Below are 56,796 nucleotides of genomic sequence, written 5' to 3' on the forward strand. Positions count from 1 at the left end.
CGAGCCCCGGAAGATCCCACTGCTCCGGCAGGCTCTGCGGCGGCACGCGCATGGAGATGGCGTCGTCCAGCACTTCACGGCGGATGCCGGCGATGTTCTCGGCGATCTCGTCGGCTTCCAGAATGTCGTTGCGCTGCTCGTAGATCACGCTGCGCTGATCGTTGGCGACATCATCGTACTCAAGCAGCTGCTTGCGCACATCGAAGTTGCGGCCCTCGACCTTCTTCTGCGCGCGCTCGACGGCATTGGAGACCATCTTGTGCTCGATGGCTTCGCCCTTCTCGAGCCCCAGCGCGCCCATGAGGCGCTGAACGCGATCGGAGCCGAACAGGCGCATCAGGCTGTCTTCCAGCGACAGGAAGAAGCGCGTGGAGCCTGGGTCACCCTGGCGACCGGCACGACCGCGCAGCTGGTTGTCGATACGACGCGATTCGTGACGCTCGGAGCCGATCACGTGCAGACCGCCCGCCGCCAGCACGGCTTCGTGACGCTCCTGCCAGCCATGCTTGATCTCGTTGATCTGCTCTTCGGTCGGCGCTTCCAGCTCGGCAAGCTCGGCTTCCCAGTTGCCGCCCAGCATGATGTCGGTACCACGACCGGCCATGTTGGTCGCGATGGTCACCGCGCCCGGACGACCCGCCTGGGCGATGATGGCAGCCTCACTGACGTGTTGCTTGGCATTCAGGACGTGATGCTTCACGCCAGCCTTGTGCATCATCTGGGACAGCAGTTCGGAGGTCTCGACTGACGCCGTACCGACCAGCACCGGACGGCCTTCGGCGACCTTCTCGCGGGCATCCTCGATGATGGCGTTGAACTTCTCTTCCGCGGTCAGATAGACCAGATCATTCATGTCCTTGCGCGCGATGGGCTTGTTGGTGGGGATCACCATCACGTCGAGGTTGTAGATCTGACGGAATTCGAAGGCCTCGGTATCGGCGGTACCGGTCATGCCGGCCAGCTTCTCGTAGAGACGGAAGTAGTTCTGGAAGGTGGTCGAGGCCAGCGTCTGGCTTTCCTTCTGGATCGCCACGCCTTCCTTGGCCTCGACGGCCTGATGCAGACCCTCGGACCAACGACGACCCACCATGGTGCGGCCGGTATGCTCGTCGACGATCACCACCTCGCCGTTGTGGACGATGTAGTCGACGTCCCGCACGAACAGATTCTGGGCACGCAGCGCGGAGTGCACATGATGCAGCAGACTCAGGTTCTGGGCGGCGTAAAGAGAGTCTTCCTCGCCGAGCAATTCCTGGGCACGCAGCAGTGACTCGACCTTCTGATGGCCCTGCTCGGTCAGCTCGACCTGCTTCTGCTTCTCATCGAGAGTGAAATCGCCACTCTCCGGATCTTCTTCGTCGGTGCATTGCACGAGCTCACGCGCCATGCGATCGATGATCTTGTAGAGGTCGGTATTCTCCTCCACCGGACCGGAGATGATCAGCGGCGTGCGCGCCTCATCGATCAGGATGGAGTCGACCTCATCGATGATGGCGTAGTGCAGCTTGCGCTGGACCTTGTCTTCCAGCGCGAATGCCATGTTGTCGCGCAGGTAATCGAAACCGTATTCGTTGTTGGTGCCGTAGGTGATGTCGGCCTGGTAGGCGGCACGCTTGTCCTCGTTGTTCTGGCCGGAGAAGATGACGCCCACGCTCAGCCCGAGGAATTCATACAGCGGACGCATCCAGTTGGCATCACGCGTGGCCAGGTAATCATTGACCGTCACCACGTGAACGCCTTCACCAGCCAGGGCATTCAGGTAAACGGCGAGTGTCCCCACCAGCGTCTTGCCTTCGCCTGTCTTCATCTCGGCGATGCGCCCTTCATGCAGCGCGATGCCGCCTACCATCTGGGTATCGAAGTGACGCATGCCCATGATGCGCTTGCTGGCCTCACGCACGGTGGCGAAGGCCTCCGGCAACAGCTTGTCGAGGTTCTCGCCTTGCGCAAGGCGCTCACGGAATTCAGCCGTCTTGCCCGTCAGCGCCTCATCCGACAGTGATTCGAGACTTTCCTCGAGGGCATTGACGGCATTGACCCGCTTGCGCAGTCGCTTCACCTCACGGTCGTTCTTGGAGCCCACTACCTTGGTCAGAAATTTACCCAGCATCATCTATCCCTGTCCGTGCCCGGTGAGCACGCCTTCTAGAATCTTGAGATATACGCGTGCGCTTCACGCGCCAGAAGCATCCCGCAGATGGCAACTGGCAAACGGCACACGCGAAAAGGAAACGACATCACCATCACCGGCGCCGAGGGCCAGGTGACGGACAGATTCTCTCAGGACACCAGAGGTGGTGCGCGCGGGGACATGGCATTCGCCAATCCGCGCAGCAGTACGCGAGCACAGGAGACAAAGCGTCGTTGACGCGAAAGATTGGGACTTCTCTGAGCACCGGGACGGATGAGTCGGCGCAGTGAACGCAGGCTCTGACGGCGGCTCTCGGCGCGAATCACGCCCGGCGCCAGCAATTGGATGCTGGCCAGGGTCAGATTGACGCGCTCGACCTGCGCGGCGCTCAAGCCAGCGGGGAACAGACAGCTGATCAGCAGGCCGGCCAGCAGCCAGCGCGGTGCCGTGCGCACCGACCAGCGACGCGCGCTGCCGCTACCGGAAGCCGGCAACGGTCTCGAGCGTGCTATGGCGTCGTCATGGCTCATGCTGTTGCCGGACTCCTGCTCATGATAGATTGCCGGAAACCACTGAACCGGCATGCAAGCCCATGAGTATAAAGGCTAAGCGTTTCCGCGCCCAGCCCGCGGCGCGCCTCTTGAACGGCAAGGGCCAGCTTGGCAACGTCATGCGCCAGGCGCGAATGCTGGAGCAGGCCCAGTGGCATCTGCGTGAGGCCCTGCCCACGGACATGCAGGAGCAGGTCTTCGTCGGGGGCTATCACGAAGGAACCCTGACACTGATCACCAATCGTGCCTCCTGGCTGACCTGGCTACGTTATGAGCAGCGCAGGCTGATCAGCGTCCTGCGCGAGATCCCCGAGCTTGCAGCACTCACGCGCCTCAACTTCAAGGTCCGCCCCGTTCGTCCAGTCTTCGTACCGGCTCAACAGCCCAGGCATCTCCCTGCTGCGGCAGCGGAGCATCTGTTGGACTGTGCCTCCCACACCCGGGATGAACACCTGCGCCGCTCGCTTGAGCGTCTGGCAGCACATGCTGATGATCTGCAGGACACCCCGTCTGGCGACGATTGATGGTTGTGCGACATCCCTCTCTCTTGCGGGCGACCGTCGCGCCGGCGCTATTTCATGAAGACAAACAAGCGCGCCGCCCATGAGGGCGGCGCGCTTGTGATCGTTTCCATGCTTCGGCTGGCAAGGACCGAAGTCTGACATCAGGCTGGACGGGCTAGGTCACAGTCAACTTTCTTCAGGTCGTGCTTGTCACCATCTCGTGATCAGACGGCAAGTGCCGGTGAGGCGTAGGAAATCGGCATCGCTTCGGCATTGTCGAAGGTCACGATCTCGTAGCTGTCTGCATTCTCGAGCAGGGCACGGCACAGCAGGTTGTTCAGGCCGTGGCCTGACTTGTAGCCACGGAATTCCCCGATCAGGCTGTGGCCCAGCTGATACAGGTCGCCGATGGCATCCAGCACCTTGTGCTTGACGAACTCATCGTCATAACGCAGACCTTCGTCGTTGAGGATGCGGTAATCATCCACCACGATGGCGTTGTCGAGGCTGCCGCCCAGCGCGAGGTTCTGGGAGCGCAGGAATTCAAGATCACGCATGAAACCGAAAGTACGAGCGCGAGACACTTCCTTGACGAAGGAGGTCGTGGAGAAGTCGACCGTGGTGGTCTGCTTCTGCTGCTCGAACACCGGGTGATCGAAGTCGATGGTGAAGGACACCTTGAAGCCGTTGTGCGGCAGGAAGGTCGCGACCTTGTCGCCATCACGCACTTCGATCTCGCGCTTGATGCGGATGAACTTCTTGAGCGCGGACTGCTCCTGGATACCAGCGGACTGGATAAGGAAGACGAACGGACCGGCGCTGCCGTCCATGATCGGCACTTCCTGCGCGGAGAGCTCGACGAAGCAGTTGTCGATCCCGAGACCGGCGAAGGCGGACATCAGGTGCTCGACAGTCATCACCTTGTCCTGACCATTGGAAACGGCAGTACACATGGTGGTGTCACGCACGCCCGTGGCATCGGCACGGATGTGTGCATGCGGCTCGAGGTCGGTACGCACGAAGACGATTCCCGTGTTGACCGGAGCCGGGCGCAGGGTCAGATAGACCTTGTCACCGGAGTGCAGACCAACGCCTGTTGCGCGGATCGTATTCTGAAGCGTTTTTTGTCGAATCATAGGAGATAGCCAGTCAGCCTGAATTTGGAAACAGTGTTCATGATAACAGCAAAGCAGGTATTCAACAAATTGTCACCTACCGCTGATAGGGAAATTCAACATTGCCACGGGGGCACCATTCAACCCTTCAAGATGCTGACTGGAGCCATGTTGACTATGAACGCGCAAACCCAAAACAGTTCTCACTCTCAGCGACATCAATCGATAATCAATGTGCAAGAACTGCCAGGTTCCTCCCTCTCTTACGCAGGCAACCGCCGTGGCGGATGCATGCCTTTCCTCTTCAGCCTGCCTGTCATGCTGTCCATCTGAATCGCCTGCAATGCCTTTTCGCACCTCCCAGAACGACTTCACCCACCCGGGTCGCCCCGGGTGGGTGAAGAAAGGCAAAGCGCCTCTATCTGACCGCGCTGTCACCAGAAGATGCCATGGACACCCTGTCGACGTGCGCTTACCTCTCAATCCGCCTGACGGCGCAGGAAGGCAGGAATGTCGAGATAGTCATCCATGTCACGATTCTTGCGCGGTTCTGGCTTCTTGGCTGCGGCCTGCTGCTGCTCTTCCTTGGCCTGACGGGTGACCGTCGGCGTCTGGAGGCTGCGATAATCAGCCGGCTTCTCCACCGTGCGCTTGACCGGTGCGGTTTCACGCGCAGCCGGCTTCTCGACACGGCCATCGAGACCCGCCGCCACGACGGTGACACGCAGCTCGTCGCTCATGTCCATGTCGATGGAGGTACCCACCACGATGGTCGCGTCCGGAGAAGCGAACTCCTGCACGGTGGCACCGACATCGTTGAACTCACCGATGGAGAGGTCCGGGCCTGCCGTGATGTTGACCAGGATGCCGCGCGCGCCGTGAAGATCGATATCCTCAAGCAGCGGGCTGCGAATGGCCTTCTCGGCCGCCTCGCGAGCGCGGTTCTCACCGACGGCATCACCGGTTCCCATCATGGCCATGCCCATCTCGGACATGACGGTGCGCACGTCGGCAAAGTCGACGTTGATGATGCCCGGGCTGGTGATCAGCTCAGCGATGCCCTGGACAGCGCCCAGCAGTACATCGTTGGCCGCACTGAAGGCACTCAGCAGGCTGGCGCTCTTGCCGAGGACCGAGAGCAGCTTCTCGTTGGGGATGGTGATCAGGGAATCGACATGCTCGGACAGCTCCTTCATGCCCTGCTCGGCCGCCTTCTGACGACGCGGCCCCTCGAACGGGAAGGGACGCGTCACGACCGCGACCGTCAGGATGCCCAGTTCCTTGGCTACCTGTGCCACGACAGGAGCGCCCCCGGTACCGGTACCACCCCCCATGCCTGCGGTGATGAAGACCATGTCGGCGCCTTGCAGCAGCTCGACGATACGCTCGCGATCTTCCATCGCCGCCTGACGACCCACTTCCGGGTTGGCGCCAGCGCCGAGACCCTTGGTGATCTCGCTGCCGAGCTGAAGGACTGTCTTGGCGGCCACGCGCTTGAGCGCTTGAGCATCGGTATTGGCGCAGATGAATTCGACGCCTTCGATATTGCTCTCGACCATGTGATTGACGGCGTTACCACCGCCGCCACCAACACCGATCACCTTGATGACCGCGCTGCTGGAGGGTGCGTTATCTACCAGTTCGAACATATGCCCTGTCTCCTGGATCACAGTCTTTCTGTAATCCCTGTCAGAAATTTCCCTTGAACCAGCCCTTGATCCGCTCCAGCGTGGAGGTGTCGTACTCATGGCCGTGAACGCGTCGTGCGGCAGATTCCTCCCTGCGCACCGCGACCGCAGTCGAGGATGGCGTATGCCGCTCCTGTTTCATCCCGTAATGTAGCAAACCCACACCCGTGGAATAAATCGGATTACGGACCACATCTGCCAGTCCACGCACATTCTGCGGGCAGGCAATGCGAACCGGCATGTGGAAGATCTCCTCCGCCAGTTCCACCACACCTTCCATGCGTGATGTACCGCCCGTCAGTACCACACCCGCTGCCACGAGATCTTCATAACCACTGCGACGCAGCTCATCGCGGACCAGGGTGAAGAGTTCCTCATACCTGGGCTCGACCACTTCCGCCAACGCCTGGCGGGACAGATCACGGGCCGGTCGATCACCGACACTGGGCACCTTGATCGTCTCGTCGCTGGACGCCAGCTGTGTCAGAGCACAGGCATACTTGACCTTTATTTCTTCAGCGTACTGGGTCGGCGTACGGAGTGCCATCGCGATATCATTCGTTACCTGATCTCCCGCGATGGGAATCACGGCCGTATGACGAATGGCACCTTCGGTGAACACCGCGATGTCAGTCGTCCCGCCACCGATATCCACCATGCAGACTCCCAGCTCGCGCTCATCCTCGGTCAATACCGCATGACTCGAGGCGAGCTGTTCGAGAATGATATCGTCGACTTCAAGACCACAACGACGAACGCATTTCTCGATATTCTGTACGGCATTCAACGCCGCCGTGACCAGATGCACCCGCGCTTCAAGGCGCACACCGGACATCCCGAGCGGTTCACGAATACCTTCCTGACGATCGATGGCATATTCCTGCGGCAGCACATGTAGAATCCGCTGCCCCTCGGAGATTGCCCGTGCACGCGCCGAATCGATGACTCGTTCGATATCGGACGGTGTCACTTCACGATCCTTGATCGCGACCACACCATCGGAGTTCATCGAGCTGATATGACTGCCGGCAATCCCCACGTATACCGAGTGGATATCGCAGCCCGCCATCAATTCAGCTTCCTCCACCGCGCGCTGGATCGATTGCACGGTCGACTCGATATTGATGACGACACCCTTCTTCATGCCGCGTGAAGGATGTGAACCGATACCCGCAATTTCGATGCCACCATCGTCGGTCGGTTGCCCCACGATCGCGACCACCTTGGAGGTTCCGATGTCCAGCCCGACCACCATATCCTGTGATTTGGAATGTCCTGCCATAGGTCGGGCCAGCTCCTTGATTCTGGTTCGTCATGAAAAAAATAGCGCGATCGGCGGCGGCAAGAATGCCAGAAACCACCCAGTCAGGTTAACGCTCCGTTTAACCCGAAGATGAATTTGCCTTCATAGTATAGAAGTCACCACTAACGGCACACCAGCCTGAAAATACCAGGAGGCGCAAATCCCCGCTAGAATAGGCGGGATTGTCCCGAAATGAAACTGGAGATAACTCCATTTCACTAATATCAGCGCCTCAAGACCTTCGTTCTGAAGTGTCGCCGATTCTCCCTCAACCGTTGCTTTCTTCCAGTGCTGTCGTCTCGCCATGCCACGCCACGGCTACGCCGTTGGGATAGCGGAGGTCAATGTAGCGAATCTGCGACGCCTGACCACCCAATTGACGCTGCCAGGCTGCCATGAAGCGAGCCAGACGGGCCTCCCTGTCATTGCGACCCAGCATGACCCAGACGCTGTCATTGACCTGAAAACGCCAGGCGCCACGTGGCTCGAGACGCAACTGGGAGACATTGAGCCCCAGACCGCCCAACTGGCTTTGCAGCGCGTCCAGCTCGGCCAGCACCTCGGAACCGCTACCCTTGGGGCCTGCCAGATTCGGCAGATTTCCCAGCTGGGTGACAGGGGCTGCCTTGAAGGCCTCGCCTCTCACGTTGATCAACTCACCGTCATTCCAGTAGGCCACCGGCTGCTGCTCGAACAGCTCGAATTCGAGTGTATCCGGCCAGCGACGCGAAATGCTCACCTCACTCAGCCAGTCGATCGCCAGAGCGCGACGCCGAACTTCCCCCAGCGGGACAGAGAGCCAGCTTTGTCCGCGAATCAACGGCGCGATATGGCGCTGGAGATAGGCGGCGCTCACGTGTTCGAAGTCACCCTTGATGGTGACTCGCTCGATGGGGCGGTCCAGCCAGGTCCACAATGCCTGGCCACCCGCCACCATCAGTGCCGCTCCCAGCACCAGGCCGAACAGTGCACCTGCAGAGCTACGCGCCGCCATGGGTCAGTGTTCGCTCTGTGGGCAGGCGGACGCGGCGACGTCATGACGCTCGGTCAGCGTCGTGTCGAGAATCCGCAGTACCAGCGCCGTGAAATCCAGCCCCACATGCGCGGCTGCCTGTGGCACAAGGCTGTGATCGGTCATGCCCGGCGAGGTGTTGACTTCCAGCAGCCAGAAGGCGCCGTCCGCATCTTCCATCACATCGACACGACCCCAGCCCTCGCAGCCCAGCACGTTGAATGCCTTGAGCGAGAGAGTCGCCAGTTCGGCTTCGCGCGCAGCCTCCAGACCGCAGGGCAGCAGGTAGCGAGTGGTATCGGTCAGGTACTTGGCATCGTAATCGTAGAAACCGCTGTCCGCTTCGATGCGAATGGCCGGCAACACCTCGCCGTCCAGCACCGAGACCGTATATTCCGGCCCCTTGATGAACTGCTCGGCCATGACGACACCATCGAAACGACAGGCATCCTGCCAGGCGGCCTTGAGAGCGCCAGCCTCCTCGACGATATGGATGCCCAGCGTCGAGCCTTCGTGCACCGGCTTGACCACTACCGGCGTACCGAGCGTCTCGAGCACATTCTGCCAGTCAGTGTCCGCCGCCAGGCGACAGGAGCGTGGCGTCGGCAAGCCTTCGACATCCCATAGCTTCTTGGTGCGCAGCTTGTCCATCCCCAGCGCGGAGGCCAGCACGCCACTCCCCGTATAGGGGATGCCCAGAAGCTCAAGCGCCCCCTGCAGAGTGCCGTCCTCGCCACCACGTCCATGCATGGCGATGAAGACGCGGTCTGCGCGCAGCGCCTCCAGACCGGCCAGGCCATGGGCCATGTCGTACCCCTGCACATCGAGGCCAGCCCCTTCCAGGGCCGCGAGCACCGCCGCACCACTCTTCAGCGATACCTCACGCTCGGCACTCACGCCACCGAACAGCACCACGACGCGACCATAGCGTGTCGCCATTTCCGGCTTCACCGCGGTCATAGCGCCACCTCGGAAAGCTTGAGATCCGCACCGGCCAGTGACAGGGCGATGCCGCCGACATCACCCGCCCCCTGGGTGATCAGAATATCGCCCGGGCGCAGCACATTGTTGAGCAGACTCGGCAACGCACGCTTGTGCTCGACGAACAGCGGATCCACCTGCCCACGCTGACGGATCGAGCCGGCCAGAGAGCGGCCGTCGGCTCCCGGAATCATCGCCTCTCCTGCGCTGTAGACATCCAGCAGCAGCAGGGTATCGACCTCGGACAGCACCCGCACGAAATCCTCGTAAAGATCATGGGTGCGCGAGTAACGGTGAGGCTGATAGGCCATCACCAACCGACGCTCCGGCCAGCCGGCACGCACGGCACGGATCACCATTTCCACTTCTCGCGGGTGATGGCCATAGTCATCGACCAGCATCACGCTCTGCTCGCCATTGGGTGCCGCGAATTCACCATGCACCTGGAAGCGACGCCCCACACCGGCGAAGCTGGCCAGCGCACGCGCTATCGCGTCATCGCTCACGCCGACATCGGTGGCGATCGCGATGGCCGCCAGAGCGTTGAGCGCGTTGTGCTCACCCGGCATGGCCAGCGTGATCTCCAGTGGCGCATGCCCCTCCGGACGCAGCGCAGTGAAGCTCAGCTGACCGCCGCCCTGGCGGAAGTCGCTGATGCGATAATCGGCATCCTCGCTGAAGCCATAGGTCACGAACTGGCGCTGCACGCGCGGCAGCAGCTCGCGGACATTGGCGTCATCGAGACACAGCACCGCCAGGCCGTAGAACGGCAGGTTGTGCAGGAACTCGATGAAGGTGTCCTTGAGGCGATTGAAGTCACCCTCATAGGTCGCCATGTGGTCGGCATCGATGTTGGTGACCACCGAGATCAGCGGCTGCAGGTGCAGGAAGGAGGCGTCGGACTCATCCGCCTCGGCCACGAGGTATTCCCCTTCCCCCAGGCGTGCATTCGTGCCGGCGCTGGTCAACTTGCCACCGATGACGAAGGTCGGGTCCATGCCGCCCTCCGCGAGCAGCGTGGCCGTCAGGCTGGTCGTGGTGGTCTTGCCATGCGTGCCGGCAATCGCGATCCCCTGACGGAATCGCATCAGCTCCGCCAGCATCTCGGCACGACGTACCACCGGCACCCGATGGTCACGCGCCCAGGCCACTTCCGGGTTGCTGGTATCCACTGCCGTCGAGACCACCACCACATCGCTGCCTTCCGCGTTGACAGCCGCATGACCGATCGCCACGCGCACACCACAATCCCGCAGGTGCGCCGTCACGGTGGACTCCTTGAGGTCACTGCCGCTGACCTCATACCCCATGTTGCTCAGTACTTCAGCGATACCACACATGCCCACGCCGCCGATGCCGACGAAGTGGATGCGACGGATGCGGCGCATGCCGACACCACGATCAGAATTCCTAGCGTTCAAGGCGAGTCTCCATGCAGCCTGCCAGCATGGTCGCTACCGCGTCGAGTTCCGCACTTTCGCGGGCGCGAGCGGCCATGCCAGTGAGTATCTTGGGATCCAGCAATTCCCCCAGCGTCTCGGCGAGACGCTGGGCATTCAGCGTATTCTGGGGAATCAGACGCGCCGCGTCGGCCGTGACCATCACCGCCGCATTGACGGTCTGGTGATCATCCACGGCATGCGGGAACGGCACGAAGATGGCAGGTCGTCCGGCGGCGGCAAGCTCAGCGACCGTCAAGGCACCCGAGCGACACACCACCAGATCCGCCCAGGCATAGGCCTCGGCCATGTCGGTGATGAACTCGCTGACCTCGGCCGTGACACTGGCGGTCTGATAGGCGGCAACGGTCGCCTCCTGCTTGTCACGCCCGGCCTGATGGCGCACCAGGGGGCGCGAGGACTCCGGCAACAGTGCCAGCGCCGGCGCCAGCTGCTCGTTGAGCGCCTGGGCACCCAGCGACCCCCCCATCACCAGCAGGTGAAGCGGTCGCGCGCTCATGGCCTGCTCCCGGGAAGCGCCCTCGGTGTCTGCCGTCTGACCGACGGCGGCGATCTCGTCGCGCACCGGATTGCCCACCACCTGCGCAGCGATGGCGGCAGGGAAGGCGCCGGGAAAGGCGGCGTAGACCCGCGTTGCCATCCGAGCCAGCACCTTGTTGGTCAGTCCGGCGATGGCATTCTGCTCATGGATCACCAGCGGAATGCCCTCCAGGCGTGCCGCCAGTCCGCCAGGACCGCTGGCAAAGCCTCCCAGCCCGACGACCAGCACCGGCTTGAGTTCACGGATGATGCGTCGCGCCTGCAGAACGGCGCGGGTCAGGCGAAACGGGATCGCCGCATAGCCGGCAAGCCCCTTACCACGCAGCCCAGCCACTTCCACTCGATGCAGCGGATACCCCGCCTCCGGAACCAGTCGGTTCTCGATGCCACGCGGACTGCCCAGCCAGTGGATTTCATGACCCTGGCTGGCGAGAGCACGCGCCAGCGACAACGCCGGTATCACATGCCCCCCCGTCCCTCCAGCCATCATCAGCACGATGCCGGCAGAGGGCGTGTCAGCAGGGGCGTCAGAGGTCTCGGGTCGCGAGGCATCAGCCGCAGGCACTGCAGAAGAAGATGACGTCATGCCTTGGCTCCTTGCGTGGTCTCGGGCGACTTGCCGGTCTTGCGCCGCGCGGGACTCTTGCCGCGCGTCAGCAGACGAACTTCCGTATCGATTCGCATCAGAATGGCGATCTGTATGCAGCTGACGATCAAGCTGGAGCCCCCATAGCTCATCAGCGGCAGCGTCAGCCCCTTCGTCGGCAGCAATCCACTGGCGACCCCAATGTTGATGAAGGCCTGGGCCCCCAGCACGAGGGCGATACCGTAGCCGAGGTAGGCGCTGAACGGCAAGCCGGCAAGCTCGGCACGTCGGGCGATCTTGAAGGCCCGATAGATCAGGAGCGCGAACAGCCCGACGACCGCCGTGGCACCGATCAATCCCAGTTCCTCGGCCAGTACCGCGAACACGAAATCGGTATGCGCTTCGGGCAGATAGAAGAGTTTCTGCACGCTGTTGCCCAGCCCCATGCCGCTCAGGTGTCCTCGCCCGAAGGCGATCAGGGCCTGGGTCAGCTGATAGCCGCTGTCGTACATGTTCGCCCACGGGTCGGTATAGGTGGTCAGGCGCTCCCAGCGATAGGGTTCGGCGATCGCCAGCGACCAACCACCGCCGATGGCCGCTGCCAGCAGGACGATGAAGCCCCACCAGGCGACCCCCGCCAGCAGCAGCATGCCCATCACCGCACCGCCCATCACCACGATGGACCCGAAGTCAGGCTCCAGTGCCAGCAAGAGAATCATCAGCATCAAGGGCATGCAGGGCAGCACGAGACCATTGACGACACTGGCGCGCACCTTGTCGAGACGCCGATCCAGATACCCCGCCAGCCACATCATCAGGCACAACTTGGCGACCTCGGAGGCCTGCACCCCGCCGATCACCGGCAAGGGAATCCAGCGCTTGGCGCCGTTGATCTCACGCCCGACCACCAGCACGACCACCAGCAACACGAACCCCAGCATCAGCATCGCGAAACTGCGTTGCTGCCAGGCCGACATCGGTATGCGCAGCGTGCAATAGGCCGCCACCAGCCCGATCAGAATGAAGATGCCGTGACGCATGCTGTAGTAGAAGGCGTTGCCGTCAAAGCGCTCGCTGGAGATCTCGCTGGAAGCCGAGGTGACCATCACCCAGCCGATACACAGAATCGCCAATGCCGCGAAGACCAGCCAGCCATCCACTGGCTGCTGCTCGGTACTCATCGCCTGACGCACTCGACTGGCCTTGTCACCCATCCGCTTCGCCCTCGTTGCCCGCGTCCATCACATGCTCCGACACCCAGTCACGAAACGCATCGCCGCGCACCATGTAATTGGGGAACTGATCGAGACTGGCGCAGGCAGGTGACAGCAGCACGCAATCTCCCTGCCGCGCGACTCGCTGAGCATGCGCCATGCCTTCCGCCAGCGTCGCGACCCGGCTGACGCGAAGGCTATCCTCCAGCGCCAGCGACAGGCGTTCTGCATCCTGTCCGAAAAGCACCGCCTCACGCGCAAAGCGTGCCAGCGGCGCGGCCAACGGCGTGAAGTCCGCGCCCTTGCCCTGCCCACCGGCCAGCAGAATCAGCTTGCCATCGAGTGTCGGACCGAGACCGGCGATCGCCGCCAGCGTCGCGCCGACGTTGGTGCCCTTGGAATCGTTGATCCAGCGCACGCCTGCCACGTCAGCGATCAGCTCGCCCCGGTGCGGCAGCCCCGCGAAGTGCTCGAGTTCGGCCACCATGGCCTCCTGCGCGAGACCGATCGCCGTGCCCATCGCCAGCGCCGCCAGCGCGTTGGCCTGATTGTGACGCCCGGCCAGACGCACCTGTGCGGCAGGCATCACGCCATGCAGGCCTTCGGATGCCACGTGACACAGCATGAGCGTGCCGTTCTGCTCCGCCAGACGCCATTCAGCCCCTTCACTCAACTCCTCGCTGTCATCACCAGAGTCGCCCTCATCCAGGCATACGCTGAAGCTGGCGCGCGCCACTGCATCCTCCTCGGCCGGCCAGCTCCAGGCATCGTCGGCATTGATGACCGCCAGGCCCGCCCCGCGGAAGATGGCACGCTTGGCGGCCTGATAGCCGCGCATGCCGTCATGGCGATCGAGATGGTCTTCGGAGAGGTTCAGGAAGCAGGCGACATCTGCCTTGAGCTCGGGCGTGGTCTCGAGCTGAAAGGATGACAGTTCCAGCACATACAGTTCGGCATCGGGCTGCTCGCGCAGCAGCGTCAGCGCGGCGGTGCCCAGATTGCCACCGACCGCCACGTCACGGCCTGCCCGCTCGGCCATCCTCGCCACCAGCGTGGTGACAGTGGACTTGGCGTTTGAACCGGTGATGGCGATCAGCGTCGGCCGCCTGCCCTGCGCATCTCGGGCCTGGCGTTCATCGAGTGCCCGCACGAACAGCGCGATCTCGCCGACCAGGCGCTCGCGTACCGGGTCAAATACGGCCTGACGCGGGTCGATGCCCGGACTGAGCACCACCTCACCAAAGCGTGACAGATCCAGCGCTTCCAGCGGCCCGAGATGGACCTCGGCCTGCGGTGCATGCTCGCGCAGATTCTCGAGCCCCGGCGGTGCACTGCGGGTATCGGCGACGGCAAAATCGATGCCACGATCACTCAGATGGCGAGCGATCGCCTGTCCGGAGACACCAAGACCGACCACCAGGGTCGGTCCTTCGGCAGGCACCGGCGGGGCCGGTGCGTGGGAGGTGACAGAGAGGGTCATCGCGAAAGCGTCCTCAGCGAACCTTGAGTGTGGCCAGGCCAAGCAGCACCAGCACGACGGTGATGATCCAGAAGCGCACGATGACGCGCGGCTCCGGCCAGCCCTTGAGTTCGAAGTGGTGATGCAGCGGCGCCATGCGGAAGATGCGTCGTCCGGTCAGCTTGTAGGAGCCGACCTGCAGGATGACCGAGACGGTCTCCATCACGAAGACGCCCCCCATGATGAACAGCACGATTTCCTGACGCACGATGACCGCGACCACGCCCAGTGCCGCACCGAGAGCCAAGGCGCCCACATCGCCCATGAAGACCTGGGCGGGATAGGTGTTGAACCACAGAAAGCCCAGGCCGGCGCCCGCGATAGTGGCACAGAACACCGCCAGCTCGCCGGAACCGGCGATGAACGGAATGTGCAGATATTCCGCGAACTTCAGGTTGCCCGAGGCGTAGGCGAAGATCGCAAGCCCCATGGCCACCAGCACGGTCGGCATGATCGCCAGCCCATCGAGGCCATCGGTCAGATTGACGGCATTGGAGCTGCCGACGATCACGAAATAGGTCAGCACCATGTAGAAGATGCCCAGCGGGACGACGACATCCTTGAAGAACGGCACCAGCAGTGCTGTCTCGGCAGGCGTGGAAGCCGTCAGGTACAGCACCACGGCCGCCCCGATGCCCACCACCGACTGCCAGAAATACTTCCAGCGCGCCGGCAGGCCACGGGGATTCTTCTCCACCACCTTGCGGTAGTCATCCACCCAGCCGACCGCACCGAAGCCCAATGTGACCGCCAGCACCACCCAGACGTACAGATTGGTCAGGTCGCCCCACAGCAGGGTCGAGACGGCCATCGACAGCAGGATCATCACGCCGCCCATGGTCGGCGTACCGGCCTTGGACAGGTGGGACTGAGGGCCATCATCACGCACGGCCTGGCCGATCTGGCCATCCACCAGCTTGCGGATGACCCAGGGGCCGAGCCACAGGCACAGCAACAAGGCCGTCAGCGTGGCCAGCACCACACGCAGGGTCAGATAATTGAAAACCGTAAAGGCGCCATTGAATTGGGCCAGAAACTCAGCAAGCAGCAGCAGCATGACTCACATTCACCTTGATGCGTCGACCTTGAGCGCGGCAACGACATGTTCCATGCCTGCGCTACGAGACCCCTTGACCAGAACACTGGCCCCGGTGGGTAGATGGGTACGGGCGTAAGCTTCAAGCTCCGCCCGCTCCTTGAAATGCATGCCACCTGCGCCGAAGGCCTCGGCAGTCGCTCTGGCCTTTTCACCACAGGTGGCAACGAAATCGATACCGAGCTTGCGGGCGTAGGCGCCCACCTCGGCGTGCAGCCGCTCGGCGTCCTCGCCCAGCTCGCCCATGGCGCCCATCAGGCACCAGCGCGGAGCAGGAAGACTCGCCAACAGCTCCAGCGCGGCCAGCATGGCCCCGGGGTTGGCGTTGTAGCTGTCATCGAGCAGACGAGCCCCATTGTGCCCTTCCACGACCCCCAGGCGACCCGGAACGCTCTCGGCGCTCTCGAGTCCCTCGATGACCAGCTGGCTGTCCACGCCCAGCGCCAGACAGGCAGCAGCTGCCGCCAACGCATTGGCGACATTGTGCCGTCCCAGCAGGGCAAGCTGGACCCGCCCCAGCGAGTGGCCGTCAAACGTCAGTTCGAAAGCATAACGCCCGAGCTCATCCGCGCCTAGCTTGCGTGCCTGCAGGCGTGCCGAACTCTCCGCCAGGTCCGCGACGCTGAAGTCGATGATATCCACCGCCTGCCCCGTCACTGCCAGCGCCTGCCAGAGCGTGAAATAGACATCATCACGATTGAGTACCGCCACCGGACGGCGCCCCCCCAGCGGACTGAGTCCGGCAAGAATCTCGCCCTTGGCCTGGGCGATCTGCCCCATGCCACCGAATTCCCCGACGTGAGCACCGGTGACATTGGTGATGACCGCCACCTGTGGACGTGCCAGCGCGGTGGTCCAGGCGATCTCACCGAGATGATTGGCGCCCAGCTCGACGACGCCATGCTGATGCGCATCGTTCAGGCGCAGCAGCGTCATCGGCAGACCATAGTCATTGTTGAGGTTGCCCTGTGTGGCAAGGCTCTCGGCGTCGAAGCGCGCGGCATCACGCACCAGGATGGCATGCACCAGTCCCTTGACGCTGGTCTTGCCGCTGTTGCCGGTCACGGCGATCAACGGCCGCCCCCAGGCTCGCCGACGTGCCGCCGCCAGCAGACCGAAGGCGAGCCGCGTGTCAGGCACCACGATCTGTGGCAACGGGTCATCCACCGGATGCTCGACCAGCGCCGCGATCGCGCCATTGTCACGAGCCTGAGCCAGGAAGTCATGGGCATCGAAACGCTCGCCCTTCAGCGCCACGAAAAGCGGCGACCGCTGGCTGGACAGCTTGCGGGTATCCGTCTCGATGGCCCTCAATGCCCGGCCGACCAGCGCCGAAGGCAGCCGAGCCGAGAGCAGCTGAGCCACCTCATCGAAGCACTCCAGGCCAGGAGACTGCACTGACGCACTCATGCGTCGCTCTCCAGACCTTCCTGAGTGGAGAGCGCACGACGCTCGAGCGCCGCCACCGCATGTGCGACATCCGAGAACGGCAGACGCTCGCCCGCCACTTCCTGGTAATCCTCGTGGCCCTTGCCGGCGATGAGAATCACGTCATGTTCGCCTGCATCACGGATGACCTGGGCAATGGCCTCGGCGCGCCCGGCGATTTCCCGGGCGCGCTCCCGGGCCTGGATGCCATCCATCATCTGCTGACGAATGACAGCGGCCTCTTCACTGCGCGGATTGTCATCGGTAATGACGACGCGATCGGCGCCCTGCTCGGCGGCCGTCGCCATCAGCGGGCGCTTGCCGGTATCGCGATCACCGCCACAGCCGAGCACGCACCACAGGCGCGCATCATCACGCGCCGGCAGATGGGCACGCAGTGCCGTCAGCGCGGTCTCGACCGCCTCCGGGGTGTGGGCATAGTCCACCACCACCACGGGCGCGCCCTCGCGGGTCAGGCGCTGCATGCGTCCCGGCACCGGCGTCAGACGCGGTGCCGCCGCGAACAGGTCCGCCAGCGAATGGCCGAGACCATGCAGGATCAGCATCGCCAGCAGGGCATTGTCGAGGTTGAAGCGCCCCATCAGATTGAGGCCGAGCTCACGCTCACCGTCAGGCGTCGCGATCACGGCCACCTGCCCCAGCGGCTCGGGGAAGACGTCCAGCACGCGCAGGGTGGCCACCTCGTCACGCCCCATCGCCAACACGCGCACACCGCGCTGCATGCCGGCCAGCATCAGACGCGCCAGCGCATCATCGGCATTGAGCACCGCAAGCTTGAGTTCCGGTCGCTTGAAGAGCTTGGCCTTGGCCGCGGCATATGCCGCCATGCTGCCGTGGTAATCCAGATGATCACGCGACAGATTGGTATAGCCCGCCACCGTGAAGCGGCAGCCGTTGACACGGTCCTGGTCCAGCGCATGGGAAGAGACTTCCATCGCGACCAGTTCCGCACCGGCCATGCTCAGGCCCTTGAGCGCCGCTTGGACGGCGAGTGCATCCGGCGTGGTGCGCTCGCCGGCGACCAGCGCGCCAGGGCGGCCGATCCCCAGCGTGCCGATCATGCCGGAGGGGATGCCGAGCGCCTCGGCAAACTCGGCAATGTAATGGGTCACGGAGGACTTGCCGTTGGTGCCGGTCACGCCGACCAGCGTCAGTGACTCCGGCACGCCAAAGGCCTGTCGTCCCAGCTCGCCGAGCTGCGCACCGAGCCCCTCGAGCCAGACGACACGCTCGTCTGCGTGAGACTCAGGCGGACCTTCCCCCTCGGAAGACTGCTGTGCCACTACCAGCGCCGCGCCCTTCTCGAGGGCGGAGGCAATGTAATCGCGACCATCGCTGCCGATACCGGGTACCGCGATGAACAGCGACCCCGGAGTCACGTGGCGACTGTCGATCGTCAGATGCCAGTCGTCTTGCGCCATCACGAGTGCGGTCAGGCGACTATCGCTGAACACGCCGGGCCACAGCGCCATGAGCGCGCCAAGCAGCTCGCTGGCTGTCGCCAGTGGCCGTGCCAGAAATTCGCCCAGCGGCTCTGCCGAGGCCTGCTCGGCCAGATCTTGCGATGAAGTCATGCTGGAAGACCTTCCTTGTTGCTGAAGCTGGGACGTATTCGCTACACGAAAGAAATGGATGTCACGCGCCGTCTCCGGCATGCATGGCGGCAGATGTCACCGCTCACTCGCCGACGGCGCTGTCAGGTGGCACATCCAGAAGACGCAGCGCCTTGCCGACCACGCGACCGAACACCGGCGCCGCGACTAGGCCCCCGTAGTATTCCTCGCCCTTGGGATTCTCGATCATCACCACGGTCACGATGCGCGGGTCGGACACCGGCGCAATGCCGGCGAACAAGGAGCGATAGGCCGTCTTCTGATAGCCACCGGAGGTCACCTTACGCACCGTACCCGTCTTGCCCGCGATACGGTAGCCCTCGACCACGGCACGCTTGGCAGGACCATTGGGCTGGACGATCTTCTCCATCATCCCGAGCAGGGCATGGGAATTCTCGGGCGAGATGATCTGATCCCCCACCGGCGGGGTATTCACCTTGAGCAGCGACGGCGCCAGCCGGCGACCATCATTGGCCAGCGCGGTATAGGCGCTGGCCAGCTGCAAGGCCGAGACACTGATCCCGTACCCGTAGGACATGGAGGCCCGCTTGCTGCGCGACCAGTTGGTCGGGGCCGGCAGAACGCCCGTCGTCTCGCCCGGGAAGCCGGTGCCCGGTGCCTGCCCCAGACCCAGCTCATAATAGCGATTCCATACCGCGTCATCCTCGAGGCTCAGCGCCATGCGGCTCATGCCGATGTTGGAGGAGTGATAGAGAATGCCGGCCATGTCGAGCTTGCCGTAATTGCGGAAATCGCGAATCGTGAAGCGGTCGACCCGCATGTAACCCGGCGTGGTGTCGATCACCGAGTCCGGCTGATACTTGCCGGAGGCCAGACCTGCACTCATCGCCAGAGGCTTCATGACCGAGCCCGGCTCAAAGGCATCGGTGATCGCACGGTTGCGCAGACCGGCAGGGTCAAGCCCCGCACGATTGTTGGGGTTGTAGGACTTCTGATTGACCATCGCCAGCACTTCTCCCGTGCGCGCGTCCATCATCACCAGGGTGCCACCGTCGGCACGGTGCTCGGCCACGGCGGCCTTCAGCTCACGGTAGGCCATGTACTGAAGACGCAGGTCGATGGAGAGGGTCAAATCACCACCAGGCTTGGCTTCGCTGATCAGGTGCAGGTCACGCACCAGGCGCCCCTTGCGGTCCTTGAGCACGCGACGCTTGCCCGGCGTACCGGAGAGGTAGGAATTGTAGGCAAGCTCAAGCCCCTCCTGGCCCTTGTCATCGACATTGGTCACGCCGACCAGCTGTGCGGAGACCTCGCCCGAGGGGTAGTAACGCTTGTATTCCTGCTTGTGGTGGACACCCGGAACATCCAGGTCGATGGCGGGTTGCGCCTGAGGAGGGGTCATCTGACGCTTGATGTACATGAAGCCCTTGCCGGCATCACGATATTGGCGCACACGGCGGATCAGGTCGTCAGGCTGCTGGCCGAGCGCGCGTGCCAGCAGTGACAGGCGCACCGGATCATCCGGCACCAGACGCGGGTCCGCCCACAGCGTGATGACCGGCGTCGAGATGGCCAGCGGCTCGCCACTGCGATCGGTGATCATGCCACGGTGCGCGTTGATGCTGTCGACGCGCAGGGTGCGCGCATCCCCTTGATCCTGAAGGAACTGCTGATCGAAGAGCTGCAGATAGCCGATACGCCCCACCAGGGCCAGGAGCCCTGCGAACACGATACCCAGCATGATGCGATAGCGGGCGGACCCCATGGGCCCACGCGCACTCTTGCGTGCCCCGGCGGCGGCAGAACCAGCCGTCTTGCCGCGACTGGCCGCGCCGGGTGGCGCAGTGCGTGCGCCGCGGGAGCGAGGGGCCTTGGGGTCCGAGGAAGGAGGTCGACGTGTAGCCATCAGCGAATGACCTCGACATCGTGGACATCCGGTACGCGCATCTCGAGACGCTCGGTACTGATGCTCTCGATACGCGCAGGGGCGGACCAGGCACTTTCCTCAAGCAGCAGGCGTCCCCAGCGAGCACGCGCATCATCACGCGCCGCCTCGAGCTTCTGGAGTTGCGCGTATTGGCCGCGCGAGAGATGGGAGCTTACGACGACAGCAGCGGCGGATCCCAGCAGGCAGATCATCAGCACCACGAAGCACAGATGACGCCAACGCATCTGGAACCTGATCGGCCAGTTCCCTCTCCAGCTGCCCTGCTGCTTGCGTCCCGCCATGCTGACTCCCTTATCACTCTGAACGCGGTGATCTGCACCACGATTTATCCCTGCGGGACGACCCGTCAATCCATGCATGTCAGGCATGCAACACCCGATGGCTGACGGCTTGTCCTGTTCATCGCCGCAACATGCCGGCCACACATCACTCGTGATGACCAGCGGTACCATCAGGCGACGACCGGCGCATTATGTCAGCTTGTGGCGTTGGTCGTTAAGCGTTGCGAGGCACCGACACACATGTCGCACAACACTACGTCCCCTTGCGAGCGCGCCTGCCAAAAGGCAGGCGCTGGGATGACCACGATACACGCCACGAACCGGGCGTTATTTCAGCTTCTCGGCGATGCGCATCACGGCGCTGCGTGAGCGTACGTTCGCCTGCACCTCGCTTTCGGAGGCCTTCTGAGCCTTGCCGACCAGCTTGAGGCGCTTGTTGAGCTGATCTTCGCGAATGGGCATGCCACGCGGCGCCTGATCGCCACGCGCCTTGTCGCGCATGAAGCGTTTGACGATACGGTCTTCCAGCGAATGGAAGCTGATCACCACCAGCCTTCCCCCCGGCTTCAGGGCTTCCAGGCCCGCATCCAGCGCGCGGGTCAGTTCATCCAGCTCGCCGTTGACATGGATGCGGATCGCCTGGAAGACACGCGTCGCCGGGTGCTTGTGCTTCTCCCAGTTGGGATGCGCGTCCTTGATCAGGCTGGCGAAGTCACCGGTCCGCGTGATGGGACGCTCGGCGCGACGCTCGACCACCGCACGTGCAAGACGCTTGGCATAGCGCTCCTCACCATAGGTCTTGAAGACCCACGCCATGTCCTCGGCACTGGCACGTGACAACCACTCAGCGGCACTCTCGCCACTGGTGGGGTCCATGCGCATGTCCAGCGGACCATCATTCATGAAGCTGAAGCCACGCTCGGCATCATCCAGCTGCGGCGAGGACACGCCGATATCCAGCAGAATGCCATCGAGCTGACCATGCACGCCTTCCCGCTCGGCATATTCGCCCAGGCGGGCAAATTCACCGGCGTGAATGGAAAAACGGGAATCCTCGATGGTGGCGGCTTCCGCCAATGCCTGGGGGTCGCGATCACAGGCGATCAGACGTCCACCGTCATCGAGACGCGACAGGATCAGGCGTGAGTGACCGCCGCGCCCGAAAGTACCGTCGAAATAGACACCGGAGACGTCCTGAATCAGCCCATCCACCGCGCCATCGAGCATGACACTGACATGCGCGAAGCGATCCGCAGCTTCGGATTCGGCGGCTGACATGGCAGCGGCTGATTCGGGAACGGAGGGAGCGCTGGGCTTGGACATGACGAAATTCGGGACCTTGGCACGCGTTGCGGGCAGTAAAGGCGGACGCCAGTCGTCTGGCGGTAGACCGCAGGAAAGCAGAGACATTCGCATGATTATCGATGGCACAATCGACAACCGGCGCCGGTCACGACTTCATGTCCGCCGCCATTGCAAATGGCCAGCCACGGAGCACGGAGCGGACGGCGCCGGTCATGCGGTGTCACATGTCAGCCCTGAACTGCGCGTTTCGCATCACAGGGCTGACATCTTCAATATTAGGCGGGAGACGGCCGATAAGCCGGGTCTTGTCGTGGACAGTCATTCATCTAGGCCCTGAATCACTTCAGGGCTCAAGCAACCAACCCGCCCCCACTGCGGGCAGCAGCATAGGGGGCCTATTTGGTCTTGCTCCAGGTGGGGTTTACCTCGCCGCGAACTGTTACCAGACGCGCGGTGCGCTCTTACCGCACCCTTTCACCCTTACCGGCCAGCCGAAGCTGACGTAGGCGGTCTTCTCTCTGCTGCACTTGCCGTCGGCTCACGCCGCCCAGACGTTATCTGGCACCTTGCCCTATGGAGCCCGGACTTTCCTCCCCCAGCTCACGCTGGCGGCGACTGTCTGGCCATCTCCCAAGCGCGCAAGACTATCAGTGTCACATCGTTTCCACAAGCTGGCGCTGCAGTGCACCTGGCCCGGAGGAACGCCGAAAAACCAGACATGCCAAGCACTTGGAAAACACCTCTCGCTTACGCTTCTCGTGGTTCCGCCGCATCCTTCATGGCTTGTGCCTTGGCATACCAGGCCTTCTTGCGCCCGCCGACCAGACGAGTGGCGATCGCCGCCATCTGCTTGACGCCGACCCCCTCTTCCCACAGCACCTTGAGAAGCGCATCACCCTCGACGCTGGCAGCCTCGTCGCCCTCACGTGCCGGAGCCCCTTCGATCATGACCACGAATTCACCGCGCGTCTGATCGCCATCCGCCTCCATCATCGCCAGCAGCTCAGCAGCCGTCCCGTCCAGGAAGGTCTCGAAGGTCTTGGTCAGCTCACGTGCCAACACGACTCGGCGCGCCCCGAGAACGTCGTGGATATCCTTCAACAACGCCTGGATACGGTGAGGCGACTCATAAAGCACATGCGTCGCGCCATCCTCACGCAGTGCCGTGAGGCGCGCCTGACGTGGTCCACCCTTGTGAGCGAGAAACCCCTCGAAGGTGAAGCGATCCGTCGGCAGGCCAGCAGCGCTGAGCGCGGTAATCAACGCGCAGGGGCCGGGAAGCGGGACTACCTTGAAGCCGCGCTCCCGCAGCGCCCGCACCACGATGAAGCCGGGATCGGAGATCAGCGGCGTCCCGGCGTCGGAGACCAGCGCGACACGCCGCCCCGCCTCCAGGGCCTCGCACAGCTGATCGACCCGCCCGCGCTCATTGTGGTCATGCAGTGACATCATGGGGACTTCCAGCCCCAGATGGCGCAGCAGACGGGCACTGTGGCGGGTGTCCTCAGCCGCGATCAGATCCACTTCGCCCAGCACCCGCGCGGCACGTGGGCTGAGGTCATCGAGGTTACCAATCGGCGTGGCGACCACGTACAATACGCCTTCAGAAGACTCAGACATTCAATGCTTCGACTCGTTGAACTCAGTGGTAGATATGGACGTCAGAGACAGCCGAGTGGCCTGACCACCTGCGGCAGACATGCCCGCACGAGCAGCCACTCCGAGACCCGTCTCATTCGTCATTGCAGTATTCATCCGTCATTACAGCAGCGGCGACGCGGGCCACGGCCTCCTCGCCCATCAGCCAAGGGACCGTCGTACATGGGCCAGACATGGAATCGTGCGCCTGACAACGTGCTGCGCACTGCGTCAACCATTCGGCACAAGAGCTTGCGCCTCCCACGCACCAGCCTGCGCGGACTGGCCGGCATGGCCATCGCGGCACTGCTGCTGGCCGGGTGTGCCGGGCAGTCCTCCCGTCCCAGCGGACCGGGGGCGGACGCGCTGCTGGCTCAAGCGGAGCAACAACAGGGCCAACAGGCCGCCGGCACCCGACTGCAGGCCGCCGATATCCTAGCACGCAGCGGCGACAACGCGCAGGCGATCACCATCACCTCGGACATCGACCCCGCGAGTCTGGAACCCCAGCAACGCGTGCAATGGGCCCTGTTGCTGTCGCGCATCGCCCTCGAGCAGCAGGATGGCTGGAACACGATACTCGCCACGTCCGTGCTGGAAGACGACATCACGATGTCCAGCGACGATCAGCGCACGCTGCGCAAGCGTCGCGGCCTGGCGCTCGGCATGGTCGGCGAACCTCTGGCCAGTGCCCAGACGCTGATTGCCCTACAGGCGGACACTGATGACCTCAGCATCAATGACACCCTGTGGGAACAGCTCACGCGCCTGTCTCCCAGCCAGCTTGGCGAGCTGGCCAGCGCCAACGCCATTGCCAGCGGCTGGACGGACCTGCTGCGTCTGCAGCGGCGCTTCGGCGGCAACATCGACCAGATGTTTTCCGCCATCAACGACTGGGCGGATGCCAATCCGCAGCATCCGGCCGCACGCCAGATGCCGCAGGGCATCCTCGATCTGCGCGAGCTCTCCGGCCAGGAAGTCCGCAAGATCGCGGTCTTCCTTCCGCAGTCCGGCCCATTAAAGCGTATCGCGCAGGCAATTCGTGAGGGCATCGAGGCACGCCATCGCAGCGCCATCGACAATGCCGAAGCCACGCCGCAGCTGAGCTTCTTCGATACCTCAAGCGCCGATCTCAAGACATTGTATGCCCGCGCGACCATGGAGGGAGCTCAGGTCGTGCTAGGCCCGCTGGACAAGCAGCTGGTCAGCCAGCTCGAGACCCAGAACAGCCTGCCGCTGCCGACCCTGGCCCTCAATTACGGCACCCATGAGCGCAATCAGGCCGACAACCTCTTCCAGTACGGCCTGTCCGCCGAAGACGAAGCGCGCCAGGTCGCCCTGCGCGCCTCACTTGACGGTCATCGTGGTGCCGCGGCCATGATTCCCGACAATGCCTGGGGTCAGCGCGTCTACAGCGCCTTCCGTGATCGCTTCGAGCAGGAAGGTGGCGACATCGTTTCCATCGAGCGCTACAACCCCAAGGGCCCGGTCAGTGAAGCGGTCAAGGATCTGCTTTCCGTCTCCAGCCAGGATCAGGCGCGCATGAAATCCGCCAAGAAATCCGGCAGCAAGTATGGCCGCGCCCACTCCGGCAACATCGACATGATCTTCCTGCTGGCGCTGCCAAGCTACGCTCGTCAGGTGCCGCCGATGCTGGACTTCTACTACGCGGGCAACCTGCCGATCTACGGCACCTCACACCTTTATGAAGGCTCCCCCCAGCCCGCTCAGGATGGCGACCTCAATGGCGTCAATTTCGTCGACATCCCCTGGGAAGTGCCGCAGGCCTCCTCCGGCGGCAAGGCCACTCTGCCGGAAGCCGATACCTATCGCGCCCTGTCGGATGCCTCTCCGCGCATGCTCAAGCTCAATGCCATGGGCGTCGATGCCTATCGCCTGGCACAGCGCGTTCCGCTGATGCTGGCCGGTGCCGGCGGGGAACTCTTCGGAGCGACCGGCAGTCTATTCCCGCGTCATGATGGACGCATCGAACGCACGCTGCCGTGGGCGGAGTTCAGAGGCGGCGTACCACGCCCGCCGCTGAAAGGCGCCAGCAGCCGCACCGTCGAAGCCTACACGCCCTGACATGGCGCGCCCTGGAACGACCGGGCAGGAGCCACCACAGCGTCGCGCGAGAGCGCGCGGCGCCGTGATCGAAGCCGAGGTCGAGAAATGGCTGTCAGCCAGAGGTCTCGTGCCTGTCACGCGCAATTCGCATGCCAAGGGCGGCGAGATCGACTTGATCATGCGTGATGGTGACACCCTGGTGTTCATCGAAGTGCGTTACCGCGCCAGCTCCCGGTTCGGCAGCGCACTGGAAAGCGTGACCGCCACCAAGCAACGCCGGCTGATCAAGGCCGCGCGTTTTTATCTGGCCCATCACGGGCTATCATGTTCCTGCCGCTTCGACGTGGTCGGCGTGGAGGGTCCTCCCCCTCTCGCCATTCACTGGATACGCCACGCATTCGAAGCGTTCTGAAGCCAACGACCAAGAGCCATCATGGATTTCCAATCTCGTATTCTCGGCCACTTCAACGCCAGCATCGACACCAAGACATACGCCAGTGAAGTGCTGCCGCCCTTCATCGAAGCGGCGAGTCAGATGATGGTCCAGAGCCTGGTCAATGACGGCAAGATTCTGGCCTGCGGCAACGGCGGCAGCGCCGGTGACAGCCAGCACTTCTCGTCAGAGCTGCTCAATCGCTTCGAGCGTGAACGCCCGAGCCTGCCGGCCATCGCCCTGACCACCGACACCTCGACGTTGACGTCCATCGCCAACGATTACAGCTACAACGAGGTGTTCTCCAAGCAGATTCGCGCCCTGGGCCAGCCCGGCGACATCCTGCTGGCCATTTCCACCAGCGGCAACTCCGCCAACGTGGTACAGGCCATCCAGGCGGCCCATGACCGCGACATGCGCGTGGTGGCACTGACCGGTCGTGACGGTGGCGACATGGCTTCCCTGCTGGGCAGCGAAGATTGCGAGATCCGCGTACCGGCGACCTCCACCGCGCGCATTCAAGAAGTCCATCTGCTGGCCATTCATTGCCTGTGTGATCTGATCGATCACCAGCTGTTCGGCAGCAACGAATAACGCCTTGCGACACACGGCGCTCACCAGGAGATTACGGCATGACGCCAAAGTACCTGCTTTCCCTCATGGCCACCGCCGGCTTTCTATCCCTTGCGGGCTGTACCACCGTGGCCGACCTGACTCACAGTGGTCCCATTGACGAGGACTACGGTGATCGCACTCTGGGCGCTCAAGTGGAAGACGAGAGCATCGAGACCAAGATCGAAGTCAATCTCGGCAAGATCGATGCGCGCTTCAATGACGCCCATGTCAACGTGAATGCCTACAACGGCATGGTCCTGCTGACCGGGCAAGTGCCCAGCGATGAGCTCAAGCAACGCGCCGCGGAAGTCGCCAAGGATGTCCGTCGCGTACGCCAGGTACACAACGCCCTGGAAGTCAGCGCCAATGCGCCTACCAGCCAGCGCGTCCAGGACACCTGGCTGACCACCCGCGTCAAGGCGACTCTCGCGGCCGATGCCAACATCGATTCCGGGCGCATCATGGTGCTGACCGAGAATGCCAGCGTCTACCTGATGGGCATCGTGACCCGCTCGGAGGCCGACCAGATCGTCAGCAAGGTCTCGGAAGTCGGTGGCATCCAGCGTATCGCCAAGGTCTTCGAGTATCTTGATTGACGTCGACCGCACTCCCTGACGTATGGGGGAAAACGACGACGCCCCACAGGCCTGGCCTGTGGGGCGTCGTCGTTACCAGCCCAAGAGGACTGAAGAGGAGTGTCCGCTTACTTGATGACTCGCAGCGACGGACGCCCCTTGCGGGGAGGCTTCGGCTGATCATCGCCGCCATCCTCATCGGAAGAGGAGATGCTGCCGCCCTCCTGCTCCTCGGCACTCGCGACCTCATCGGCCGCCGCATCACCCCGTGACGCCTCCTCACCCTGCTCATCATCAGCAGCGCTGCTGGCACCACCGACACTGGCCAGAGTCGGACGTGAAGGCGCCTGAGCCTCCTCACCGGAGGTCGCCTCATCCGAGGCTGCCTCACCGAAGGCCAGGTCATCCGCACCCGGCATGACAGGCTCATGCCCGAACACCATGCCAACGCCATTCTCGCGAGAGTACAGCGCCACCAGCGCCGGTGTCGGCACGCTGACGTGCATCGGCTGACCACCGAAGCGGGCATTGAAGCTGACACCCTCATTGGCGATGAGCAGATCACGCACGGCACCCGGCGCGATGTTCAGCACGATCTGGCCATTCTGCACGTGTTGACGCGGCACCTGAACGCCATCCTGCTCGGCATCCACCACGATGTACGGCGTATTGTCGTTATCCAGCAGCCACTCGTAGAGCGCACGTGCCAGATAAGGGCGACTGGAAAGCATGAGAGAACCTCTTGAACTGCAATGGATGTCACGATGACCGACGTCCTGCGACGCCGAGCTACAGCTTGCGGGCACTGACACCACGTGACGGTCGAGACACCTGACCTCGGCCCCTCCCCGCCTCATGATCCGAGCCCGGAACCCACCCCGGGGTGGGTTCCAGCGACTCAAGCACCCCTTTCGGGATTGCTCAAGCGAATCAGATACGCATCTCGCGCTCTGCCTCGGAGAGAGACGCCTTGAAGGCATCACGATCGAACAGACGCTCCATGTAGTTCAGCAGCGGCTTGACCTGCTTCTCCGGCAGCTCGATGTTCAATGTCGGCAGACGCCACAGAATCGGGGCGATGCACGTGTCGACCAGAGAGAACTCGTCGCTCATGAAGAACGGCATGTCATCGAAGATCGGCGCGATTCCGATCAGGCTCTCGCGCAATTCCTTGCGCGCCTTGTCGGCTTCCTTCTTGGTGCCGTTCTGGATGGTTTCCATCATCGGCACCCACTCGCGCTCGATGCGGTGCATCCACAGACGGCTCTGGGCGCGCGCCACCGGATACACCGGCAACAGCGGCGGATGCGGGAAGCGCTCGTCCAGGTACTCCATCATCACCTTGGACTCGTAGAGGACCAGGTCACGGTCCAGCAACGTCGGCACACTGTTGTACGGGTTCAGATCAGCCAGCTCGGCCGGACGGTTGTCATCATCTACATCAATGACATCGACTGCTACACCCTTCTCGGCCAGCACGATCCGTACACGGTGGCTGAAGTGGTCGTCACCACCGGAGTAGAAGGTCATCGATGAACGCTTGGCCACAACACCCATGAAACTGTCCTCGCATCTGTTCGAGCCATGCCCGCGTCAGCTTTTGGCCTGACGAACGGGAATAAGTTTCCTCTGGGCGCCTCATCAACTGCGTGACGCGCCCAGAGGGTCAACCTTGCGTCACCCGCAAGCGACGCAAGCGGGCGCACGACCGATCAGCCGTGCGCCCGTCACTGCCTGCACGCCATTATCAATGAGCGCCACTCCGGGAGCCATCAATGAATGTCGCGCCAGTATTCCTTCTTGAGAAGATATGCCAGCAGAGTAAAGATCAGGATGAATATTAACACCTTGGGGGCCATGCTCTCAGCCTTGAGTCGCGATGGTTCGCCCACATAGGCCAGAAAGTTGGTCAGATCCCACACGGCCTGGTCGAATTCCTCTGCTGTCATGCTGCCCGGCGAGGTGATCTCCAGCACGTCGCAGGAGTCATAGTGCCCCGTTGCCGGGTTCAACTCCGCTCCCGGAGGCACCAGGTCGCTCTGGGCACAGACCTTTTCCTGAACGCCCTGCAATGTCTCCAGCACATTGGGCATCGCCACCAGCGGATAGACAGCATTGTTGACACCCCAGGGGCGCTCGGGATCGCGATAGAAGCTCTTCAGGTAGGAGTAGATCCAGTCCGTCCCGCGCAGACGCGCCTCGAGAGACAGATCCGGTGGCGGCGTACCGAACCAGCTCGCGGCGTCCTCAGCCTTCATCCCGATGCGCATGGTGTCATTGATCTTGAGTTCTGGCGAGAAAATCAGATATCGCTCGACCAGATCCTCGGGCATCTCCAGGTCCTCTGCGGCACGCGAATAGCGCTGATACTGCAGGCTGTGACAGCCGAGGCAATAATTGGTGTAGAGCTGCATGCCGCGCTGCAACGAGGGCTTGTCATGCAGATCCGGCTGCATCGACTCACGCACTGCCTCGCCCCCTGCCGCGCTGACAGCTCCCGCCCCCAGCAGTCCGGCCACCACCACGCCTGCAGCCAGTACATGCTTCAGCCAGTCCCTTGACCCACCCTTTTGCCCGCTCATCGGCCTGTCACCCTGTCCGGCACCGCTCGCGTCTTCTCGAATCGCGTATACAGCGGCATCAGTATGAAGAAGGCGAAGTACGCCACCGTCGCGATCTGCGCGATGATCGTGCGCTCGAACGTCGGCGGCATCACGCCAAGCACCCCCAAGGTCACGAAGCTGACCACGAACACGAGTATCGCGATACGCGACAGCCAGCCCTTGTAACGAATGGAGCGCACAGGAGAACGATCAAGCCATGGCAACACGAACAGGATGGCGATCGCCAACCCCATCACCACCACACCCCAGAACTTGGCATCGACCCCGAACAAGGGATAGTTCACGGCCCGCAACATCGCGTAGAACGGCGTGAAGTACCAGACAGGGGCAATATGCTCAGGTGTCTTCAACGAGTTGGCCGGTTCGAAATTGGGCGTCTCGAGGAAGTAGCCGCCCCCTTCCGGGAAGTAGAAGATCACGGCACAGAACACGAACAGGAACACACCGACACCCACCAGGTCCTTCACCGTGTAGTAGGGATGGAACGGAATGCCATCCAACGGCTGGCCCGCCTCATCCTTCCTGTCCTTGATCTCGATGCCATCCGGATTGTTCGACCCCACCTCATGCAGCGCCACCAGATGCAGCACCACCAGCCCGACGATGACCAGTGGCAAGGCAATGACATGCAGGGCAAAGAAGCGATTCAAGGTAATGCCGGACACCAGATAGTCGCCACGGATCATCTGCGCCAGATCCGCTCCGATGACCGGGATCGCCGTGAACAGCGAGATGATCACCTGCGCCCCCCAGTAGGACATCTGCCCCCAGGGCAGCAGATACCCCATGAAGGCCTCGGCCATCAGCGCCAGATAGATGCACATGCCGAAGATCCACACCAGCTCACGCGGCGCTCGGTAGGAGCCATAGATCAGCCCCCGGAACATGTGCAGATAGATGACGACAAAGAATGCGGACGCCCCCGTGGAATGCATGTAACGGATCAGCCAGCCATATTCCACATCGCGCATGATGTATTCGATCGAGGCGAAGGCCCCTTCGGCGGTCGGGGTATAGCTCATGGTCAACCAGATACCGGTAATGATCTGATTGACCAGCACCAGCAGCGCCAGCGAGCCGAAGAAATAGAAGAAATTGAAGTTTCTGGGCGCGTAGTAGCCTGTCAGATGGTCCTGCAGCATCTGGGTGGCCGGAAAGCGATCATCGATCCAGCGCATGATGCCTCGCGACGCCTTGGCACGTTCTGGATTCCCCATCACACAGCCTCCTCATCGACGCCGATCACCAGCACCTGCTCGCTTTCATAATGATGCGGCGGCACCTCGAGATTCGAGGGCGCCGGCACTCCGGTGAACACGCGACCCGCGAGGTCGAATTTCGAGCCATGACAGGCACACAGATAGCCACCCGGCCAGTCAGCGCCAAGATCCGCGGCACCCATCTCGGGTCGATAACCCGGCGAGCAGCCCAGATGGGTGCAGATTCCCACCAGTACCACGTACTCAGGCTTGATGGAGCGCAGGACAGCATCCACATAGGCTGGCTGCTGGGGACGGCGTGATTCGGGGTCCTGCAACTCGGCGTGCGGGATGGCCCGGATGTCATCAATCATCTCGGGGGTGCGACGCACCACCCATACCGGCTTGCCGCGCCACTCGATGGTCATCTGCTGACCCGGTGCCAGGCGCGAGATATCCGCCGTGACAGGTGCACCTGCCGCTCTTGCCCGTGCGCTCGGCTGCCAGGAAGCCAGAAAGGGCGTCGCGATGCCAACGGCGCCTATCGCCCCCACGACACTGGTCGCACTGACGAGGAAGCGGCGCCGCCCTCGATTCACACCTCGATTAGCCATATTGTTATTGTCTCCCGAACACCACCGCATGCTGCCAGACCATTCCCTTGCCGGGCACTTGACGCTTGACTGTATTAAAGGGCAAGAACCCACCGCTCACAACTCAAGAAAATCACTTTACCAGAAGCGGCTTTCTTCAATTGCGCTCGCACCATGCGCTTGACGCCCCTATCAAGATCGCAAAAAAAACGCCCAGTACCCTTTCGGGTACTGGACGTTCTTGTGGTCGACGCCTGTTCTCTTAACGCTTGGAGAACTGCGGACGACGACGGGCCTTGCGCAGGCCGACTTTCTTACGCTCGACTTCACGAGCATCACGAGTGACGTAGCCGGCGGCACGCAGTGCCGGACGGAAGTCCTCGTTGTAAGCCATCAGGGCACGAGTGATGCCGTGACGGATGGCGCCAGCTTGAGCGGAACCACCACCACCGGCGACAGTGACGTAGACGTCGAACTGTTCGGTGGTTTCGGTCAGCTCGAGCGGCTGGCGAACAACCATGCGACCTGTCACACGACCGAAGTAGTCGTTCAGGTCACGCTGGTTGACGGTGATTTTGCCGGTGCCCGGCTTCAGGAAGACGCGCGCGGTAGAAGTCTTGCGGCGCCCGGTACCGTAGTGCTGCTGTGTCATGGCGATGCTTCCCTCAGATGTTCAGTTCTTGCGGCTGCTGCGCAGCGTGCGGATGCTCGGCGCCAGCATAGACTTTCAGCTTGGACTGCATGGCACGACCCAGCGGGCCCTTCGGCAGCATGCCCTTCACCGCCAGCTCGATCACGCGCTCAGGCTTGTGCTCGATCATCTGGTTGAAGTTCATGGAGCGCAGGCCGCCCGGGTAACCGGTGTGACGGTAGTAGGTCTTGGCTTCTGCCTTGCGACCAGTCACAGCGACTTTCTCGGCGTTGATGACGACGATGTAGTCGCCAGTGTCAACGTGCGGAGTGTACTCGGCTTTATGCTTGCCGCGCAGGCGACGAGCAATTTCGGTAGCCATACGGCCCAGCGTCTTGCCGGCTGCGTCGACGACGAACCAGTCACGCTGGACGGACTGCGGCTTGGCAGTAAACGTCTTCATGGATGAATCACCTATAGTCGGGTCTTGCACTTGAGTGCGCGACCAATCCCTATTTTTCTTGGTTGTCCGACGCCTGGCAGTCAGTGGGAGGCCGCTTGCGCGGTCACCGCCGACTCGACTCCAGACTGCCCACGCCCATCAAGGGTGATTGACCCAGGACGACTCGTGGACCGGACAACAATTCGAGCGAGCGCGCATTGTACATGCCAGACGCCCGCACCACAAAGGCTATTTCGTCTTCCGACATCGCCTCATGGCTTGTGAGGCAGCGCCAGGTATTCACGCGACTGCATTTCCTGCAGGCGTGACAGGGTGCGCTCGAATTCGAAGTCGAGGTTGCCGCCGGTGTAGAGCTGCTCGACCGGTGTCTCGGCACTCATCAGCAGCTTGACGCCACGGTCATAGAACTCATCGACCATATTGATGAAGCGGCGCACCTGATCATCGCTGTCACGCCCCATCTGCGGCACCTCCGACACCAGCACGGTGTGGAACTCGCGCGCAAGCTCGATGTAGTCATTCTGGCTGCGCGGGCCATCGCACAGCTCATCGAAATGGAACCACACCACATCCTCGTGGCGACGCAAGGCATGCAGCACGCGGTGATTGATGCTCAAGCCTTCATCGGCATGACCTTCGGCTCCGGCAATGGAGCGGAACTCACGCGCCAGTCTGGCACCGCTCTCGTCACCCAGCGGACTGTGGAACAGCTCGGCATGCTCCAGAGCGCGCAGGCGATAATCGATACCCGAATCCACATTGACCACGGTGCAATGGCGCTTGACCAGGTCGATAGCCGGCAGGAAGCGCGCACGCTGCAGGCCATCCTTGTAGAGATCATCCGGCACGATGTTGGAGGTCGCGACCAGTACCACGCCCTGCTTGAACAGCTCCTCGAACAGGGTGGCGAGAATCATGGCATCGGTGATGTCCTTGACGAAGAATTCGTCAAAGCAGATCACGCGCGCTTCCACGGCAAACTTGGCCGCCACCAGCGTCAGCGGGTTCTTCTCGCCCTTGTAATGGCCAAGCTCGTTGTGGACGCGCTGCATGAAGCGGTGGAAGTGCGTCCGCATCTTGTCCGCGAAGGGCAGGCTCTCGTAGAAGGTATCGACGAGATAGGTCTTGCCGCGCCCCACGCCACCCCAGAAATACAGCCCCATGATGTCCGGGGTCCTGTCGACGGCGGCCGGCCGCGACGGCTTGCCGAACAATCGACGCACCTTGGAGCCAAGCCCGCCATTGCCCGTGACATCCTCGACCTTGTCAGGCGTCTGGCGCGGAGTACGCACCAGATCGTCATAAAGGCGCTGCAGGTGACGAACGGCATCTTCCTGGGCGGCATCGTAGGCAAAGTCATCACGCTTGAGGTCTGCCTGGTACTTCTCGAGGGGCGTAGGTGCTGGCATGGAGAAACCCGGTGCAGGCCAGATTCAGCACTGGGCTGCATCTGGCGCGAAGTGAAACGAGGTCACGCCTGCGCCAGCATGGCTGACAATCAGGCAAGAACGAAATTGCGCGGCATTATACGCCCTGAGTGCAACTTTACCCACCACACCCGACGGGAAGTCCTGCTTCCCAGGCCCTTCAGTGCCATGACGCGCCTCGATGGCGAATGGCGCCCTTGCTTCGGGGCGACCAAGGTCTCTCTCATGACGAATTGACGTGACGCGCCAACCCATCGATATAATGGAGTGCGTACGCTTTTGAAATACAGGCACTCTTTGCCTCATGGCCAGCGTCGCTGGACACACTGCAAGAGTCTGGACATTGGCAGCACATCATCGTGATGGCCTGCCCCGGCGGTGAAGATCACCGCAGTCGTGACACAAGGAGAGCGACGTGAACGAGAGCAATATTGACTGGATCCTGGCCATCGCCTGTTTTCTGGCTGGCATCGGTATCGGCGCCTTGTGCTACCACCTCCTGAATGCCAACGTGGCCCGCAATCAGAAGACCCGCCAGAAGCTGGCGGAGCGTGAGCTGGAACTGACCCAGTTCCGTGACGCCCTGAATGATCATTTCTCCAAGGCCAGTGATCTGACGGATCAGATCCAACGTGCCGGCAACGAGCTGCGCCAGCACCTGGCCAGCGGTGCCTCTTCACTGTGCGATGACAGCCAGCTCAAGCGCCGCCTGCTGGATACTGACACCACGCTTGAAGAAGACATGGGCGAGAAGGTCGACCTGCCACGTGACTATGCCGACAATCGCGGCACGCTGTCAGAGGATTTCGGTCTCAAGCCACAACCCGCGGAAGGCGAAGCGCAGAGCGCCAACCCGCCGCGCATCTGAGCAACCTCCGCCTGCCGTGAGTTCCCTCACGGCCATTGGACACGACAACGGCCACCTTCCAGGGGTGGCCGTTGTCGTTGGCAAGGATCACTCAGGCCGTCACAGGGCGACCATGAGCTGACTCAAGCAGGGTTGTCGATATCCACGAAGCGATGCTCGACGCCATGCTCGGCCGCCAGCCACTCGCCCAGCGCCCGAACCCCATCGCGCTCGGTCGCATGATGCCCTGCCGCCAGGTAGGTCACCCCCTCTTCCCGCGCACTGTGCGTGGTCCGCTCCGAGATCTCACCGGAGAGGAAGGCATCGACTCCCGCCTCGATGGCCAGACCGATATAGTCCTGCGCCCCTCCCGTGCACCAGGCAATGCGCTTGATCGGCCGATCATGCCCGGCGATCACGAGCACCTCTCGCCCCAGACGACGACTGAACTCGGCCCCCAACGCCGCACTGTCCAGCTCACCGCTTGCCGCAAGCTCATCTGCGAGACGCCCGACATGCACCAGTCCACGCCCGGGGACGCCATCCAGGCATCCTTCACTGACCAACCCCAGGCGCTCGGCCAGCTGGACATTGTTGCCCAGCGTCGGATGGGCATCCAGCGGCAGGTGATACGCCGCCAGATTGATGTCGTTCGCCAGCAGTGTCTTGAGACGACGGCGCTTCATGCCCGTGATCCGAGCGGGTTCGTTCTTCCAGAAATAGCCGTGATGCACCAGCACCATATCCGCCTGCCATGCCACGGCTTCATCCAGCAGCGCCTGATTGGCGGTAACGCCCGTCAGCACTCTGCGGACCTCGCGCCGCCCCTCGACCTGAAGTCCATTGACGGTGTAATCCTTGAAGGCCTGCGCCTCCAGACAGCCATCCAGCGCCTCGACCAGCACGTCACGATCAGCCATTGAGCCTCCAGCAGTCAGATTCATCGAGTGTTACACTGGCTGCCATTGTAACGGCGCAGCCTCACCATGTAAGCGCATGGCAGCTTCGTCGGGTACCGAGACATGGGTGACACGTCTTGAGCACGTCATCAATCTTCCTCTTCACCCTCCGCCTGCCAGCAGCAACCCTGCGGATGGCGACCGCCCCACGGCGGTTGCCCTCAGGAAAGCTGACGGCCCGGCAGGACCACGGATCATTCACCAGGACTCCTGATGCCTCAGACGCGACGCCCCCTTCGCAGTTCATTGCTCCCCCTTCTCTGGCCAGTGGTCACCGGGGTATTGCTTGCCATCGTGGTGCTGGATCGCTTCCCTGAACTTGGACATTCCGAGCCGGCGCCCGAGGTTGGCCAACAGGGCGGCCAACAGGGCAGCGCGATCGTCTCTCGAGATCAGCAGGTGCTGCCATCTCCCGCCTTGACCCTCTCCGCCGAACAGCGCGAGGAATCCGCCAATCCGGTACTGCGCGAGGCGCCACCACTGCAGCGCAACAGCGGGCCGGCCAGCTACCAGACCGCCGTGGACGCCGCCGCCCCCGCCGTCGTCAACATCTACTCCTCGCGCAAGATCGAGGACGACAGCAAGCACCCGCTGATGTCCGACCCCTTCTTCAACCAGTTCTACGGGGAAAATGCCTTGCGCAGCCAGCGCATGCTGTCGAGCCTGGGCTCCGGCGTCATTCTCTCGAGCGACGGCTATATCCTGACCAACAACCATGTCATTCAGGGTGCGGATCAGATACAGGTCGCCCTGCGTGATGGCCGCGAGACACTGGCCAAGGTGGTCGGGGTCGACCCCGAGTCCGATCTCGCGGCGCTGAAGATCGATCTTGAAGATCTGCCGACGGTGGCGATCGCCGACTCGACCCAGGTCCACGTCGGGGATGTCTCGCTGGCCATCGGCAACCCCTTCGGCGTCGGTCAGACCGTCACCATGGGCATCATCTCGGCCACCGGACGCAACCATCTTGGCCTGAATGCCTACGAGGACTTCATCCAGACCGATGCCGCGATCAATCCCGGCAACTCCGGTGGAGCGTTGATCAATACCGATGGCTCACTGGTCGGCATCAATACTGCCATCTACTCCCGCTCCGGTGGCTCGCAGGGCATCGGTTTCGCCATCCCCGCCAACCTGGCACGTGACATCCTCGAATCACTGGTCGATCACGGCCGGGTGATTCGCGGCTGGCTGGGCCTGGAAGTCCAGGAGCTGACGCCGTCGCTGGCGCACTCCTTCGGCTTGAGCGCTCCGCAAGGCGTGGTGGTCGCCGCCGTGCTGCGTGATGGCCCCGCGGCGCAGGCCGGCCTGCGTCCCGGTGACATCCTGACGGCAGTCGCCGGCAAGCGCCTGATCGATGCACGCCTTGCCATGGCCGACATCGCCGCAGTCAAGCCGGGCGACACCCTGCAACTCAATCTGTTGCGGGATGGCAAGCCCATGGAGGTCAGCGTCAAGGTCGGTGAGCGGCCGATTCCCGATAGCACGCCCTCTCCTGCCGCTGCAGCTCCGGGCGTCTCATCCCCCGGCTGACAATGGCCGCCGGACTGGCCAACGGCTTTCACGCAAGAACCAGAGCCAGAACCAGAACCAGAACCAGAACCAGAACCAGAACCAGAAAAGCCCGCCACGGAAACCGTGGCGGGCTTTTCATGCTCATGAACTACACCATGCTCATGAACTTCACCATGCTCACTCGATGATGCGATTCTCGGCACTACGGGCGTGAGCGGTCAGCGACTCACCCCGCGCCAGCACCGATGCGGTACGCCCGAGGATGGAGGCACCTTCGGCCGAGCACTGGATCAGCGAGGAGCGCTTCTGGAAGTCATAGACCCCCAGCGGCGAGGAGAAGCGCGCGGTACCAGACGTCGGCAGCACATGATTCGGGCCGGCACAGTAATCGCCCAGTGCCTCGGAGGTGTGGGAGCCCATGAAGATGGCGCCCGCATGGCGGACACCTTCGACCCACGCTTCCGGATCCGCCACCGACAGCTCCAGGTGCTCCGGCGCGATACGGTTGGTCAGTTCCAGCGCCTGCTCCGGCCCGCTGACGCGAATCAGGGCGCCACGCTCGCGCAGCGAGGTCTTGATGATCTCGGCACGCTCCATGGTCGGCGCGAGACGTTCGATTGACGCCTCGACCGCAGCGAGGTGCTCATCATCCCAGCTGATCAGGATCGCCTGGGCATCCTCGTCATGCTCGGCCTGCGAGAACAGGTCCATCGCCAGCCAGTCCGGATCGGTCACGCCATCGCTGACCACCAGAATCTCGGACGGTCCGGCGATCATGTCGATGCCGACCTGACCGAACACCGCCCGCTTGGCAGTGGCCACATAGATGTTGCCGGGACCGACGATCTTGTCGACGCGCGGCACCGTCTCGGTGCCATAGGCCAGTGCCGCGACGGCCTGGGCGCCGCCGATGGTGAAGACCCGATCGATACCCGCCAGGTGAGCCGCGGCCAGCACCAGTTCATTGACCACGCCATCGGGGGTCGGCACGACCATGATGATCTCGCGCACACCGGCGACATGCGCGGGGATCGCGTTCATCAGCACGGAAGAGGGATAGGCGGCCTTGCCTCCCGGGACATAGATGCCAGCGCGATCCAGCGGCGTGACCTTCTGCCCCAGCAAGCTGCCATGCTCATCCTTGAAGGACCAGCTTTCCGGCTTCTGATGCTCGTGATAGACGCGCACACGCTCCGCCGCGACCGCCAGTGCCTCGCGCTGATCCGCCGGCAGATCGGCGTAGGCCTTTGCCAGACGTTCGGCGTCGATCACCAGCTCCGACATGCTGGAGACACTCAGACGGTCGAAGCGATTGGAAAACTCCACCAGCGCGGCATCGCCTTCCTGCTTGACGCGCGAAAGGATGTCGGTGACACGATGCTGTACCTCGGCATCGGACACCCCCTCCCAGGCCAGCAATGCATCCAGGCGGGCAGTGAAATCGGTATCGCGGCTATCGAGCCGGTTGATCAGGGTATCCATGCGAACCTCTTGTCATGTCATTGGCAGTGAGGGCTGAGCCGGACGGGCGCTGCTGCCAGATCGTCTCTGCGATCTTGAGTGATGTCGTTGCTGACGAGTCCCGCCGCGTGACACGAGGCCGGGACCTGGTCATTCATGCGTCGCGACGTGCTTCCACCGCCTGACGCAGGCGGTCGATCAACGGCTTGAGGCGGTCATGCTTCATGGTCATGGCGGCCTTGTTGACCACCAGACGCGTGCTGATGTCGGTGATCAGCTCACGCGGCTCCATGCCATTGGCACGCAGGGTATTGCCGGTATCGACGATATCGACGATCTCATCGGCCAGATTCATCAACGGGGCCAGCTCCATCGCGCCATACAGCTTGATGACTTCGGCCTGGATGCCCTGTTCCGCGTAGTAGCGACGCGCGACATCGACGAACTTGGTGGCGACGCGACGTCGCGCGCCCTGCTGCTGCTGACCGACGACCCCGGCCGTCATCAGACGGCAGGCCGCGATCTCCAGATCCAGGGGCTCATAGAGACCTTCGGCGCCATGCTCGAGCAGCACGTCCTTGCCGGCGATGCCCAGATCAGCCGCTCCCAGCTGCACATAGGTCGGCACATCGGTGGCGCGAATGATGACCAGCTTGACGTCAGGCAGATTGGTATCGAAGAGCAGCTTGCGACTCTTGTCCAGATCTTCCAGCGGTTCGATGCCGGCATCCGCCAGCAGCGGCAGGGTTTCCTTGAGGATGCGCCCCTTGGAAAGGGCGACGACCAGTTGCTTGCTCATGGGGTATTCGCCCGTGCTTGTGCGTAAGAATTCAGCAGACGCTGCCGACCTGCGATGGCCGGCAGCGCATGGAGGCAGGACTCGGCTCAACCGGCGGAGCGGCGGATGATCACGCCCAGCCCGGAGAGCTTCTCCTCGATGCATTCATAACCACGATCGATGTGGTAGATGCGATCCACCATGGTTTCGCCATCGGCGACGATGGCCGCGATCACCAGCGAGGCCGAGGCACGCAGGTCCGTGGCCATCACCGGGGCGCCCGACAGGCGCTCGGTACCGGTCACCACCGCCGTGTTGCCTTCCAGGGCGATGTGCGCGCCCATGCGGTTGAGCTCCTGCACGTGCATGAAGCGGTTCTCGAAGATGGTCTCGATCACGGTACCGGTGCCTTCGGCCACGGCATTCAGCGCCACGAACTGGGCCTGCATGTCCGTGGGGAATGCCGGATACGGCGCAGTACGGATATTGACCGCCTTCGGACGCTTGCCCTGCATGTCCAGCTCGATCCAGTCATCCCCCGTGGTGATGGTGGCACCGGCTTCTTCCAGCTTGGCAAGCACCGCATCGAGGGTATCGGCGCGCGTGCGGGTGACGCGCACCTTGCCACGCGAGGCCGCTGCCGCGACCAGGAAGGTACCGGTCTCGATGCGATCAGGCATCACGGAGTATTCGCAACCGTGCAGTCTCTCGACCCCTTCGATGACGATGGTATCGGTGCCGTGGCCGGTGATCCTGGCGCCCATGGCGATCAGGCATTCGGCCAGATCGACGACTTCCGGCTCGCGTGCCGCGTTCTCGAGCACGGTACGCCCATCGGCCAACGTCGCGGCCATCAGCAGATTCTCGGTACCCGTGACGGTCACCACGTCAAAGACGATGCGAGCGCCCTTGAGGCGGCCACCCGGCGCCTTGGCACGGATGTAGCCGTTCTCGACCGAGATCTCCGCGCCCATGGCTTCCAGGCCGCGGATGTGCAGATCCACCGGGCGCGAGCCGATGGCGCAACCGCCCGGCAACGAGACTTCGGCACTGCCGAAGTGAGCCAGCAGCGGGCCCAGCACCAGGATCGAGGCGCGCATCTTCTTGACCAGCTCGTAGGGCGCATGACAGTGCTCGACCTTGGAGCCGTCCAGCTGCACGGTCATGTTGTCGCCCATCACCGGCTCGACTCCCATGCGCCCGAGCAATTCCAGGCTGGTGGTGATGTCTTGCAGGTGCGGCAGATTGCTGATGGTCACGGGACCTTCGGACAGCAGTGTCGCTGCCAGGATGGGCAGGGCCGAATTCTTGGCACCACTGGCCCAGACTTCCCCGTTGACCGGCCCGTTGCCGGTGATAATCAGCTTGTCCATGAAATGTTCCGATCAGCTCTGGGCGTTGCCGACGGCAGCATCGTACTGCGCCGGGGTATAGGTACGAATGCTGATGGCGTGAAGCGCGCCAGAGCGAATCTCGTCATTGAGTGCGGCGTAGACCAACTGCTGGGCCTTGACGCGACTGAGGTCAGCGAAGACCTCGCCCACGGCGACGACCTGGAAGTTGCATCCTTCACCCTGGATATGAAAATCGACGTTCTCGATTCGAGCCTCGAGCAGGGCCTTGACATCATTCGGTTGCATGACGGGCGATGACTCCTTCGCGGTACATGTCCGGGCCAGGCACATTACGCTGCGCTTCGACCTGGGCGATATGACCGCACATGGTAATCAAAAGCGCGCGGGAACGCGATTGGCGGCAGCCTCCTGCCTCCCACGTTCCCGCGCGCAGTGGTGGTGATCGAGCGGCTGGGCAGCCCGGCCGGAGCACGATCAGACAGCATCGACCTCAGGGCGAGGCGCCGAATCCGACGCCTGATCCGTGACCTCCAGTCCCGGCAACAGGACATCGAGGCCAGAGACGGAGGCCAGACGCTTGAGCGCAGGCGATAGACGCAGATGCGTGACATGCCCCGAATGGCGCGCCAGATGACGCTGCCACTCCAGCAGGACACTCAACGTGGCGGTGCTTGCGCCACCGACGCCACAGAGATCGATCTCGATGCCCTCTGCATGCTGCCCGAGCCACTTGCAGCCCACTTCGGCGAGCTCGGAGGCGTGATCGAAATCCGGCTGACCGCTCAGCGTCAGGCAGCCATCGCCGGCGCTCAGGGTCACGTCATCATCATCGAAGAGTGTTTTCATGGTCATATCGCCAGTGGTCAGGCTCAGCTGTCGCTGTCGCCCGCGCTCTCCCCGCTGTCCTTTTCCAGGTCGACATCCGGCTGCCAGCCCTTGATGACGGCATCGATATCACGGCCATTGTCACGCATGGCCTGGTCGAACTGATTGCGGAAGGTCAGGCCCAGATTGACGCCATTGACGATCACGTTGACCACTTTCCACTCGTCATTGCGCAGACGCATGGAATAGGCCACCGGGTACACCTTGCCCTTGGTGTCGATCACGTCCATGTAGACGGTGTCCTGATCTTCATAACGACGCTCGCCTTCACTGTCCTTCACTTCGAGCTTGGCGTAGTCAAAGCTCACCAGGCCCTTCGCGTAGGTACCGATCAGGGTGTCATGGAAGACCTTGGAGAATTCGGTACGCTGTTCCGGAGAGGCACCCTTGAAGTACTTGCCCATCACGCTTGCCGCGATGTAGCGGTAATCCACGACCGGCTCGAGGGAGTTGTCGACCAGCGCTTCCAGCTCGTCGACGTGATCCTTGTAATAGCTTTCGCGGCTATCGATCTTGGTGGTCAGGCCTTCGACGGTATCACGCAGCAGCACGTCCGGTTCCTGGGAAGCGGCAGAGGCCAGCGGGCTCATCGCCATCATGGCAGACAGGCTCAATACGCTCAGTGGACGAATCAGCTGCTTGAGGATATGGGTCATCGGATTTGCTCCTTGAAATGTGCATCGCGCCAACGCCGAGTCAGGCCTGCGTCAGCTCTTCGAGAAATTGGAGACGAACTGCTGAATCAACTCTTCCAGTACCAGTGCCGACTGGGTATCCCGGATGGTGTCGCCATCCTCCAGCGTTTCCGGATCCCCCCCGGTGGTCAGGCCGACATATTGCTCGCCCAGCAGACCGGAGGTCAGGATGGCAGCCGTGGTGTCCTTGCTCAACTTGCCCTTGAGGCTGCTATCCAGCTTCATCGTGACACGGGCATCAAACCACTTGGGATCCAGCTCGATCTTCTCGACACTGCCGATCGCCACGCCCGCCATGGTCACCTTGGACCGCGGCTTGAGGCTTCCTATCCCTGAAAAGTTGGCATTGAGCACGAAGGTGTCATCCGCCTGCTGGAAGGTGACGCCACTGACGCGCAGCCCGAGAAACACCATGCCCAGAAAACCGGCAAGTACGAACAGGCCCACGCCGAACTCGACCATGCGGGTACGTTTCATCCAATATCTCCAAACATGACGGCTGTGAGGACGAAATCGAGTCCCAGCACCGCCAGCGATGAATAAACCACAGTACGTGTGGTCGCGCGTGAAATGCCTTCCGAGGTCGGGATCAGGTCATACCCCTGGAAGACAGCGATCCAGCTCACCACCAGCCCGAAGACCAGTGACTTGACGACGCCGTTCATGACATCCCCGACGAAGTCGACATTCGATTGCATGCTGCTCCAGTAGGCCCCTTCGTAGATGCCGAGCCAATCGACACCCACGAGCTTGCCACCCAGAATCCCCACGACGCTGAAGCCGATGGTCAACAGCGGCAGGGACACGAAACCGGCCCACAGCCGCGGAGCGACGATCCGCTTGAGGGGATCCACGCCGATCATTTCCATGCTGGTGAGCTGCTCGGTCGCCTTCATCAGGCCGATCTCGGCCGTGAGGGCAGAGCCGGCGCGCCCGGCGAACAGCAGCGCCGCCACGACCGGGGCCAGCTCGCGCAGCAGCGACAGCGACACCATCTGGCCAAGCGCCTCCTCAGCACCGAACCCGACCAGAATGGTATAGCCCTGCAGGGCCAGCACCATGCCGATGAACAACCCCGACACCAGCACGATCGCCAGTGACAGCACGCCGACGAAGTGCATCTGACGCACCCAGAGGGAGAACCCCTCACGGGATGGCAGGCCGACGCCCGCCTGCGCCAGCAGCATGCCGGCGCGTCCGATGGCAGAGATCACCTCGATGGTGCTGCGCCCCAGCGAGGTGATGGCCCCCAGCGGGCCACGATTCAGACCGCTCATGCTGATTGCCCTCTCTGTGAAGTGCCACTGGCCGCTTCTCTGCCATCGAGAATGTCGCCGGCGAAATCCGGCGCGGGATAGTGGAACGGCACCGGTCCATCCGGCTTGCCGTGGATGAACTGGGCCACGCGCGGGTCCGCCTCGGCGTTCAAGGCTTGTGGCGTGCCCTGGGCCATGACCTTGCCATCGGCGATCACATAGACGTAATCGGCGATGGTCAGCGTCTCCTTGATATCGTGGGAGACCACCACCGCCGTCATGCCCAGCGCATCGTTGAGGCGACGGATCAGATTGACCAGCACGCCCATCGAGATGGGGTCCTGACCGGCGAAGGGCTCGTCGTACATGATCAGGTCCGGATCCAGTGCGATGGCGCGTGCCAGCGCGACACGCCGCGTCATGCCACCGGAGAGTTCGGCGGGCATCAGTTCACGCGCCCCACGCAGCCCGACGGACTCGAGCTTGATCAGCACGATGTCGCGGATCATCGCCTCGGGGAGATTGGTATGGACTCGCAACGGGAAGGCCACGTTCTCGAACACGCTGAGATCCGAGAACAGCGCACCACTCTGGAACAGCATGCCCATGCGACGACGCATGCGGAACAGTTCGCGCCGCGACAGGGCATGCACATGGTGACCGGCGATATCCACACGCCCGGCGGACGGGGTCAACTGCCCCCCGATCAGCTTGAGCAGCGTCGTCTTGCCGGTACCGGAGGGCCCCATGATGGCGGTGATCTTGCCACGCGGAATCTTCAGGTCTATCCCGGAGAAGATCTCGCGCTCTCCACGGGTGAAGCGCAGGCCTTCGACACGAATCAATGCGTCGTCGAGGTCGATGTCAGCGGAGCCACGGCGAGAGGATGGCGATGCATCAGCGCCGGCCGCAGCGGTCGCTGTAGCAGCCTGACCGGGTAATTCAGTCATAGAAGCATCCGCTGTGAGGGAGTCACGACACTGGCCATGGGCAATCCGTCGCCTGGCACTGTGCCGCGAGTCCGAATCTTGGAGTTCATGGATCACGTCATTCGGGAATCAAGTTAGTTAGCGAACATCGTATCCGAACCCGCCCCCTCACTACCAGTCCGTTGCAGGGTCCATCGCATCCCGCAGATGCGATCCCTTGCCTTGCAATGCCTTGGGGGGATGCGTTTAATGGCGCGGTCACTGGCGACAAGCCGCTGCCCTGCCTCCTGCCCCGAGAGTTCCGATGCTATATCCCATCCTCGCTGTCATCCTTGGCCTGATAGGTCTTGTCTGGAGCGCCGATCGCTTCGTCGAAGGCGCCGCCGCTACCGCATGGCGAGCTGGCATGAGCAAGCTGCTCATCGGAATGACCATCGTCTCCATCGGCACTTCGGCGCCGGAGATCGTGGTCTCGATCATGGCCTCGCTTGACGGCACCCCCGACATCGCCACCGGCAATGCTCTGGGGTCCAACATCGCCAACATCGGTCTGGTGCTGGGCGTCACGGCGCTCATCGCTCCCATCCCGGTGCATTTCGGCCTGGTGCGCCGTGAACTGCCGCTGCTGCTGGCCGCGACGGCACTGGGGGGCTATGCCCTCTCCAACAGCGGGCTCGAGCGCCTGGATGGCCTCCTGCTGCTGGCACTGCTGGTGTTCACGCTTGTCTGGCTGTTCAAGGTCGACTCGCCGAGTGACGCCGAGAGTCAGGATGACGTCCCTGAGATGAGCGCCGGACGCGCCATCTTCTGGCTGCTCTTCGGTCTGGCGGTGTTGATCGCCAGCTCACGCGCGCTGGTCTGGGGCGCCACCGATATCGCCCAGGCACTCGGCGTCCCCGAACTGATCATCGGCCTGACCGTCATCGCCATCGGCACCAGCCTGCCGGAGCTCGCGGCCAGCGTGGCCAGCGCACTCAAGCGCCATCACGACATCGCCATCGGCAACGTCATCGGCTCCAACCTCTTCAACATCCTGGCCGTCCTGCCGGTACCGGGCCTGCTGGCACCGGGGCCGGTGGATGGCAGCGCCATCAGTCGCGACTACCCGGTGATGCTCGGTCTGACCCTGATGCTGGCCGCCCTGCTCATCTGGCAGCGTCGCGGGCGCATCGGCCGTGGTCCGGGGCTGGTGCTGCTGGCCTGCTACCTCGGCTACACGGCCTGGCTTGCCATCAGCCTGACTCGCTGACGCCTGTGGGCGGACAGGCCGGAACGATCAGGCCATCCGCCCCGTGTCAGCATCACGCCCGAGCCGTTGCAGCGCGTGAGTGACGCCTCTCTCACGTACCTTGAGTCCTGGCCACACACAGGCAACAATCTGAACATGACCAAGTCCTCCAGAATCCAGCCCGCCACCTCCGACATGTCTTCCACTGCCGATGATTCGCCCTCCAGCGGCCGCGATCACGCCGCCATGCAGGCGGATTTCCGCGCCAGCGCCCGACGCACCTTCGCGATCGAGGGCGCCGCCATCGCGGCACTGGAGCACCAGCTGGATGCAGAGTTCGATCGTGCCTGCCAGCTGATGATGGCGACCAAGGGCCGGGTGATCGTCACCGGCATGGGGAAATCCGGCCATATCGCCAGCAAGATCGCGGCGACTCTGGCCAGCACCGGCACGCCGGCGTTCTTCGTGCATCCCGGCGAAGCCAGCCATGGGGATCTCGGCATGATCACCTCGTCGGACACGGTGCTGGCACTGTCCAATTCCGGTGAAACCGCCGAAGTCACCGCCCTGCTGCCACTGCTCAAGCGCATGGGGACGCCGCTGGTCTCGATGACCGGCAAGCCCGGCTCGACGCTCGCGCGTGATGCAGACGCACACCTGGACACCAGCGTCGCCCAGGAGGCCTGTCCGCTGAATCTGGCACCGACGGCCTCCACGACCGCCGCACTGGTGATGGGGGATGCGCTGGCCGTGGCACTACTGGAAGCCCGCGGCTTCACCGCCGAGGAGTTCGCACTCTCTCATCCCGGTGGCAGCCTTGGGCGGCGACTGCTGCTGCGCGTCCAGGACGTCATGCATCAAGGCGATGCCCTGCCACGCGTGGCGCTGGGCAGCCCGCTGCGCGATGCGCTGCTCGAGATCACCCGCCAGGGCATGGGGTTCACCTGCGTGATCGACGAGGACGAGCATCTGGTCGGCGTCTATACCGACGGGGATCTGCGCCGCACCCTGGATCAGCACGGCGATCTGCGTGCGCTCAAGGTCGATGACGTCATGACGCGCGGTGGCAAGACCATCCGCTCCAGCATGCTGGCCGCCGAAGCGGTGCGCATCATGGAAGAAAACCGCATCAGCGTTCTGGTAGTCTGTGACGAGGATGAGCACCCGATCGGCGCCATCCACATGCACGGCCTGCTGGCCAGCGGCGTGATCTGAACTCCCCCGCGGGATTGCTGTCTCTGCACGACAGTCCCGTGAGTCTGGCGAGGGCAGCACGCAGCCGTTGGCGGTCGTCGCCTACAGGAATGCGTCACGCATGCACGGAATGCGAGGAGAAAGACCATGAATGACATCACTTCCCTGGCGGAGGGCTACCCCCAGGACATCATCGACCGCTCACGTCGCGTGCGCCTGCTGGCGCTGGATGTGGACGGCGTGCTGACGGACAACCGGCTGCACTACGATGCCAATGGCGTGGAAACCAAGAGCTTCCATGTCCAGGATGGCCACGGCCTCAAGCTGATCCTGCGCAGCGGTATCCGGGTCGCCTTGATCACGGGTCGCAGCTCGCCGATGGTGGAACGTCGCGCCAAGGAGCTGGGTATCCAGGACGTCATTCAGGGCCGCGAGGACAAGCTGGTCGCGCTGACCAACCTGTGTCGCGAGCACGATATCGCGCTGGATGACGTGGCCTACTGCGGAGATGACCTGCCGGATCGCGAAGCCATCCGTCGCGTCGGCCTGGGGGTCAGCGTTCCCAACGCCATGCCCTATGTGATGAGCGAAGCCAATTGGGTGACCACTCGTCAGGGCGGTGATGGTGCCGTGCGCGAGATCTGTGATCTGCTGCTCAAGGCACAGGGCCACTGGGCCTCGGTGCTGGATACCTATCTGCAGGAGTCGCGCGCCTGATGCCACGTCTGCCCCGTCCCTCTCCGCGCCTGTGGCTGATGCTGCTGCTCCTGCTGGTCGGCGGCGTCATGGCCCTGATCGAGCAGCGCAACAGTCTGGAGTCGACAGTGGATGTCGACGCCAGCAGTGATGAGCCGGATTACTATCTCGAGGGGGCTGACATGACGCGCTTCGATGCGCGGGGAGTGTCGATCCAGTCGATGACCTCCCCGCACATCGAACACACGCCAGGCGATGACGTGACGCGTGCGCAGGCACCGAAGATCCGTACCAACGACAGCGAAGACCGTCGCTGGTACGCCACGGGTGACAGTGGCGTGTTGAGCGCCGGCGGCGACACCTTCACCCTCGAGGGCAGTGCCAGACTGCGCCAGCCTTCGGATGCCTGGACACTGGACACCGACGTGCTGCATTACAGTCGTGAGCAGAACCGTGCCTGGAGTGACGTGCCGGTGGTGATCACCCAGAATGGTCAACGCGTCGAGAGTGACCGATTCAGCGCTGACCTCTCTCAGGATTCCGCCCAGCTGGAAGGCCGCGTCCGCAGTACCCTGCAACCCGGCAAGGGCAAGAGCGATGCCGCCCGGGAAGCCGAGACTCTCGACACCGGCAATGACACCACCCGTGACGATGATGGCCGCGTCTCCAGCACCTTCGATGCCGCACCGGCCCAGGATCAGTGAGCGCGCCCCTGCATGCGCCGAATCCTCTCTCCCCGATTTCCGCTTCACGATGGCCTGAGTGATCGTGAAGCCTTACCAGTTCTGCCAAGGAGCACTCCATGACTTCAACGACTCTCACGCCCTTGACGGTCTGGCGCCAGACACTCAGACCCGGTGTCATGGCCCTTGGCCTGGCACTTGGCATGACGACGCTTTCCCCGACCGCACTGGCGCTGGACAGCGATGCCAACCAGCCGATCAACATTGCCGCCGACTCACTGTCACTGGATGACAAGGCCGGCACGGCCACCTATACCGGTCGCGTGGAAATGCGCCAGGGCAGCATGAAGCTGGATGCCGCGCGCGTTGACATCAGTCGCGCCGACAGCGGCGAGATCTCCCTGGTCAAGGCCACCGGCCAGCGCGCCTACATGGAGCAGAAACCCGATACCGACGAGCGACTGGTCAAGGGCTGGGCGAATACCATTCGCTACCACGCGCTGGAGCGCCGGGTGGAACTGGTCGGCGATGCCCGTCTGGAGAAAGGCGACGACACCTTCGAAGGCGGCTACGTGGAATACTTCCTGGACAAGCGCCAGGTCAATGCCAGCAATGGCACCGATGCCTCATCCTCCGAGGGGTCACGCGTCCACATGACCCTGACGCCACGTGGCGCCAATGCCAGCAAGGACCAATGAGCATGACTGCTGCCAGCCCACGTACCCTCAGCGCTCGTCATCTGGCCAAGGCCTACAAGGGTCGCAAGGTCGTCAAGGACATCTCGCTGGAAATCCGCCAAGGTGACATCGTAGGCCTGCTGGGCCCCAACGGGGCCGGCAAGACGACCTCGTTCTACATGATCGTCGGCCTCGTGCGCTCGGATGCCGGTAGCGTGACCATCGATGACCACGACCTGTCCGGCGCCGCCATGCATCAGCGGGCTCGCGCCGGCATCGGCTATCTGCCCCAGGAAGCCTCGATCTTCCGCAAGCTCTCGGTGTCCGACAACATCATGGCGATCCTCGAGACGCGCAAGGACCTGGATCGCAACGGACGCAAGGCACGCCTGGAGGAGCTGCTCAACGAGTTCAGCATCACGCATATTCGTGACAGTGCCGGCATGAGCCTTTCCGGCGGGGAGCGCCGCCGCGTGGAGATCGCTCGCGCACTGGCCACCGAGCCGGACTTCGTGCTGCTCGATGAGCCGTTTGCCGGCGTGGACCCCATCTCGGTGGGCGAGATCAAGAGCATCGTGCGCCAGCTGCGCGACCGCGGCATCGGGGTGCTGATCACCGACCACAACGTGCGCGAGACACTCGACATCTGCGATACCGCCTACATCGTGGGCGATGGTCAGATCATCGCGCATGGCGACGCCGACACCATCCTCGCCAACCAGCAGGTGCGTGATGTCTACCTGGGCCATGAGTTCAAGCTCTAGCCCGAGAGTGCCGTCAGCCTGGTGAGTGCCGTCCGACCTCTTCTGCTCTCACCAGCACCCTCCACCACCCGCCACTTCCTGCTTCACTGTCGGGGCCTCGTTCCCCGCCCCCTCACGCAAGCGCCTCGACATGCGCTTGCGTAATCTCCCCGTGAACCCTCCTGCTCTGCCACACCTCACTCGAATGCATGACGTCCATACCACCTTGGTGGCAACATGGCATGCAAGTTGCTTGAATATTCTCGACTGCCCCTTGTCAGTGCCCCGACCCACGGTATAGCGTAGATGCACGTTCCTTTGCCGTGAATGACAGACCCCATGAAACCCACCTTGCAGCTTCGACTCGGCACTTCCCTGACCATGACCCCGCAACTTCAGCAAGCGATCCAGCTGCTGCAGTTGTCGACGCTGGACCTGCGTCAGGAGATACAGCAGGCGCTCGAGTCAAACCCCATGCTGGAGCTTGACGAGGAATACGAGTCGCTGGATGTCGCGGAGACACAGGACAAGAGCGAGATCTCCACCTCCGAGACCAACAGCGAGATTCCTGAAGAATACCCTCTCGACAGTGACTGGTCGGACCTCTACCAGGACCACGCAGGCAGCCTGACCAGTTCCGGCAGCGGAAGCTCGAGCGAGGACGGGCCGGACTTCGATCGCAACACCAGTGTCGAAAGCCTGCAGGACCATCTGCGCTGGCAGCTGGCGATGACGGACCTCGATGCGCGTGAACGGCAGATGGCGGAGAGTCTGATCGATGCGGTGGATGGGGCCGGCTACCTGAGCATGAGCCTGGACGAACTGGTCGATGGCCTGCGAGGTCAGGGACTGCCCGGCCTCAAGGCGTCGGAACTCGAGCAGGTCCTGCTGCGCCTTCAGCAGTTCGATCCCACCGGTGTGTTCGCTCGAGACCTGCGCGAATGCCTGCTGCTGCAGCTGGCCCTGCTGCCGGACGATCTGCCATTGCTGGCCCAGGCCCGCCGTCTGGTGCGGCAATTCCTCGAGGCACTGGGCAATGACGATCGCAAGCTGCTCAAGCGTCGCCTGAGCCTGGATGATGATGAGCTGGATCACGTCATTCGTCTGGTACGGGCGCTCGACCCGCGCCCGGCGTCCGCCTGGGGCGAGCCTGCCAGTGATTACGTCATCCCGGACCTGCTGGTCCGTCATACGCGTCACGGCTGGCAGGTCGAGCTCAACCCGGAAGCGCTGCCCAAGCTGCGTATCCAGCCGGAATATGCCGCCCTCATCAAGCGGGCCGACAAGTCCGCGGACAACACCTTCCTCAAGGACAATCTTCAGGAAGCCCGCTGGCTGATGAAGAGCCTGTCCTCACGCAACGACACCCTGCTCAAGGTGGGCCGCGAGATCATGGCGCGCCAGATCGACTTCCTCGAGCAGGGGGAAGAAGGCATGAAACCGCTGATCCTTGCCAACATCGCGGAAGTGGTCGAGATGCACGAATCCACCATCTCGCGGGTGACCACCCAGAAATATATCCACACCCCGAGAGGCGTGTTCGAACTCAAGTTCTTCTTCTCGAGCCAGGTGGGTGGCAGCGGCAACGGTGACGCGCACTCCAGCACCGCGATCCGTGCGCGCATTCGCAAGCTGATCTCGGAAGAACCGGCGCGCAAGCCATTGTCCGACTCACGCCTGGTGGATCTGCTGGCCAGTGATGGCATCGAGGTAGCGCGCCGGACGGTCGCCAAGTATCGCGAGGCCATGGGCATCCCCTCCTCCAGCGAGCGCAAGCGCTTGGCGTGAGTCTCGACAACGGATACCCGCAGGCCAGCGGGCTCCACACGTCGGAGCGCTGAAGCTCGCCCCCTTGCACCTGCCATCCTGGCATCATCTGCCAATCGGTCGTCTGAATACCGGTTGGCAATGCCTGTCCTTGCGACTGCGTGAGTGACTTCACGCCCCCAATTGCCTATTTTTCCAGCCACTTTTCTCCAGAGTGCTTTCTTTTTCTCTCACATCCCACGGACAGATAGCCAGGTGTCCCCACCGACTCCTGCCACACGAACGTCGACGTAAATGCTGACATTGGCCACAAACGGCCGGTTTCTCGAGCCCCATTCCGTCCGTGATGCGAGGCGATGCTCATGAAGAACCTGCTGATATCCCTCGCTGGGTTGAAGACAAGCCTTGCCCCACGATGCAGCGCAGCGTTGATCTTTGTTCAAAGCTTGGGCATTGTCGGGGTAGACGCTCGGTACACCGGCACCGCCGCTCTCGCCAGCAGATGATCGCCACGAGACCATGGCCGGAGTCAGAAAGTGGCCGCGCGTTCAATCAGGGTTTGCTCGCAGTCAAAAAGGGTTACAATTCAAAGGCAACCCGCTGGATAAAGGAGCGTGTCCATGCAAGTGAATATCACCGGGCATCATGTGGAACTCACCGATCCTCTCCGCGATTATGTCAACGAGAAGCTCGCTCGCCTCGAACGGCATTACGACAACATCACCAATGTTCAGGTGACACTGTCGATCGAGAAGGAACGCCAACAGGCTGCCTGCACCCTGCACGCCGCTGGCGCCGACCTCCATGCCCTGGCAGAAGACCCCAACATGTACGCTGCCATCGACGCGCTCGCCGACAAGCTGGACCGCCAGCTGGTCAAACACAAGGAAAAGTCCCAGGCTCGCTCTCAGGGCACCGGGACCCGTTGACCTTCTGCCATGACACTTGATCAGATCCTTCCCCCCGAGCGCACGCTCTACGGCGTCCCCGGGGGGAGCAAGAAGCGGGTGCTGGAATTCTTCAGCACCTTCATTGCTCAGAACATTCCCAGCCTGGACAGCCAGGAAGTCTTCTCGCGCCTGATCGGGCGCGAGAGACTGGGTTCGACGGGCATCGGCCACGGCGTGGCCGTGCCACATGCACGCAGTCCACACTGCAAGACCCCCATCGCGGCGTTCATGAAGCTCGGTGACCCCATCGACTTTGACGCCATCGATGGCGAACCCATCGATCTGCTGTTCGTGCTGCTGGTCCCCGAGGAGGCAGATGACACCCATCTCACTCTGCTCGGCCAGGTGGCGGAACTGCTCAACTCGCCCACCAACCGGGCAGCATTGCGCCAGGCAGACAGTCAGCGAGCATTGTTCGATGCCCTGACCTCGGCCATCGCCGAATTGCCGGCGCGCTGAACCTGCAAGCCCGGACTCGCTCCGGGCTTGTCGCTGACTGGCCTCAGGCACCCTCCGCTTTCACCTCATGCTGACCTCGCCCTGGGAGAGCACTCCATGAAGATCGTGATCATCAGTGGTCGCTCCGGTTCCGGCAAATCGATTGCCCTCCAGGCGCTGGAAGACATTGGCTACTATGCCATCGACAATCTGCCCGGCATGCTGCTGGCACCATTGGTCGAGCAGCTGGAAAAGGACAGCCCCACCCGCCGGCGCATCGCGGTCTCCATTGACGCGCGCAACCTCCCCGATGCCCTGAGTCGCTTCCCCGAACTGCTCGACAGCGTTCGTCAGAGCGGCATGGATGTGCAGGTCGTCTACCTGACCACGGACTCCCGTGTCCTGCTCGAACGCTATTCCGCGACCCGCCGCCGTCATCCGCTGACCCGCGACAATGACCGCACGCTGGCCGAGGCCATCGAGATCGAGCAGCAGACACTGGCCCCGATTCGTCAGAAGGCGGATCTGGTCATCGACTCGACCAACCTCAGCGTGCATGACCTGCGCTCGCGCATCACCGAACAGGTCGCGCAGCATAGCTCTCGTCATCTGACACTCACCTTCGAGTCCTTCGGCTTCAAGCATGGCGTGCCGACCGATGCCGACATGGTGTTCGATGCCCGCTGCCTGCCCAACCCCTACTGGGACATCAATCTGCGCAGCGATACCGGTCGTGATGACAGCGTGGCGGAATTCCTGCAGCGCTACCCGGACGTCAAGGCAATGCAGGATGACATCGCCGGCTGGCTGGAACGCTGGCTGCCCGCCTATCAGGCCAGCAATCGCAGCTACCTGACCGTTTCGGTGGGCTGTACCGGCGGCCAGCATCGCAGCGTCTATCTCTGCGAGCAGCTGGCCGAACATTTCGCCAAGCAGCTTCCGGAAGTGCGTCTACGCCACCGGGAACTGGGGATCCATACGGCCCTGGCGATCGGCGATACCCGTCAGGAGTCACACGATGCCCAGTCGTGAACTGGTTCTGACCAACAAGCGCGGGCTGCATGCTCGCGCTGCCACCAAGCTGGTCAACTGCTGTGCGCCCTTCGAGGCCACGGTCATGGTCAGTCACGGTGAGCGACGCGCCAACGCGGCCAACGTCATGGCGCTGCTGATGCTGGCAGCCCCGTGTGGCACGGCGCTGATCATCGATGTCGAGGGCGAACAGGCAGATGAGGCCCTGTCTGCGATCGAGTCCCTGTTCGAGGCGCGCTTCGAAGAGGAAGAATGACGCCGCCGCACCCCGTCTGACATCCCCCGCCCGCCGGCTTTCTGCCACTTTTTCCGCGCTGATTGCCCTATCGATAAGAAACAGTGTTTTCTTTTGTCGACGCGCCCCCCTGCGCCAATGGTAGAATCAACGCTGTCCTTCATGTCGACAGGGGAAGCCGACAGATGAGCAAGACGTCACGCAAACTCAAGCCAAGACTTGATCGCCTGTCACAGGCACTGGAAAGTGGCGAGCTGGATCAGGCAAGGCGCATGCTGAATCGCGGCCTGGCACCGGTGGACGTGGCCCACTTGCTGGAATCCTCCCCCCCCAAGGAGCGCAACCTGCTCTGGGAGCTGGTCGACGCCGAACTTCAGGGCGATGTGCTCCAATACCTTGGCGAGGATATCCAGAGCGACTTCCTCAAGGACATGGATGCCGAGGACGTCCTGGCCGCCACCGAGAATCTGGAACCGGATGATGTCGCCGACATCCTCCAGCGGCTTCCGAATGCCGTGATTCTCGAAGTCCTCGACTCCATGGAGGCGCAGGAACGCCAGCGGGTCGAGACGGTGCTGTCCTACCCCGAGGACACTGCCGGCGGCTTGATGAACACGGACACCATCACCATCCGTCCGGACATCACCCTGGATGTCGTGTTGCGTTACATCCGCCGTCACGAGCGACTTCCCGATTCCACCGACACTCTGCTGGTCGTCTCGCGCCGCGATGAATTCATCGGCGCCCTGCCCATCAACCGCCTGCTGGTCTCTGACCCCGGTGTCACGGTGCGCGAGGTGATGGATACCGACAGCGTGGTGATTCCGGCATTGATGCCGGAGAGCGAGGTCGCCTCGCTGTTCGAGAAGCATGACCTGATCTCGGCGCCTGTCGTCGGCGGTGATGGCAACCTGCTCGGGCGCATCACCATCGATGACGTGGTCGACGTCATCCGCGGCGATGCCGAGCACCAGGTCATGTCGATGGCGGGGATGGACGAGGATGAAGATACCTTCTCCCCGGTGATGCGCACCTCCTGGCGTCGCGCCATCTGGCTTGGCATCAACCTGCTGACCGCCTTCATGGCGTCCGCCGTGATCGGGATGTTCGAGGGCACCATCCAGAAGATCACTGCGCTGGCGGTACTGATGCCCATCGTCGCCAGCATGGGCGGCATTGCCGGCTCATAGGCACTGACGGTACTGATTCGCGGCATCGCACTGGGACACGTCAAGAGTGGCAACGTGCGCTGGCTTCTCAAGCGCGAAATCATCGTCGCGGGGCTCAATGGCCTGCTGTGGGCGGTGGTGGTCGCCGGGATCGCCATCGTCTGGTTCGGTGATGTCCAGCTGGGGGCCATCATCGGTGCCGCCATCATGATCAATCTGTTGATCGCGGCCGTGACCGGGACATTGCTGCCGATACTGCTCAAGAAGCTCAATATCGACCCGGCCCTCTCCGGCAGCGTGATCTTGACCACCGTAACCGACGTGATCGGCTTCATGGCCTTCCTGGGCCTGGCGACCTGGCTCTATCTGTAATCACGCCAGGAGAGTCACGCATCATCCGGCAGCCTGCAGAAACGAAGACGGCCGCTCCCCCAGGAGCGGCCGTCTGTCTTTTCACGAAGGATGATCTCTAGCTCAATCTTCCAGCGCGTCTTCCTCACCTTCCGACATGCCCGCGACGGTCATGCCACCGATCAGCCAGCTGCCAGAGTGGATGCTGCCCCGGGTATCGACATCATCACCGACCGCCAGCAGATTGGCGGCCATGTCACGCAGATTGCCGGCGATCGTGAACTCCTCGACCGCGTGCTGGATCTCGCCATTCTCGACCCAGAAGCCCGAAGCGCCACGCGAGTAGTCACCGGTCACGCCGTTGACGCCCTGCCCCATCAACTCGGTCACCAGCACGCCGGTGCCCATCTGCTTGAGCATCTTGTCACGTGA

Annotated in this window: 54 protein-coding genes, 1 other RNA gene and 2 pseudogenes (2 of these 57 cut by a window edge); 19 read left to right on the top strand and 38 right to left on the bottom strand. The window is 62.8% G+C overall.

Features of this window, described 5'->3' with window-relative positions; all coding sequences use genetic code 11:
- Both secA and HXS66_RS03105 read right to left on the bottom strand, forming a co-directional pair.
- On the bottom strand, positions 1–2,110 hold the 5' portion of the coding sequence (secA, locus tag HXS66_RS03100) for a preprotein translocase subunit SecA (RefSeq protein ID WP_176502905.1). Its footprint begins 653 nt before the window's first position; only the first 2,110 of its 2,763 coding nucleotides appear in the window; it begins with the start codon at positions 2,108–2,110; the stop codon falls past the left edge of the window.
- Between the two features lie 170 nt (positions 2,111–2,280).
- Positions 2,281–2,661 (bottom strand): hypothetical protein, encoded by a 381-nt coding sequence (locus tag HXS66_RS03105; RefSeq protein ID WP_127736140.1) that lies wholly within the window; start codon positions 2,659–2,661, stop codon positions 2,281–2,283.
- A 62-nt stretch (positions 2,662–2,723) separates the two neighbouring features.
- On the opposite strand from HXS66_RS03105, the gene HXS66_RS03110 reads away from it, so the two are divergent.
- Positions 2,724–3,206, top strand: coding sequence for a DUF721 domain-containing protein (locus HXS66_RS03110; protein ID WP_077371700.1), 483 nt, complete (start codon positions 2,724–2,726; stop codon positions 3,204–3,206).
- Between the two features lie 203 nt (positions 3,207–3,409).
- On the opposite strand, the gene lpxC is transcribed toward HXS66_RS03110, so the two are convergent.
- The 17 genes and pseudogenes from lpxC to rsmI all read right to left on the bottom strand — a co-directional run bounded on the left by lpxC (position 3,410) and on the right by rsmI (position 23,876).
- Positions 3,410–4,321: a UDP-3-O-acyl-N-acetylglucosamine deacetylase gene (gene lpxC / locus HXS66_RS03115; RefSeq protein WP_065392615.1), complete on the bottom strand. Its 912-nt coding sequence runs from the start codon at positions 4,319–4,321 to the stop codon at positions 3,410–3,412.
- Positions 4,322–4,779: 458 nt separating this feature from the next.
- On the bottom strand, positions 4,780–5,949 hold the full coding sequence (gene ftsZ / locus HXS66_RS03120) for a cell division protein FtsZ (RefSeq protein ID WP_176502822.1): 1,170 nt from the start codon (positions 5,947–5,949) through the stop codon (positions 4,780–4,782).
- A gap of 180 nt (positions 5,950–6,129) precedes the next feature.
- Positions 6,130–7,270 (bottom strand): annotated as a pseudogene (gene ftsA / locus HXS66_RS03125) (cell division protein FtsA); the annotation flags it as partial.
- A gap of 289 nt (positions 7,271–7,559) precedes the next feature.
- On the bottom strand, positions 7,560–8,285 hold the full coding sequence (locus HXS66_RS03130) for a cell division protein FtsQ/DivIB (RefSeq protein ID WP_077371691.1): 726 nt from the start codon (positions 8,283–8,285) through the stop codon (positions 7,560–7,562).
- 3 nt (positions 8,286–8,288) lie between these two features.
- Entirely contained in the window at positions 8,289–9,263 is a 975-nt protein-coding gene (locus HXS66_RS03135; RefSeq protein ID WP_240704185.1) for a D-alanine--D-alanine ligase, read from the bottom strand.
- Positions 9,260–10,672 carry a UDP-N-acetylmuramate--L-alanine ligase gene (gene murC, locus HXS66_RS03140; protein ID WP_084209210.1) on the bottom strand — a complete coding sequence of 471 codons (1,413 nt, stop codon included), beginning with the start codon at positions 10,670–10,672 and terminating at the stop codon, positions 9,260–9,262. The genes HXS66_RS03135 and murC overlap by 4 nt, the downstream gene beginning before the upstream one ends.
- Positions 10,673–10,694: 22 nt before the next feature.
- The gene (gene murG / locus HXS66_RS03145) at positions 10,695–11,771 is read right to left on the bottom strand and encodes an undecaprenyldiphospho-muramoylpentapeptide beta-N-acetylglucosaminyltransferase (protein WP_176502906.1); all 1,077 of its coding nucleotides are present in this window, start codon (positions 11,769–11,771) and stop codon (positions 10,695–10,697) included.
- A 95-nt stretch (positions 11,772–11,866) separates the two neighbouring features.
- The gene (gene ftsW / locus HXS66_RS03150) at positions 11,867–13,084 is read right to left on the bottom strand and encodes a putative lipid II flippase FtsW (RefSeq protein WP_077371685.1); all 1,218 of its coding nucleotides are present in this window, start codon (positions 13,082–13,084) and stop codon (positions 11,867–11,869) included.
- The gene (gene murD / locus HXS66_RS03155) at positions 13,077–14,564 is read right to left on the bottom strand and encodes a UDP-N-acetylmuramoyl-L-alanine--D-glutamate ligase (RefSeq protein WP_176502824.1); all 1,488 of its coding nucleotides are present in this window, start codon (positions 14,562–14,564) and stop codon (positions 13,077–13,079) included. The genes ftsW and murD overlap by 8 nt, the downstream gene beginning before the upstream one ends.
- A 13-nt stretch (positions 14,565–14,577) precedes the next feature.
- Positions 14,578–15,660, bottom strand: a complete 1,083-nt coding sequence (mraY, locus tag HXS66_RS03160; protein ID WP_176502825.1) for a phospho-N-acetylmuramoyl-pentapeptide-transferase — start codon at positions 15,658–15,660, stop codon at positions 14,578–14,580.
- 9 nt (positions 15,661–15,669) lie between these two features.
- A complete protein-coding gene (gene murF, locus HXS66_RS03165) occupies positions 15,670–17,109 on the bottom strand; it encodes a UDP-N-acetylmuramoyl-tripeptide--D-alanyl-D-alanine ligase (RefSeq protein ID WP_176502826.1) in 1,440 nt (479 codons plus the stop codon).
- A complete protein-coding gene (locus HXS66_RS03170; RefSeq protein ID WP_176502907.1) occupies positions 17,106–18,620 on the bottom strand; it encodes a UDP-N-acetylmuramoyl-L-alanyl-D-glutamate--2,6-diaminopimelate ligase in 1,515 nt (504 codons plus the stop codon). Before HXS66_RS03170 ends, murF begins: the two co-directional genes overlap by 4 nt.
- A 205-nt stretch (positions 18,621–18,825) precedes the next feature.
- Positions 18,826–20,487: a penicillin-binding protein 2 gene (locus HXS66_RS03175; RefSeq protein ID WP_077371671.1), complete on the bottom strand. Its 1,662-nt coding sequence runs from the start codon at positions 20,485–20,487 to the stop codon at positions 18,826–18,828.
- 140 nt (positions 20,488–20,627) lie between these two features.
- On the bottom strand, positions 20,628–20,951 hold the full coding sequence (gene ftsL / locus HXS66_RS03180) for a cell division protein FtsL (RefSeq protein WP_077371668.1): 324 nt from the start codon (positions 20,949–20,951) through the stop codon (positions 20,628–20,630).
- 327 nt (positions 20,952–21,278) lie between these two features.
- Positions 21,279–22,229 (bottom strand): 16S rRNA (cytosine(1402)-N(4))-methyltransferase RsmH, encoded by a 951-nt coding sequence (gene rsmH / locus HXS66_RS03185; RefSeq protein WP_077371665.1) that lies wholly within the window; start codon positions 22,227–22,229, stop codon positions 21,279–21,281.
- Positions 22,230–22,534: 305 nt separating this feature from the next.
- Positions 22,535–22,887: RNase P RNA component class A (gene rnpB / locus HXS66_RS03190), an RNA gene on the bottom strand.
- 116 nt (positions 22,888–23,003) lie between these two features.
- Positions 23,004–23,876 carry a 16S rRNA (cytidine(1402)-2'-O)-methyltransferase gene (gene rsmI / locus HXS66_RS03195; RefSeq protein ID WP_176502827.1) on the bottom strand — a complete coding sequence of 291 codons (873 nt, stop codon included), beginning with the start codon at positions 23,874–23,876 and terminating at the stop codon, positions 23,004–23,006.
- Positions 23,877–24,077: 201 nt separating this feature from the next.
- Here rsmI and HXS66_RS03200 point away from each other — a divergent pair, with 201 nt between their 5' ends.
- Genes HXS66_RS03200 through HXS66_RS03215 form a run of 4 tightly spaced genes read left to right on the top strand, consistent with a single transcriptional unit; the run spans position 24,078 to position 27,605 of the window.
- Positions 24,078–25,979: a penicillin-binding protein activator gene (locus HXS66_RS03200; protein WP_176502828.1), complete on the top strand. Its 1,902-nt coding sequence runs from the start codon at positions 24,078–24,080 to the stop codon at positions 25,977–25,979.
- 1 nt (position 25,980) lies between these two features.
- Positions 25,981–26,373, top strand: coding sequence for a YraN family protein (locus HXS66_RS03205; protein ID WP_077371656.1), 393 nt, complete (start codon positions 25,981–25,983; stop codon positions 26,371–26,373).
- A 21-nt stretch (positions 26,374–26,394) separates the two neighbouring features.
- Positions 26,395–26,988, top strand: a complete 594-nt coding sequence (locus HXS66_RS03210; protein WP_043332512.1) for a phosphoheptose isomerase — start codon at positions 26,395–26,397, stop codon at positions 26,986–26,988.
- Positions 26,989–27,026: 38 nt separating this feature from the next.
- Positions 27,027–27,605 carry a BON domain-containing protein gene (locus tag HXS66_RS03215; protein ID WP_077371653.1) on the top strand — a complete coding sequence of 193 codons (579 nt, stop codon included), beginning with the start codon at positions 27,027–27,029 and terminating at the stop codon, positions 27,603–27,605.
- A 107-nt stretch (positions 27,606–27,712) separates the two neighbouring features.
- Here the strand turns inward: HXS66_RS03215 and HXS66_RS03220 are convergent, their stop codons facing one another.
- The 8 genes from HXS66_RS03220 to zapE form a co-directional block, all read right to left on the bottom strand.
- Positions 27,713–28,315: a ClpXP protease specificity-enhancing factor gene (locus tag HXS66_RS03220; protein WP_077371650.1), complete on the bottom strand. Its 603-nt coding sequence runs from the start codon at positions 28,313–28,315 to the stop codon at positions 27,713–27,715.
- A 199-nt stretch (positions 28,316–28,514) separates the two neighbouring features.
- The gene (gene sspA / locus HXS66_RS03225; protein ID WP_077371647.1) at positions 28,515–29,141 is read right to left on the bottom strand and encodes a stringent starvation protein SspA; all 627 of its coding nucleotides are present in this window, start codon (positions 29,139–29,141) and stop codon (positions 28,515–28,517) included.
- A 215-nt stretch (positions 29,142–29,356) separates the two neighbouring features.
- Positions 29,357–30,166, bottom strand: coding sequence for a cytochrome c1 (locus tag HXS66_RS03230; RefSeq protein ID WP_136938333.1), 810 nt, complete (start codon positions 30,164–30,166; stop codon positions 29,357–29,359).
- Entirely contained in the window at positions 30,163–31,425 is a 1,263-nt protein-coding gene (locus tag HXS66_RS03235) for a cytochrome bc complex cytochrome b subunit (protein WP_077371641.1), read from the bottom strand. The genes HXS66_RS03230 and HXS66_RS03235 overlap by 4 nt, the downstream gene beginning before the upstream one ends.
- Positions 31,425–32,021 (bottom strand): ubiquinol-cytochrome c reductase iron-sulfur subunit, encoded by a 597-nt coding sequence (gene petA / locus HXS66_RS03240; protein ID WP_077371638.1) that lies wholly within the window; start codon positions 32,019–32,021, stop codon positions 31,425–31,427. Before petA ends, HXS66_RS03235 begins: the two co-directional genes overlap by 1 nt.
- Before the next feature lie 241 nt (positions 32,022–32,262).
- Positions 32,263–32,652, bottom strand: coding sequence for a 30S ribosomal protein S9 (rpsI, locus tag HXS66_RS03245; RefSeq protein WP_043332522.1), 390 nt, complete (start codon positions 32,650–32,652; stop codon positions 32,263–32,265).
- A gap of 13 nt (positions 32,653–32,665) precedes the next feature.
- Positions 32,666–33,094 carry a 50S ribosomal protein L13 gene (gene rplM / locus HXS66_RS03250; RefSeq protein WP_065392477.1) on the bottom strand — a complete coding sequence of 143 codons (429 nt, stop codon included), beginning with the start codon at positions 33,092–33,094 and terminating at the stop codon, positions 32,666–32,668.
- A 251-nt stretch (positions 33,095–33,345) separates the two neighbouring features.
- Positions 33,346–34,503 carry a cell division protein ZapE gene (gene zapE / locus HXS66_RS03255; protein ID WP_077371635.1) on the bottom strand — a complete coding sequence of 386 codons (1,158 nt, stop codon included), beginning with the start codon at positions 34,501–34,503 and terminating at the stop codon, positions 33,346–33,348.
- Positions 34,504–34,936: 433 nt separating this feature from the next.
- Between zapE and HXS66_RS03260 the strand changes: the two genes are divergently transcribed.
- Positions 34,937–35,389 carry a YhcB family protein gene (locus HXS66_RS03260; RefSeq protein WP_077371632.1) on the top strand — a complete coding sequence of 151 codons (453 nt, stop codon included), beginning with the start codon at positions 34,937–34,939 and terminating at the stop codon, positions 35,387–35,389.
- 122 nt (positions 35,390–35,511) lie between these two features.
- Here the strand turns inward: HXS66_RS03260 and HXS66_RS03265 are convergent, their stop codons facing one another.
- Positions 35,512–36,288, bottom strand: a complete 777-nt coding sequence (locus HXS66_RS03265) for a Nif3-like dinuclear metal center hexameric protein (RefSeq protein ID WP_176502829.1) — start codon at positions 36,286–36,288, stop codon at positions 35,512–35,514.
- A gap of 252 nt (positions 36,289–36,540) precedes the next feature.
- Between HXS66_RS03265 and HXS66_RS03270 the strand changes: the two genes are divergently transcribed.
- Positions 36,541–37,860, top strand: a complete 1,320-nt coding sequence (locus HXS66_RS03270; RefSeq protein WP_176502830.1) for a S1C family serine protease — start codon at positions 36,541–36,543, stop codon at positions 37,858–37,860.
- 159 nt (positions 37,861–38,019) lie between these two features.
- Here the strand turns inward: HXS66_RS03270 and hisD are convergent, their stop codons facing one another.
- From hisD to HXS66_RS03315, 9 genes are all read right to left on the bottom strand, one after another.
- Positions 38,020–39,324 (bottom strand): histidinol dehydrogenase, encoded by a 1,305-nt coding sequence (gene hisD / locus HXS66_RS03275; RefSeq protein WP_077371622.1) that lies wholly within the window; start codon positions 39,322–39,324, stop codon positions 38,020–38,022.
- A 133-nt stretch (positions 39,325–39,457) separates the two neighbouring features.
- Positions 39,458–40,102, bottom strand: a complete 645-nt coding sequence (gene hisG / locus HXS66_RS03280) for an ATP phosphoribosyltransferase (RefSeq protein ID WP_077371619.1) — start codon at positions 40,100–40,102, stop codon at positions 39,458–39,460.
- Between the two features lie 86 nt (positions 40,103–40,188).
- Complete coding sequence (murA, locus tag HXS66_RS03285) at positions 40,189–41,454, bottom strand: UDP-N-acetylglucosamine 1-carboxyvinyltransferase (RefSeq protein WP_077371616.1); 1,266 nt, start codon at positions 41,452–41,454, stop codon at positions 40,189–40,191.
- Positions 41,455–41,466: 12 nt separating this feature from the next.
- Positions 41,467–41,721, bottom strand: a complete 255-nt coding sequence (locus HXS66_RS03290) for a BolA family protein (protein ID WP_077371613.1) — start codon at positions 41,719–41,721, stop codon at positions 41,467–41,469.
- 189 nt (positions 41,722–41,910) lie between these two features.
- The gene (locus tag HXS66_RS03295; protein WP_065392617.1) at positions 41,911–42,282 is read right to left on the bottom strand and encodes a lipid asymmetry maintenance protein MlaB; all 372 of its coding nucleotides are present in this window, start codon (positions 42,280–42,282) and stop codon (positions 41,911–41,913) included.
- Positions 42,283–42,305: 23 nt separating this feature from the next.
- Entirely contained in the window at positions 42,306–42,977 is a 672-nt protein-coding gene (locus HXS66_RS03300; protein WP_084209223.1) for a phospholipid-binding protein MlaC, read from the bottom strand.
- A 51-nt stretch (positions 42,978–43,028) separates the two neighbouring features.
- A complete protein-coding gene (gene mlaD, locus HXS66_RS03305) occupies positions 43,029–43,493 on the bottom strand; it encodes an outer membrane lipid asymmetry maintenance protein MlaD (protein ID WP_077371603.1) in 465 nt (154 codons plus the stop codon).
- Positions 43,490–44,293, bottom strand: coding sequence for a lipid asymmetry maintenance ABC transporter permease subunit MlaE (gene mlaE / locus HXS66_RS03310; RefSeq protein WP_077371600.1), 804 nt, complete (start codon positions 44,291–44,293; stop codon positions 43,490–43,492). The genes mlaD and mlaE overlap by 4 nt, the downstream gene beginning before the upstream one ends.
- A complete protein-coding gene (locus HXS66_RS03315; RefSeq protein WP_077371597.1) occupies positions 44,290–45,222 on the bottom strand; it encodes an ABC transporter ATP-binding protein in 933 nt (310 codons plus the stop codon). Before HXS66_RS03315 ends, mlaE begins: the two co-directional genes overlap by 4 nt.
- Positions 45,223–45,505: 283 nt before the next feature.
- On the opposite strand from HXS66_RS03315, the gene HXS66_RS03320 reads away from it, so the two are divergent.
- The 12 genes and pseudogenes from HXS66_RS03320 to mgtE all read left to right on the top strand — a co-directional run bounded on the left by HXS66_RS03320 (position 45,506) and on the right by mgtE (position 56,385).
- Positions 45,506–46,450, top strand: a complete 945-nt coding sequence (locus HXS66_RS03320; RefSeq protein WP_176492883.1) for a calcium/sodium antiporter — start codon at positions 45,506–45,508, stop codon at positions 46,448–46,450.
- Positions 46,451–46,675: 225 nt separating this feature from the next.
- Positions 46,676–47,644: a KpsF/GutQ family sugar-phosphate isomerase gene (locus HXS66_RS03325; protein WP_218015045.1), complete on the top strand. Its 969-nt coding sequence runs from the start codon at positions 46,676–46,678 to the stop codon at positions 47,642–47,644.
- 126 nt (positions 47,645–47,770) lie between these two features.
- Complete coding sequence (locus tag HXS66_RS03330; protein ID WP_176502831.1) at positions 47,771–48,340, top strand: HAD family hydrolase; 570 nt, start codon at positions 47,771–47,773, stop codon at positions 48,338–48,340.
- The gene (gene lptC, locus HXS66_RS03335; protein ID WP_176502832.1) at positions 48,340–49,023 is read left to right on the top strand and encodes an LPS export ABC transporter periplasmic protein LptC; all 684 of its coding nucleotides are present in this window, start codon (positions 48,340–48,342) and stop codon (positions 49,021–49,023) included. Before HXS66_RS03330 ends, lptC begins: the two co-directional genes overlap by 1 nt.
- A gap of 98 nt (positions 49,024–49,121) precedes the next feature.
- Positions 49,122–49,700: a lipopolysaccharide transport periplasmic protein LptA gene (gene lptA / locus HXS66_RS03340; RefSeq protein WP_240499585.1), complete on the top strand. Its 579-nt coding sequence runs from the start codon at positions 49,122–49,124 to the stop codon at positions 49,698–49,700.
- A gap of 2 nt (positions 49,701–49,702) precedes the next feature.
- The gene (gene lptB, locus HXS66_RS03345; protein ID WP_103751363.1) at positions 49,703–50,443 is read left to right on the top strand and encodes an LPS export ABC transporter ATP-binding protein; all 741 of its coding nucleotides are present in this window, start codon (positions 49,703–49,705) and stop codon (positions 50,441–50,443) included.
- 318 nt (positions 50,444–50,761) lie between these two features.
- Positions 50,762–52,210 carry an RNA polymerase factor sigma-54 gene (locus HXS66_RS03350; protein WP_077371583.1) on the top strand — a complete coding sequence of 483 codons (1,449 nt, stop codon included), beginning with the start codon at positions 50,762–50,764 and terminating at the stop codon, positions 52,208–52,210.
- A gap of 599 nt (positions 52,211–52,809) precedes the next feature.
- Entirely contained in the window at positions 52,810–53,118 is a 309-nt protein-coding gene (hpf, locus tag HXS66_RS03355; RefSeq protein WP_043332555.1) for a ribosome hibernation-promoting factor, HPF/YfiA family, read from the top strand.
- A gap of 9 nt (positions 53,119–53,127) precedes the next feature.
- On the top strand, positions 53,128–53,598 hold the full coding sequence (locus HXS66_RS03360; protein WP_084209227.1) for a PTS sugar transporter subunit IIA: 471 nt from the start codon (positions 53,128–53,130) through the stop codon (positions 53,596–53,598).
- A gap of 96 nt (positions 53,599–53,694) precedes the next feature.
- Positions 53,695–54,609: an RNase adapter RapZ gene (gene rapZ, locus HXS66_RS03365; RefSeq protein WP_176502833.1), complete on the top strand. Its 915-nt coding sequence runs from the start codon at positions 53,695–53,697 to the stop codon at positions 54,607–54,609.
- The gene (locus HXS66_RS03370) at positions 54,596–54,865 is read left to right on the top strand and encodes an HPr family phosphocarrier protein (protein WP_077371575.1); all 270 of its coding nucleotides are present in this window, start codon (positions 54,596–54,598) and stop codon (positions 54,863–54,865) included. The genes rapZ and HXS66_RS03370 overlap by 14 nt, the downstream gene beginning before the upstream one ends.
- A gap of 164 nt (positions 54,866–55,029) precedes the next feature.
- Positions 55,030–56,385: pseudogene (gene mgtE / locus HXS66_RS03375) on the top strand (magnesium transporter).
- 102 nt (positions 56,386–56,487) lie between these two features.
- Here the strand turns inward: mgtE and pmbA are convergent.
- A protein-coding gene (gene pmbA, locus HXS66_RS03380) for a metalloprotease PmbA (protein ID WP_176502834.1) crosses the window boundary here: on the bottom strand, positions 56,488–56,796 show its 3' portion. The gene runs 1,062 nt beyond the window's last position; 309 of the gene's 1,371 nt are visible here — the last part of the coding sequence; its start codon lies off the right edge, out of view; its stop codon occupies positions 56,488–56,490.

This window comes from Cobetia sp. 5-11-6-3, from assembly GCF_013374055.1.
Taxonomy (GTDB): Bacteria; Pseudomonadota; Gammaproteobacteria; order Pseudomonadales; family Halomonadaceae; genus Cobetia; species Cobetia marina.

Excerpts from the sequence above, each read along its gene's own strand:
- murD (WP_176502824.1), bottom strand. The coding sequence starts at position 14,564 with ATGACCCTCTCTGTCACCTCCCACGCACCGGCCCCGCCGGTGCCTGCC.
- HXS66_RS03220 (WP_077371650.1), bottom strand. The coding sequence starts at position 28,315 with ATGCTTTCCAGTCGCCCTTATCTGGCACGTGCGCTCTACGAGTGGCTG.
- mlaE (WP_077371600.1), bottom strand. The coding sequence starts at position 44,293 with ATGAGCGGTCTGAATCGTGGCCCGCTGGGGGCCATCACCTCGCTGGGG.
- ftsZ (WP_176502822.1), bottom strand. The coding sequence starts at position 5,949 with ATGTTCGAACTGGTAGATAACGCACCCTCCAGCAGCGCGGTCATCAAG.
- murG (WP_176502906.1), bottom strand. The coding sequence starts at position 11,771 with ATGGCTGGAGGGACGGGGGGGCATGTGATACCGGCGTTGTCGCTGGCG.
- rapZ (WP_176502833.1), top strand. The coding sequence starts at position 53,695 with ATGAAGATCGTGATCATCAGTGGTCGCTCCGGTTCCGGCAAATCGATT.
- HXS66_RS03205 (WP_077371656.1), top strand. The coding sequence starts at position 25,981 with ATGGCGCGCCCTGGAACGACCGGGCAGGAGCCACCACAGCGTCGCGCG.
- HXS66_RS03320 (WP_176492883.1), top strand. The coding sequence starts at position 45,506 with ATGCTATATCCCATCCTCGCTGTCATCCTTGGCCTGATAGGTCTTGTC.
- HXS66_RS03230 (WP_136938333.1), bottom strand. The coding sequence starts at position 30,166 with ATGAGCGGGCAAAAGGGTGGGTCAAGGGACTGGCTGAAGCATGTACTG.
- HXS66_RS03265 (WP_176502829.1), bottom strand. The coding sequence starts at position 36,288 with ATGGCTGATCGTGACGTGCTGGTCGAGGCGCTGGATGGCTGTCTGGAG.
- HXS66_RS03270 (WP_176502830.1), top strand. The coding sequence starts at position 36,541 with ATGCCTCAGACGCGACGCCCCCTTCGCAGTTCATTGCTCCCCCTTCTC.
- ftsL (WP_077371668.1), bottom strand. The coding sequence starts at position 20,951 with ATGGCGGGACGCAAGCAGCAGGGCAGCTGGAGAGGGAACTGGCCGATC.
- lpxC (WP_065392615.1), bottom strand. The coding sequence starts at position 4,321 with ATGATTCGACAAAAAACGCTTCAGAATACGATCCGCGCAACAGGCGTT.
- hisD (WP_077371622.1), bottom strand. The coding sequence starts at position 39,324 with ATGGATACCCTGATCAACCGGCTCGATAGCCGCGATACCGATTTCACT.
- HXS66_RS03130 (WP_077371691.1), bottom strand. The coding sequence starts at position 8,285 with ATGGCGGCGCGTAGCTCTGCAGGTGCACTGTTCGGCCTGGTGCTGGGA.
- petA (WP_077371638.1), bottom strand. The coding sequence starts at position 32,021 with ATGGCTAATCGAGGTGTGAATCGAGGGCGGCGCCGCTTCCTCGTCAGT.
- HXS66_RS03290 (WP_077371613.1), bottom strand. The coding sequence starts at position 41,721 with ATGCAACCGAATGATGTCAAGGCCCTGCTCGAGGCTCGAATCGAGAAC.
- rplM (WP_065392477.1), bottom strand. The coding sequence starts at position 33,094 with ATGAAGACGTTTACTGCCAAGCCGCAGTCCGTCCAGCGTGACTGGTTC.
- murF (WP_176502826.1), bottom strand. The coding sequence starts at position 17,109 with ATGAGTGCGTCAGTGCAGTCTCCTGGCCTGGAGTGCTTCGATGAGGTG.
- lptA (WP_240499585.1), top strand. The coding sequence starts at position 49,122 with ATGACTTCAACGACTCTCACGCCCTTGACGGTCTGGCGCCAGACACTC.
- lptC (WP_176502832.1), top strand. The coding sequence starts at position 48,340 with ATGCCACGTCTGCCCCGTCCCTCTCCGCGCCTGTGGCTGATGCTGCTG.
- HXS66_RS03330 (WP_176502831.1), top strand. The coding sequence starts at position 47,771 with ATGAATGACATCACTTCCCTGGCGGAGGGCTACCCCCAGGACATCATC.
- HXS66_RS03325 (WP_218015045.1), top strand. The coding sequence starts at position 46,676 with ATGCAGGCGGATTTCCGCGCCAGCGCCCGACGCACCTTCGCGATCGAG.
- hisG (WP_077371619.1), bottom strand. The coding sequence starts at position 40,102 with ATGAGCAAGCAACTGGTCGTCGCCCTTTCCAAGGGGCGCATCCTCAAG.
- HXS66_RS03105 (WP_127736140.1), bottom strand. The coding sequence starts at position 2,661 with ATGAGCCATGACGACGCCATAGCACGCTCGAGACCGTTGCCGGCTTCC.
- HXS66_RS03360 (WP_084209227.1), top strand. The coding sequence starts at position 53,128 with ATGACACTTGATCAGATCCTTCCCCCCGAGCGCACGCTCTACGGCGTC.
- HXS66_RS03235 (WP_077371641.1), bottom strand. The coding sequence starts at position 31,425 with ATGGGGAATCCAGAACGTGCCAAGGCGTCGCGAGGCATCATGCGCTGG.
- HXS66_RS03170 (WP_176502907.1), bottom strand. The coding sequence starts at position 18,620 with ATGGCGCTGTGGCCCGGCGTGTTCAGCGATAGTCGCCTGACCGCACTC.
- rsmI (WP_176502827.1), bottom strand. The coding sequence starts at position 23,876 with ATGTCTGAGTCTTCTGAAGGCGTATTGTACGTGGTCGCCACGCCGATT.
- hpf (WP_043332555.1), top strand. The coding sequence starts at position 52,810 with ATGCAAGTGAATATCACCGGGCATCATGTGGAACTCACCGATCCTCTC.
- rsmH (WP_077371665.1), bottom strand. The coding sequence starts at position 22,229 with ATGTCAGCCGCCGAATCCGAAGCTGCGGATCGCTTCGCGCATGTCAGT.
- HXS66_RS03350 (WP_077371583.1), top strand. The coding sequence starts at position 50,762 with ATGAAACCCACCTTGCAGCTTCGACTCGGCACTTCCCTGACCATGACC.
- HXS66_RS03110 (WP_077371700.1), top strand. The coding sequence starts at position 2,724 with ATGAGTATAAAGGCTAAGCGTTTCCGCGCCCAGCCCGCGGCGCGCCTC.
- HXS66_RS03215 (WP_077371653.1), top strand. The coding sequence starts at position 27,027 with ATGACGCCAAAGTACCTGCTTTCCCTCATGGCCACCGCCGGCTTTCTA.
- lptB (WP_103751363.1), top strand. The coding sequence starts at position 49,703 with ATGACTGCTGCCAGCCCACGTACCCTCAGCGCTCGTCATCTGGCCAAG.
- HXS66_RS03300 (WP_084209223.1), bottom strand. The coding sequence starts at position 42,977 with ATGACCCATATCCTCAAGCAGCTGATTCGTCCACTGAGCGTATTGAGC.
- HXS66_RS03210 (WP_043332512.1), top strand. The coding sequence starts at position 26,395 with ATGGATTTCCAATCTCGTATTCTCGGCCACTTCAACGCCAGCATCGAC.
- zapE (WP_077371635.1), bottom strand. The coding sequence starts at position 34,503 with ATGCCAGCACCTACGCCCCTCGAGAAGTACCAGGCAGACCTCAAGCGT.
- mraY (WP_176502825.1), bottom strand. The coding sequence starts at position 15,660 with ATGCTGCTGCTGCTTGCTGAGTTTCTGGCCCAATTCAATGGCGCCTTT.
- sspA (WP_077371647.1), bottom strand. The coding sequence starts at position 29,141 with ATGGGTGTTGTGGCCAAGCGTTCATCGATGACCTTCTACTCCGGTGGT.
- ftsW (WP_077371685.1), bottom strand. The coding sequence starts at position 13,084 with ATGGGTGACAAGGCCAGTCGAGTGCGTCAGGCGATGAGTACCGAGCAG.
- HXS66_RS03200 (WP_176502828.1), top strand. The coding sequence starts at position 24,078 with ATGGGCCAGACATGGAATCGTGCGCCTGACAACGTGCTGCGCACTGCG.
- HXS66_RS03295 (WP_065392617.1), bottom strand. The coding sequence starts at position 42,282 with ATGAAAACACTCTTCGATGATGATGACGTGACCCTGAGCGCCGGCGAT.
- HXS66_RS03370 (WP_077371575.1), top strand. The coding sequence starts at position 54,596 with ATGCCCAGTCGTGAACTGGTTCTGACCAACAAGCGCGGGCTGCATGCT.
- HXS66_RS03175 (WP_077371671.1), bottom strand. The coding sequence starts at position 20,487 with ATGGGGTCCGCCCGCTATCGCATCATGCTGGGTATCGTGTTCGCAGGG.
- rpsI (WP_043332522.1), bottom strand. The coding sequence starts at position 32,652 with ATGACACAGCAGCACTACGGTACCGGGCGCCGCAAGACTTCTACCGCG.
- murA (WP_077371616.1), bottom strand. The coding sequence starts at position 41,454 with ATGGACAAGCTGATTATCACCGGCAACGGGCCGGTCAACGGGGAAGTC.
- mlaD (WP_077371603.1), bottom strand. The coding sequence starts at position 43,493 with ATGAAACGTACCCGCATGGTCGAGTTCGGCGTGGGCCTGTTCGTACTT.
- HXS66_RS03135 (WP_240704185.1), bottom strand. The coding sequence starts at position 9,263 with ATGACCGCGGTGAAGCCGGAAATGGCGACACGCTATGGTCGCGTCGTG.
- murC (WP_084209210.1), bottom strand. The coding sequence starts at position 10,672 with ATGCGCCGCATCCGTCGCATCCACTTCGTCGGCATCGGCGGCGTGGGC.
- HXS66_RS03315 (WP_077371597.1), bottom strand. The coding sequence starts at position 45,222 with ATGACTGAATTACCCGGTCAGGCTGCTACAGCGACCGCTGCGGCCGGC.